At 61.9% G+C, this 57368-nt stretch carries 50 protein-coding genes and 2 tRNA genes (2 of these 52 cut by a window edge); 28 read left to right on the plus strand and 24 right to left on the minus strand.

From position 1 onward, the window contains the following. From BGO64_RS20135 to pgl, 15 genes are all read left to right on the plus strand, one after another. Positions 1 to 239, plus strand: partial view of a hypothetical protein gene (locus BGO64_RS20135; protein WP_042879347.1) — the 3' portion only. 55 nt of this gene lie to the left of the window's left edge; the window shows 239 of its 294 coding nt (coding positions 56–294); the start codon falls outside the window, past its left edge; it ends in the stop codon at positions 237 to 239. Positions 240 to 342: 103 nt separating this feature from the next. Continuing rightward, positions 343 to 1125, plus strand: a complete 783-nt coding sequence (locus tag BGO64_RS20140; RefSeq protein WP_286701257.1) for a hypothetical protein — start codon at positions 343 to 345, stop codon at positions 1123 to 1125. 157 nt (positions 1126 to 1282) lie between these two features. Beyond that, a complete protein-coding gene (locus BGO64_RS20145; RefSeq protein ID WP_109113203.1) occupies positions 1283 to 3403 on the plus strand; it encodes a PA5441 family protein in 2121 nt (706 codons plus the stop codon). A 3-nt stretch (positions 3404 to 3406) separates the two neighbouring features. After that, entirely contained in the window at positions 3407 to 4168 is a 762-nt protein-coding gene (locus BGO64_RS20150) for a DUF3142 domain-containing protein (RefSeq protein WP_119197440.1), read from the plus strand. Between the two features lie 49 nt (positions 4169 to 4217). Continuing rightward, complete coding sequence (locus BGO64_RS20155) at positions 4218 to 4685, plus strand: GNAT family N-acetyltransferase (protein ID WP_119197439.1); 468 nt, start codon at positions 4218 to 4220, stop codon at positions 4683 to 4685. Between the two features lie 82 nt (positions 4686 to 4767). Continuing rightward, positions 4768 to 5676, plus strand: a complete 909-nt coding sequence (locus BGO64_RS20160) for a pseudouridine synthase (protein ID WP_286701258.1) — start codon at positions 4768 to 4770, stop codon at positions 5674 to 5676. A gap of 64 nt (positions 5677 to 5740) precedes the next feature. Then, complete coding sequence (locus tag BGO64_RS20165; RefSeq protein WP_010673620.1) at positions 5741 to 6208, plus strand: NUDIX hydrolase; 468 nt, start codon at positions 5741 to 5743, stop codon at positions 6206 to 6208. 158 nt (positions 6209 to 6366) lie between these two features. Continuing rightward, the gene (gene mnmA, locus BGO64_RS20170) at positions 6367 to 7473 is read left to right on the plus strand and encodes a tRNA 2-thiouridine(34) synthase MnmA (protein ID WP_010673619.1); all 1107 of its coding nucleotides are present in this window, start codon (positions 6367 to 6369) and stop codon (positions 7471 to 7473) included. A gap of 211 nt (positions 7474 to 7684) precedes the next feature. Beyond that, the gene (hflD, locus tag BGO64_RS20175; protein WP_010673618.1) at positions 7685 to 8296 is read left to right on the plus strand and encodes a high frequency lysogenization protein HflD; all 612 of its coding nucleotides are present in this window, start codon (positions 7685 to 7687) and stop codon (positions 8294 to 8296) included. A gap of 30 nt (positions 8297 to 8326) precedes the next feature. Beyond that, positions 8327 to 9697, plus strand: coding sequence for an adenylosuccinate lyase (purB, locus tag BGO64_RS20180; protein ID WP_069785343.1), 1371 nt, complete (start codon positions 8327 to 8329; stop codon positions 9695 to 9697). Between the two features lie 152 nt (positions 9698 to 9849). Further along, on the plus strand, positions 9850 to 10980 hold the full coding sequence (locus tag BGO64_RS20185; protein WP_102948718.1) for a ribosomal protein uL16 3-hydroxylase: 1131 nt from the start codon (positions 9850 to 9852) through the stop codon (positions 10978 to 10980). Positions 10981 to 11383: 403 nt separating this feature from the next. Then, positions 11384 to 12796 carry a pyruvate kinase PykF gene (gene pykF, locus BGO64_RS20190; protein ID WP_286701259.1) on the plus strand — a complete coding sequence of 471 codons (1413 nt, stop codon included), beginning with the start codon at positions 11384 to 11386 and terminating at the stop codon, positions 12794 to 12796. A 149-nt stretch (positions 12797 to 12945) separates the two neighbouring features. Continuing rightward, entirely contained in the window at positions 12946 to 16263 is a 3318-nt protein-coding gene (gene mscK, locus BGO64_RS20195; RefSeq protein ID WP_279981585.1) for a mechanosensitive channel MscK, read from the plus strand. A 120-nt stretch (positions 16264 to 16383) separates the two neighbouring features. Then, entirely contained in the window at positions 16384 to 16992 is a 609-nt protein-coding gene (locus BGO64_RS20200) for a LysE family translocator (protein WP_286701260.1), read from the plus strand. Between the two features lie 57 nt (positions 16993 to 17049). Then, positions 17050 to 18048, plus strand: coding sequence for a 6-phosphogluconolactonase (pgl, locus tag BGO64_RS20205; protein WP_286701261.1), 999 nt, complete (start codon positions 17050 to 17052; stop codon positions 18046 to 18048). 62 nt (positions 18049 to 18110) lie between these two features. Here pgl and BGO64_RS20210 read toward each other — a convergent pair whose 3' ends face one another. Both BGO64_RS20210 and BGO64_RS20215 read right to left on the minus strand, forming a co-directional pair. Further along, a complete protein-coding gene (locus tag BGO64_RS20210) occupies positions 18111 to 18851 on the minus strand; it encodes a dienelactone hydrolase family protein (RefSeq protein ID WP_219603840.1) in 741 nt (246 codons plus the stop codon). 145 nt (positions 18852 to 18996) lie between these two features. After that, positions 18997 to 20235 (minus strand): uracil-xanthine permease family protein, encoded by a 1239-nt coding sequence (locus BGO64_RS20215; protein WP_041213272.1) that lies wholly within the window; start codon positions 20233 to 20235, stop codon positions 18997 to 18999. Positions 20236 to 20552: 317 nt separating this feature from the next. On the opposite strand from BGO64_RS20215, the gene BGO64_RS20220 reads away from it, so the two are divergent. Further along, complete coding sequence (locus BGO64_RS20220) at positions 20553 to 21800, plus strand: Hint domain-containing protein (RefSeq protein WP_286701262.1); 1248 nt, start codon at positions 20553 to 20555, stop codon at positions 21798 to 21800. Between the two features lie 117 nt (positions 21801 to 21917). Here the strand turns inward: BGO64_RS20220 and BGO64_RS20225 are convergent, their stop codons facing one another. Next, positions 21918 to 23627, minus strand: a complete 1710-nt coding sequence (locus BGO64_RS20225) for an NAD-dependent malic enzyme (protein WP_286701263.1) — start codon at positions 23625 to 23627, stop codon at positions 21918 to 21920. A 221-nt stretch (positions 23628 to 23848) separates the two neighbouring features. Here BGO64_RS20225 and mobA point away from each other — a divergent pair, with 221 nt between their 5' ends. The 3 genes from mobA (at position 23849) to BGO64_RS20240 (ending at position 26370) form a co-directional block, all read left to right on the plus strand. Continuing rightward, positions 23849 to 24463, plus strand: a complete 615-nt coding sequence (gene mobA / locus BGO64_RS20230) for a molybdenum cofactor guanylyltransferase MobA (protein ID WP_045523963.1) — start codon at positions 23849 to 23851, stop codon at positions 24461 to 24463. After that, positions 24460 to 25209 (plus strand): molybdopterin-guanine dinucleotide biosynthesis protein B, encoded by a 750-nt coding sequence (gene mobB / locus BGO64_RS20885; protein ID WP_286701264.1) that lies wholly within the window; start codon positions 24460 to 24462, stop codon positions 25207 to 25209. Before mobA ends, mobB begins: the two co-directional genes overlap by 4 nt. Before the next feature lie 81 nt (positions 25210 to 25290). Then, a complete protein-coding gene (locus BGO64_RS20240) occupies positions 25291 to 26370 on the plus strand; it encodes an FUSC family protein (RefSeq protein WP_286701265.1) in 1080 nt (359 codons plus the stop codon). A gap of 69 nt (positions 26371 to 26439) precedes the next feature. Here BGO64_RS20240 and BGO64_RS20245 read toward each other — a convergent pair whose 3' ends face one another. The 8 genes from BGO64_RS20245 to BGO64_RS20280 form a co-directional block, all read right to left on the minus strand. Continuing rightward, positions 26440 to 27813 (minus strand): HD-GYP domain-containing protein, encoded by a 1374-nt coding sequence (locus BGO64_RS20245; protein ID WP_286701266.1) that lies wholly within the window; start codon positions 27811 to 27813, stop codon positions 26440 to 26442. 84 nt (positions 27814 to 27897) lie between these two features. Further along, complete coding sequence (locus BGO64_RS20250; protein ID WP_286701267.1) at positions 27898 to 28455, minus strand: DUF3332 domain-containing protein; 558 nt, start codon at positions 28453 to 28455, stop codon at positions 27898 to 27900. A 144-nt stretch (positions 28456 to 28599) separates the two neighbouring features. Then, positions 28600 to 29895, minus strand: a complete 1296-nt coding sequence (locus BGO64_RS20255) for a methyl-accepting chemotaxis protein (protein WP_286701268.1) — start codon at positions 29893 to 29895, stop codon at positions 28600 to 28602. A 202-nt stretch (positions 29896 to 30097) separates the two neighbouring features. Further along, the gene (locus tag BGO64_RS20260; protein ID WP_286701269.1) at positions 30098 to 30562 is read right to left on the minus strand and encodes a GNAT family N-acetyltransferase; all 465 of its coding nucleotides are present in this window, start codon (positions 30560 to 30562) and stop codon (positions 30098 to 30100) included. A 60-nt stretch (positions 30563 to 30622) separates the two neighbouring features. Next, positions 30623 to 31078 (minus strand): DoxX family protein, encoded by a 456-nt coding sequence (locus BGO64_RS20265; protein ID WP_045523951.1) that lies wholly within the window; start codon positions 31076 to 31078, stop codon positions 30623 to 30625. Further along, positions 31075 to 31827, minus strand: a complete 753-nt coding sequence (locus BGO64_RS20270; RefSeq protein ID WP_286701270.1) for an HvfC/BufC N-terminal domain-containing protein — start codon at positions 31825 to 31827, stop codon at positions 31075 to 31077. Before BGO64_RS20270 ends, BGO64_RS20265 begins: the two co-directional genes overlap by 4 nt. A 53-nt stretch (positions 31828 to 31880) precedes the next feature. Further along, positions 31881 to 32723: an MNIO family bufferin maturase gene (bufB, locus tag BGO64_RS20275; RefSeq protein ID WP_286701271.1), complete on the minus strand. Its 843-nt coding sequence runs from the start codon at positions 32721 to 32723 to the stop codon at positions 31881 to 31883. A gap of 59 nt (positions 32724 to 32782) precedes the next feature. Next, positions 32783 to 33046: a BufA1 family periplasmic bufferin-type metallophore gene (locus BGO64_RS20280; RefSeq protein WP_010673595.1), complete on the minus strand. Its 264-nt coding sequence runs from the start codon at positions 33044 to 33046 to the stop codon at positions 32783 to 32785. A gap of 297 nt (positions 33047 to 33343) precedes the next feature. Here BGO64_RS20280 and BGO64_RS20285 point away from each other — a divergent pair, with 297 nt between their 5' ends. Further along, positions 33344 to 35368: a BCCT family transporter gene (locus tag BGO64_RS20285; RefSeq protein ID WP_270822828.1), complete on the plus strand. Its 2025-nt coding sequence runs from the start codon at positions 33344 to 33346 to the stop codon at positions 35366 to 35368. Positions 35369 to 35527: 159 nt separating this feature from the next. On the opposite strand, the gene BGO64_RS20290 is transcribed toward BGO64_RS20285, so the two are convergent. Beyond that, the gene (locus tag BGO64_RS20290; protein WP_139737434.1) at positions 35528 to 35908 is read right to left on the minus strand and encodes a hypothetical protein; all 381 of its coding nucleotides are present in this window, start codon (positions 35906 to 35908) and stop codon (positions 35528 to 35530) included. A gap of 418 nt (positions 35909 to 36326) precedes the next feature. Here BGO64_RS20290 and BGO64_RS20295 point away from each other — a divergent pair, with 418 nt between their 5' ends. Beyond that, a complete protein-coding gene (locus BGO64_RS20295) occupies positions 36327 to 39401 on the plus strand; it encodes an anti-phage protein (RefSeq protein ID WP_139701031.1) in 3075 nt (1024 codons plus the stop codon). A 410-nt stretch (positions 39402 to 39811) separates the two neighbouring features. Here the strand turns inward: BGO64_RS20295 and BGO64_RS20300 are convergent, their stop codons facing one another. From BGO64_RS20300 to BGO64_RS20325, 6 genes are all read right to left on the minus strand, one after another. Then, positions 39812 to 40078 carry a hypothetical protein gene (locus BGO64_RS20300; RefSeq protein ID WP_042015800.1) on the minus strand — a complete coding sequence of 89 codons (267 nt, stop codon included), beginning with the start codon at positions 40076 to 40078 and terminating at the stop codon, positions 39812 to 39814. A gap of 495 nt (positions 40079 to 40573) precedes the next feature. Beyond that, positions 40574 to 40996, minus strand: coding sequence for a YybH family protein (locus BGO64_RS20305; RefSeq protein ID WP_286701272.1), 423 nt, complete (start codon positions 40994 to 40996; stop codon positions 40574 to 40576). A 111-nt stretch (positions 40997 to 41107) separates the two neighbouring features. Next, positions 41108 to 42382: a threonine synthase gene (thrC, locus tag BGO64_RS20310; RefSeq protein WP_049636630.1), complete on the minus strand. Its 1275-nt coding sequence runs from the start codon at positions 42380 to 42382 to the stop codon at positions 41108 to 41110. Continuing rightward, a complete protein-coding gene (thrB, locus tag BGO64_RS20315) occupies positions 42379 to 43359 on the minus strand; it encodes a homoserine kinase (protein WP_010673589.1) in 981 nt (326 codons plus the stop codon). The genes thrC and thrB overlap by 4 nt, the downstream gene beginning before the upstream one ends. A gap of 13 nt (positions 43360 to 43372) precedes the next feature. Continuing rightward, a complete protein-coding gene (gene thrA / locus BGO64_RS20320) occupies positions 43373 to 45832 on the minus strand; it encodes a bifunctional aspartate kinase/homoserine dehydrogenase I (RefSeq protein ID WP_104454504.1) in 2460 nt (819 codons plus the stop codon). 259 nt (positions 45833 to 46091) lie between these two features. Next, positions 46092 to 46799, minus strand: a complete 708-nt coding sequence (locus tag BGO64_RS20325; protein ID WP_039039357.1) for a tRNA/rRNA methyltransferase — start codon at positions 46797 to 46799, stop codon at positions 46092 to 46094. Between the two features lie 195 nt (positions 46800 to 46994). Here BGO64_RS20325 and aceK point away from each other — a divergent pair, with 195 nt between their 5' ends. Further along, positions 46995 to 48722: a bifunctional isocitrate dehydrogenase kinase/phosphatase gene (aceK, locus tag BGO64_RS20330; protein ID WP_167825481.1), complete on the plus strand. Its 1728-nt coding sequence runs from the start codon at positions 46995 to 46997 to the stop codon at positions 48720 to 48722. Positions 48723 to 48824: 102 nt separating this feature from the next. On the opposite strand, the gene BGO64_RS20335 is transcribed toward aceK, so the two are convergent. Beyond that, positions 48825 to 49214 carry an META domain-containing protein gene (locus tag BGO64_RS20335; RefSeq protein ID WP_010673585.1) on the minus strand — a complete coding sequence of 130 codons (390 nt, stop codon included), beginning with the start codon at positions 49212 to 49214 and terminating at the stop codon, positions 48825 to 48827. Between the two features lie 166 nt (positions 49215 to 49380). Between BGO64_RS20335 and BGO64_RS20340 the strand changes: the two genes are divergently transcribed. Next, entirely contained in the window at positions 49381 to 49857 is a 477-nt protein-coding gene (locus BGO64_RS20340; protein ID WP_286701273.1) for a hypothetical protein, read from the plus strand. Positions 49858 to 49860: 3 nt separating this feature from the next. On the opposite strand, the gene BGO64_RS20345 is transcribed toward BGO64_RS20340, so the two are convergent. Beyond that, positions 49861 to 50340: a putative 4-hydroxy-4-methyl-2-oxoglutarate aldolase gene (locus tag BGO64_RS20345; protein ID WP_102949235.1), complete on the minus strand. Its 480-nt coding sequence runs from the start codon at positions 50338 to 50340 to the stop codon at positions 49861 to 49863. 106 nt (positions 50341 to 50446) lie between these two features. Further along, on the minus strand, positions 50447 to 50845 hold the full coding sequence (locus BGO64_RS20350) for a DUF3293 domain-containing protein (protein ID WP_286701274.1): 399 nt from the start codon (positions 50843 to 50845) through the stop codon (positions 50447 to 50449). 385 nt (positions 50846 to 51230) lie between these two features. Between BGO64_RS20350 and arcA the strand changes: the two genes are divergently transcribed. Beyond that, positions 51231 to 51950, plus strand: a complete 720-nt coding sequence (gene arcA, locus BGO64_RS20355) for a two-component system response regulator ArcA (RefSeq protein WP_010673581.1) — start codon at positions 51231 to 51233, stop codon at positions 51948 to 51950. 147 nt (positions 51951 to 52097) lie between these two features. Here the strand turns inward: arcA and BGO64_RS20360 are convergent. Both BGO64_RS20360 and BGO64_RS20365 read right to left on the minus strand, forming a co-directional pair. Continuing rightward, positions 52098 to 52172, minus strand: a tRNA-Gly gene (locus BGO64_RS20360). Positions 52173 to 52266: 94 nt separating this feature from the next. Beyond that, a tRNA-Gly gene (locus tag BGO64_RS20365) sits at positions 52267 to 52340 on the minus strand. A gap of 201 nt (positions 52341 to 52541) precedes the next feature. Between BGO64_RS20365 and cydD the strand changes: the two genes are divergently transcribed. From cydD to BGO64_RS20385, 4 genes are all read left to right on the plus strand, one after another. Then, positions 52542 to 54317, plus strand: coding sequence for a heme ABC transporter permease/ATP-binding protein CydD (gene cydD, locus BGO64_RS20370; protein ID WP_139737425.1), 1776 nt, complete (start codon positions 52542 to 52544; stop codon positions 54315 to 54317). Beyond that, positions 54310 to 56055 (plus strand): heme ABC transporter ATP-binding protein/permease CydC, encoded by a 1746-nt coding sequence (gene cydC, locus BGO64_RS20375; protein ID WP_042878895.1) that lies wholly within the window; start codon positions 54310 to 54312, stop codon positions 56053 to 56055. Before cydD ends, cydC begins: the two co-directional genes overlap by 8 nt. Before the next feature lie 107 nt (positions 56056 to 56162). Continuing rightward, entirely contained in the window at positions 56163 to 56534 is a 372-nt protein-coding gene (gene rcsF, locus BGO64_RS20380; RefSeq protein ID WP_010673578.1) for an Rcs stress response system protein RcsF, read from the plus strand. Between the two features lie 8 nt (positions 56535 to 56542). After that, positions 56543 to 56929 (plus strand): DUF488 domain-containing protein, encoded by a 387-nt coding sequence (locus tag BGO64_RS20385; protein ID WP_104454513.1) that lies wholly within the window; start codon positions 56543 to 56545, stop codon positions 56927 to 56929. 71 nt (positions 56930 to 57000) lie between these two features. Here the strand turns inward: BGO64_RS20385 and BGO64_RS20390 are convergent, their stop codons facing one another. Beyond that, positions 57001 to 57368, minus strand: partial view of an NAD-dependent epimerase/dehydratase family protein gene (locus BGO64_RS20390; RefSeq protein WP_286701275.1) — the 3' end only. 628 nt of this gene lie beyond the right edge of the window; only the last 368 of its 996 coding nucleotides appear in the window; the start codon falls outside the window, past its right edge; it ends in the stop codon at positions 57001 to 57003.

The raw sequence follows: 57368 nt of genomic DNA on the forward strand, positions 1-57368 counted from the left end.
GCTATTTCTGGAACCAGCGCCATGCCCAGCCCGACTGGCTGCGCCTGCCTACCCGCGCCGACTACCTGCACCAGCATCCCGAATGCGCCATCGACGATGAACTGGGGGCGCGCTGCTGCGCCTGCGGCTCCGACAAGGTGCTGGGCCACCCCCAGACCGGCTGGCCTGATCATCGCTTTCGCCACACCTGCCTCGCCTGCGGCAAGGCGCTCTTTCGCACCGAAGAACCCCCGATATAAGCATCCACATTCGCCCTTTTTGTATGGCGATGTATGGCGATGGCAGATGCTGACACCCGCGAAGCAACAAAGAGCACGCGCTCGGGACAGGGAGACATCTCAGATGGAAAAGGATTTAACCGCACTGAAGCGCAAGTGGCTCAAGAAGCATCTGCAAGCGCTACGGGCAGCAAAAGACGAGGAAGAAGAAAAAGTAGGCATGCCAGGGTTTGTCGGCATCCTGTGCGCCCTGCTCCCCTTGCTGACAGCGGCTATCTATTTGGTCGGGATGCGATATTACCACGGCTACCTTGACCGCTTCGGTCTTGAATACACCGAGTTCTCCCAACCCGCGGATGTCACTCTTTTTCACGGATTCCTGCTGCTGCTACAGCTGCTCTTGCCTTACGTGTTCCCTCTCGTCATGACAGTTGGAGTGCTCTTTGCCACGCTCTCATGCCTGTTTTTCAAGGTGAGGTGGCGCTTGACTCTCTCATGGTGGGTGGTCCGCTTTTTTGTTCTGCTTCCCATCGTGATGAAGGGTGGGAAAATTGCCCGCACCTATCCCGCTCCATTTACATTTAGCTGTCTGATTTGGTTAAAGAATACCTATTTGAAATTTGCACTTTTCATGCTTCCTATCCTGTTGGTCATCTGGGCATCTGAATACACCAGACCCATGGGGGAGAAAGAGGCTAACAAGCAGATCACCCTCCTCGAACAAGGCAACTGGCCAGAGAGTAAGGCCCATAGCCAGTCCCCTCTGCTGGGGGATGAACCCCATATCCGCATCGGCTGCAACACCGCCCACTGCGCCTATCGCCTCAAGGGGGGTGACACCCTGATCCTGCGCCTCGACCAGATAACCGAAACCCGCTACCAGCCTGACAAGGCCGCCCCGAAATAGACGGTATGGCGCAGGCGTCCTGACAGAGAGAGCGCCGACCAGGTCAGAATGGGTTGTCGTTTGTGACCCTGTTTCGTACTATTGCCCGCCACTGCGAACCCCCTTTTCCGGCCCGGGCGTCATGCACGGCGCGGGCCCACAAACGGATAGCGATCCCATGACATCTCTGACCCACTGCTCGGTGCTGGCAATGACGCTGGTTGCACTGCCCGCCCTCGCCTCCGGTGACGGTGACGGGTGCGGCTTCTGGCTCACCGACTGCCCTCTCCCCACCTATCCGCTCTATCTCAACGAGAACGACACCCGGGGCAACCTGCTGATGCTGCTGGGGGATGCCCAGCATCACCCCCTCCCCTTCACCCTGCCGGCAGATCCGCTGAACGAGCGCAGCCAGCCGCTGTTCTACCTCACCCGCCTCCCCCAGCCGGAGGAGGTGGAGGACCCGGCGCTGCGCGAGCAGCTCGGCAGCCGGCTGGCCGCCTACGACCCGTCCCTCCCACCGCTGCTCGAGCACTACGCGGGCCACGACTCCCTCTACGGCCACGCCATCTCCAACTCCCTCTCCTCGGTCAGCGCGTTTCTGGACGCCCTCGAGCAGAGCGAGGTGCCCGCCCCGGAGCGCACGTCGCTGCTGCGAAGCCGTCTGCTGATCCTGGGGCAGCAGGAGAGCCCGGCCCCCGCTACCGAAATGAGCGATGCTGCCCTGGAGTGGCAGGGGTATCTGCAGGCCGCCCGGCACTTCTACGAGAGCCGCTTCGAGGAGGCCCGCGCAGGCTTTGCCGCCTTGCAGCAGGCCAAGGCCCCCTGGGTGGCCGAGAGCGCGACCTACATGGTGATGCGCACGGAGATCAACCTCGCGATGAAGGAGGCGAAGGACGAATACGGCGATCAGGACGTGACCAGGAGCGACAAGGAGGCCCTTCGCCGCGCCATGGCCCAGGGTCAGGCCTATCTGGCGGCCTACCCGCAAGGGCGCTACGCCAGCTCGACCAGAGGACTGTTCAGACGCATCCAGTGGATGGCCGGTGATCTCGGCGCCCTGCGGGATGCCTATGACGAGGCCATGGCAACCCGCCAGCCCTTGCCGGCGCTGGAGGCCCTGGTCAACGAGATCGATCTCACCCTGCTCAGTGGCGATGCCTATCGCCATCAGGCGGCCTATCAGGACTCGGCCCAGCCGGCGCTGCTGTTCGTCAATGCCCTGCGGGGTCTCAGACCGACCTATGAGCGGCCGCGGGACTGGCAAGATGCCCAGCTGGACGACGCCATCGCGCACCTGCAAAAAACCGGTCACCAGGCGCAGGCGGCCTATCTCAAGGCCTACGCCCTCTTTTTGGACAAGCAGTTCGAGCAGGTGCTGGCCCTGCCCTCCCTGGGGCAGGAGGACGCCACCCTGGCATTCAGCCACCAGATGCTGCGCATCTGGGCCTGGCAGGGAATGAAGGCCTTCGACAAGGCCGAGCAGGCCCTGATGGCGCTGGTGGCCTCTCCCCTGGGTCAGGCCCAGCAGGCGTTCGTGGAGAACGTGCTGGCGGATCACTGGGTGCGCACCGGCAACACGGCCGCCATCTTCCAGCCGGGCAGCCCCATCACCCAGCTGCGCATCCGCGCGGCCGTGCTCAAGCAGGAGGCCGAACCCGCCCTGTTGCGCCAGCAAGCCAGTCAGGGCCCGAGCGCGGCGGAGCGGCAGATTGCGCTCCATACCCTGCTGGTGCGGGATCTCATCGCCAGCGACCCGGCCACCTTCTTGCAGGATGTGGCCCTCATCCCCGCCGATTACAAGGAGGCGACCCCTCCCGCCGACGCGCCCTGGGAGCCCGTGCCCAACGGGGATGTGCGCCTCTCGGCGTTCCAGTGGCGCGGAGAGGGGACGCCCCAGGGCTACCACTGCCGGGATCTGGCCCAGACCCTTGGCACCCTGGTGCAGCGCCCCGACGATGGTCATGCCCTCAACTGCTTCGGGGAGTACCTGCGCAGCCGGGATCCCCATATCGACCTGTGGCAGGATCGCGAGATGATCTGGGGGCTGGCGCAAGACGAGCGTCCCACATTCCCGAGTCGCCTCGCCCTCTATCAGGCCGTGATGGCCAACCCCAAGGCGGAGCCCGAAGACAAGAGCTATGCCCTCTATCGCGCCATCCAGTGCTATGCCCCCTCCGGCTACAACAGCTGCGACAGCCAGGAGATCCCCAAACGCACCCGGCAGGCCTGGTTCAACACCCTCAAGCAGCGCTATGGCAACTCGGTGTGGGCCAGATCCCTCAAATACTACTGGTGAGCCATGAGCAGCCCCCCTGAACGCGCCCTGCTGGCGCTGCTGCTGACGGCCCTGGCCACCCCCCTTGAGGCCAGTGTCGATGCCAGCGCCTATCACGGGTTCTGGCTCTGGTCCGCCACCCGCCACCAGCCGGTACTGGAACAGGCCAGCACCCTCTATCTGCATCAGGGGGAGATCCTGGACAGGCCCGGCGGCTCCCGCTTCGTCAAGCTGGGGCGGGTTCCCTCCCCCCTCAAGGCCGGGCAGGTCTGGCTGGTGGTGCGTGTCAACGCCCTCCCCCTCTCCCCCGCCCACGAGCAGGTGCTGGTGCGCCTCTACGAGGGGTGGCGCGCGGCCGGGGCCAGGGTGGCGGGCATCCAGATCGACTTCGATGCGGCGACCCGCCAGCTCGATCGCTATGGCAACGCCCTGCAACAACTGCGGCGCGCCCTGCCTCCCGGGTGCAAGCTCAGCGTGACGGGGCTGCTCGACTGGGCGAAAACGGGGGACGTGGCAGAGCTCAATCGCCTGCCCGTGGACGAGCTGGTGATCCAGACCTATCAGGGCACGCGCACGGTGCCGGGATATCAGGCCTATCTGCCCGCCATGGCGCACCTGACCATCCCGTTCAAGGTCGGGCTGGTGCAGGATGGGGAGTGGGATCCCGCCTGGCAGACAACACTGGCCGCCTCCCCCCACTACCGGGGCGAGGTGGTCTTCCTGCTCAACCGCCCGGCGCCGATCCCGGGGACCAGCGCCCCTGTTCCCCGGCATGACGCCCACTGAGACGCGGGTGAACCCTATCGGGGCGCCACAAACAGGGAGAGAAACAAGGATGACGTTTGTCGAGATGAACCCCGCCCACCTGCCGCTGGCCCTGCTGCTGGAGGCCGATCCCGCCGCGTCGCGCATCGCCGCCTACCTGCCCGGGGCCTGGGGCTTTGCCGCCCTGGCGAACAACGAGGTCGTGGGGGCCTGCGTGGCGGGCCTGGTGGGGGAGCAAACCGCCGAGATCTTCAACATCGCCGTTGCCCCCAGCCGCCAGCAGCAGGGCATCGGCTCCGGCCTGCTGCGCTTCGTGCTGGAGAACCTGGCCGGGAAGGGGATAGGCCGCGTCGAGCTCGGTACCGGCAGCTTCGGCCACCAGCTCGCCTATTACCAGCGCCACGGCTTTCGCGTCCATGCCGTCGTGAAGGATCACTTCCTCATCCACTATCCCGAGCCCCTGATGGAGCACGGCATCCAGCACAAGGACATGCTGCGCCTCTCCCTCGCACTGGCGCCGGACACCGCCTCCCCCTGACCCGAGAGGGAAGCCCCGCTCTCCCCCTGATGGCCGCCCCCTGTGGTACACTCCGCCATCCCCTGTTTTTGGTAGGCATGCGATGAAATCAGCCCGTCCCCGTCTCTCCCTCTCCGCCCGCCCTGACGCAGGCCGCAAGGCCAGCGGGCCCACCACGGCGCGCCCATCCCAACGCCGGGAGGCCCGGCACACAGGGAGCGTCAACGAGCGCAAACCGGCCCCCGCTCCGGTGGATCGCAAGCTGCTGCTCTTGAACAAGCCCTACATGGTGCTCTGCCAGTTCACCGACGAGGCGGGCCGCGAGACCCTCAAGGATTACATCAAAGAGCCCGGCATCTATGCCGCGGGCAGGCTGGATCGAGACAGCGAAGGGCTCTTGCTGCTCACCAACGACGGCAAGTTGCAGGCACGCCTCACCCAGCCGGGAGAGAAGACCCCCAAGACCTACTGGGTGCAGGTGGAAGGCATCCCGAGCGAGGAGAAACTGGCCGCCCTTCGCGCCGGTGTGGAACTCAACGACGGCATGACCCTGCCCGCCGGGGCGCGCATCATGGATGACCCTGCCGTGTGGCCACGCAATCCGCCCATACGCGAGCGCAGGGAGATCCCCACCTGCTGGCTCGAGATAACAATCGTGGAGGGGCGCAACCGCCAGGTGCGGCGCATGACCGCCCACATCGGCCACCCCACCTTGCGCCTCATCCGCTACGCCATCGGGGAGTGGACCCTCGATGGTCTGGCGCCGGGAGAGAGCCGCGCCCTGCCCGCCCCCGAGCTGGCCCCCGCGCCACGACCAGCCGCCACACGAGGCAAACCACGGGCATCCGCCACAGCCGGGGGCACTGGCCGCAGTGCCCCCCGCACCGCCCGGCCAACAGATCAGGCTCCACCCCAGGGGCGGGAGCGCCGCGGGGCAGACCCGCGCCCGGCCAATCGCAGCGGCGGGCGCACCACCGCCCGCCGTCCGGCTCGCACCAAGCCCTCTGAATGAAGGCGACAGCGGATCTGCATCGAGCGCCCCTGCCGGGGCACAGCCAACAAGACAAGGAGTCCTTATGAGCGATCACCCACCGCTGCCCACCCGCCTCACCGTGGCCGCCCTGGTGCACTGGCAGGGGCGTTTCTTGCTGGTGGAAGAGGAGATTGCGGGCAAGCGCCGCTTCAATCAGCCCGCCGGCCACGTGGAGCCGGGAGAAGATCTCATCCAGGCAGCCTGCCGCGAGCTGAAGGAGGAGACCGGACTCACCGCCGCGCCCACCGGCTGGCTTGGGGTCTACCTCTTCAAACCGGCGGACAGCGAGGCCACCTTTGTGCGCACAGCCGTCATCTTCGACCTTGAAAAGTCGCCCGGTCAGCACCATCCAGAGGATCCCGACGGTGACGTACTGGCCTGTCACTGGCTCAGCCTGGAGGAGATTGCCGAGTGCAAGCCCGCCCTGCGAAGCCCCCTGGTGTGGCAGTGCATCCAGGACTATCTGGCAGGCACCCGCCTGCCGCTGTCGGCCCTCAAGGCCTTTATCTAAGCGCCATTGGACGCTCTTTTTGACGCGATGGGGCCGAGACAAGAAAAACGATTTCCCGCCACCGGGCTCCCAAGGGGAACAGCGGCAGGGAGATGTGACCGGGGGCGCAAAACTCTGGTAGAATACGCCCCGTTTAAACGAACTGGTAACTTCGACTAATGACAGACAACAGCCAAATCAAGGTGATCGTCGGCATGTCCGGCGGCGTGGATTCTTCCGTCTCGGCCTACCTGCTCCAGCAGCAGGGCTATCAGGTCGAAGGCTTGTTCATGAAGAACTGGGAAGAAGACGACACGGACGAGTACTGCTCTGCCGCCCAGGATTTGGCTGATGCCAAGGCCGTCTGCGACAAGCTGGGGATGAAACTCCACACCATCAACTTCGCCGCCGAATACTGGGACAACGTCTTCGAACACTTCCTGGAAGAGTACAAGGCGGGTCGCACCCCGAACCCGGACATCCTGTGCAACAAGGAGATCAAGTTCAAGGCGTTCCTGGAGTTTGCCGCCGAAGAGCTGGGGGCCACCTACATCGCCACCGGCCACTATGTGCGCCGTGACGACAGCACCGGCCGCCCTCGCCTGCTGCGCGGCCTCGATACCAACAAGGATCAGAGCTACTTCCTCTATACCCTGAGCGAAGCCCAGGTGGGTCAGAGCCTGTTCCCGGTCGGGGATCTGGAAAAACCCGAGGTGCGCCGCATCGCCGAGCAGCTGGATCTCATCACCGCCAAGAAGAAAGACTCCACCGGCATCTGCTTCATCGGTGAGCGCAAGTTCAAGGACTTCCTGGCCAAGTTCCTGCCCGCCCAGCCCGGCCCCATCGAAACCGTGGACGGCAAGATCATCGGCGAGCATCAGGGGCTGATGTACCACACCCTGGGCCAGCGCAAGGGGCTTGGCATCGGCGGTCGCAAAGATGCCACCGAAGAGGCCTGGTACGTGGTGGACAAAGAGGTGGAGCGCAACACGCTCGTGGTGGCACAAGGGGAACACCCCCGCCTCTACTCCGACGGCCTGGTCGCGAGCCAGCTGCACTGGGTGGATCGCACCCCCATTCGGGCGCCGCGCCGCTGCACCGTCAAGACCCGTTACCGTCAGGAAGATATCCCCTGCCTGATCCAGCCCATCGACGATGAGACCATCCGGGTCATCTTCGACGAGAAGCAGGCTGCGGTGACCCCGGGCCAGTCCGCCGTCTTCTACGACGGGGAAGTGTGTCTGGGCGGCGGCATCATCGAACAACGTTTCAGCCATCCGGTCTAAGGGCTGGGCGCTCACGAGCGTCCGCGCTGTACTCCCTTCTCCCCTCGCGGGAGAAGGGTTGGGGATGAGGGGGTAACCACCCTCACTCTGACCCTCTCCCTGAGGGAGAGGGGACAAAGAAAAACAGTACCAGGCAGCGATACATGATTGGCAACGTCCAGGCCGGATCATGGCATCGGCCGGTGAAAGAACAGAACAGGGCCGTGAAGATATGAGCGACAAATTCCAAGACAGAACCATGGCCTTCGCAGGCATCTGCCAGGCCGCCTATCTGGTGCAGAAAGTGGCCCGTGACGGCTCCTGCGACGAAGCCTCCCTGCGCGAGAGCCTGCAAAGCATTCTGGTCACCAACCCCACGCAGCCGCTGGAAGTGTTCGGCAGCCACCTGGCCATTCGCGACGGCTATCGCGCCCTGGTGGAACAGCTGGGGGCCGACGGCAGCCAGAAGAATGCCGAGCTGACCCGCTACGTGGTGAGCCTGATCGCGCTGGAGCGCAAGCTCGCCAAGCGCAAGGACATCCTCAACATGCTGGGGGAGCGGATCAGCCAGATCGGCCGCCAGCAACAGCATTTCGATCTGCTCGACGAGCAGATCCTGGCCAACATGGCGAGCATCTACAGCGACCTTATCAGCCCCATCGGGCCGCGCATCCAGGTGGCGGGCACCCCGCTCTTCCTGCAGCAGCCCCTGGTGCAGCACAAGGTGCGCGCCCTGCTGCTCGCAGGCATCCGCGCCGTGGTGCTGTGGCGCCAGCTCGGCGGCAGCCGTACCCAGATCATCTTCGCCCGCAAGAAGATGGTGGAACTGGCCAAACGATTTTAACCCCCACACCAATCATCAGGAGTTCACCCCATGGAGCTGTCCGCGCTGACTGCCGTTTCCCCGATTGACGGTCGTTATGGCGACAAGGCCGATGCCCTGCGCCCTATCTTCTCCGAATTCGGTCTGCTGCGTTTTCGCGTCGAAGTCGAGGTGCGCTGGTTGCAAAAACTGGCCAGCCACGCCGGGATCCCGGAAGTCCCTGCCCTGAGCGAGGCAGCCAATGCCGTGCTTGACGGCATCGTCAGCAACTTCAACGAGCAGGATGCCGCCCGCATCAAACAGATCGAGCGCACCACCAACCATGATGTGAAAGCGGTGGAGTACTTCCTGAAAGAGAAGGTGGAAGTGAACCCGGAGCTGGCCGCCGTCAGCGAATTCATTCACTTCGCCTGCACCTCGGAAGACATCAACAACAACTCCCACGGCCTGATGCTGAAGACCGCCCGGGAAGAGGTGATCAAGCCTTATTGCGAAAAGCTCATCAGCGAGATCAAGCGCCTGGCCGTCGAGTACCGCGACATGCCGCTGCTCTCCCGTACCCACGGTCAGCCGGCGACCCCGAGCACCATGGGCAAGGAGATGGCCAACGTCGCCTACCGTCTGGAGCGCCAGCTCAAGCAGATCATGGCGGTGGAGCTGCTGGGCAAGATCAACGGTGCCGTGGGCAACTACAACGCTCACATCAGCGCCTACCCGGATGTGGACTGGCACCAGTTCTCCGAGGAGTTCGTCACCTCCCTGGGCCTGACCTGGAACCCCTACACCACCCAGATCGAGCCCCACGACTACATCGCCGAGCTGTTCGACGCCCTGGCCCGCTTCAACACCATCCTGATCGACTTTGACCGTGACGTCTGGGGTTACATCTCCCTGGGCCACTTCAAGCAGCGCACCATCGCCGGCGAAATCGGCTCCTCCACCATGCCCCACAAGGTCAACCCCATCGACTTCGAGAACTCCGAAGGCAACCTGGGTCTGGCCAACGCCGTGTTCCAGCACCTGGCGAGCAAACTGCCCATCTCCCGCTGGCAGCGTGATCTCACCGACTCGACCGTGCTGCGCAACCTGGGTGTGGCGGTGGGTTACTCCCTGATTGCCTATCAGGCGACCCTGAAGGGCATCTCCAAGCTGGAAGCCAACGCGGACGCCATGGCCGCCGATCTGGACGCCAACTGGGAAGTGCTGGCGGAGCCCATCCAGACCGTGATGCGCCGCTACGGCATCGAGAAGCCCTACGAGAAGCTCAAAGAGCTGACCCGTGGTCGCCGCGTCGACGCCGAAGGGATGCGCACCTTCATCGACACCCTGGCACTGCCGGAAGCGGTCAAGGTCGAGCTCAAGAAGCTGACCCCGGCCAACTACATCGGCGACGCCCAGCGTCTGGTCGATCTGCTGAAATAAGTGATGTAACCGAACCGGCGGGGGCTCTGTCATGACGGCAGGGCCCCCGTTGATTTTGGCCCATTTGATATGATCACTCGCCATCGGGCCATTTCAGAGCCCTTGCCCAAGCCCGCCTTGGGCAAGCCCTCTCACAAGATACGAGAAGCACCATGTACCAACTCAATCTGGATATCGCTCACTTCCTCGAGCACTACTGGCAGAAGCGCCCGCTCCTCATCAAGGGCGGTTTCACCGACTTTCAGGATCCCATCAGCCCGGACGAGCTGGCGGGTCTGGCCATGGAAGAGGTGATCGAATCGCGCCTGGTCACCCGCTTCAACAACAAGTGGGAGGCGGCCCACGGCCCCTTCGAATCCTACGATCACCTGGGGGAAGAGAACTGGACCGTGCTGGTGCAGGCGTGCAACCACTGGGTACCCGAGGTGCACGAGCTGGCGGTGCCCTTCCAGTTCATTCCGGGCTGGCGCTTTGACGATGTGATGGTGAGCTTCTCCACCCCTCACGGCGGTGTCGGCCCCCACATCGACAACTACGACGTCTTCATCACCCAGGGTCAGGGCAAGCGCCACTGGCGGGTCGGCGATGCCAAGCCCTTGAACGAGTTCGCCGCCCACGCGGCCCTGCTGCACTGCGAGCCGTTCGAGGCGATCATCGACGTCATCATGGAGCCGGGCGACATCCTCTACATCCCGCCCGGATTCCCCCACGAGGGCTACGCCATCGAGCCCTCCCTGAACTTCTCGGTGGGTTTCCGCGCGCCGGACGCCAAGGCCCTTGTCTCCTCCTTTGCCGATCACCTGATCGACAACGAGATCCGCACCGACCGTTACGGCGACCCGGACCTCCAGCCCCGCGCCCGCCACGGGGAAATCCAGCCCCATGAGCTGCACCGCCTGCGGGAGCTGATGCAACAGGCCCTCGACGACGAGACCCTGTTCAAGGAGTGGTTCGGCACCATGATCTCCGAGGCCAAGCACGATCTGGACGTCAATCCGGTGGAGCCGGACTACAGCGCCGACGAGGTGGCCGACCTGCTGAGCCAGGGGGAGCCCGCCATCAAGGTGCCGGGGTTGCGCAGCGTCTGGTTCAGCGGCGAGAGCCGCACCTGCTACATCGACGGCGAAGCCTGGACCCTGCCAAGCGAGGATCCGGCCGCCATCGCGCTCCTGTGCGACAAGGACATCATCACCCAGGACGCGCTGGTGGAACTGGCCGATCAGGCGGGCTTCCTGCAATTGCTGACCCGGCTGGTCAACCGCGGCTACTGGTTCTTCGGCTGATCCTGAGGGCTGCCGCCCCTCCCGGCGTGCCGGGAGGGGCGGCGTTTTTTCCGCTGTAGGCCAACCGGCTCCAGCCTTGCACTGCTTCGCCCTGACGCCGCGGGAGGGAGTGACTACACTGGATGACGGCCAACGGCATCGGGCCGGATCGCCCCGGCAAGGGGGCCCTGTTGTTTGTCATTTAACAACATGGGCTCGGGCAGGATGCGGGGCCAGAAATGGGAACCAAATGGCCTCAGTTGCGGAAAATCAATTATTTTAGCCCCTAAAATGAGCTGTGAGCGAAAACGTTATCTTTCAAATTGAGGCCGTTTTCGCTCAAAACGTTGTTTCTGGATCATAAAAAGTATCCAAAAACTGGTGTATATTGCACGGCGGAAATTCCTTAACCATGAAGACTGACATGAAAAAGACCAAAATCGTCTGCACCATCGGTCCCAAGACCGAATCCAAAGAAATGCTGGGCAAGATGCTGGATGCCGGCATGAACGTCATGCGCCTGAACTTCTCCCACGGCGACTACGCCGAACACGGTGGTCGCATCAGCAACCTGCGCGCTGTCATGGCCGAAACCGGCAAGCACGCAGCCATCCTGCTGGACACCAAGGGTCCGGAAATCCGCACCATCAAGCTCGAAGGCGGCAACGACGTCTCCCTGGTCGCCGGCCAGACCTTCACCTTCACCACCGACCAGACCGTGGTGGGCAACAAAAACAAAGTCGCCGTCACCTATGCCGGCTTTGCCAGCGACCTGCGCGTCGGCAACCGCATCCTGGTTGACGACGGCCTGATTGGCTTGGACGTCATCGAAATCACCGAGCGCGAAGTGATCTGTAAAGTGCTCAACAACGGTGACCTGGGCGAGAACAAGGGCATCAACCTGCCGGGCGTCTCCATCAAGCTGCCGGCCCTGGCCGAGAAAGACAAGCGCGACCTCATCTTCGGTTGCGAGCAAGGCGTTGATTTCGTTGCCGCCTCCTTCATTCGCAAGAAAGAAGACGTGCTGGAAATCCGTGAGCACCTGAAAGCCCACGGCGGCGAGAACATCCAGATCATCTCCAAGATCGAAAACCAGGAAGGCCTGGACAACTTCGACGAGATCCTGGCTGTCTCCGACGGCATCATGGTTGCCCGTGGCGACATGGGTGTCGAGATCCCGGTAGAAGAAGTGATCTTCGCCCAGAAGATGATCATCGAGAAGTGCAACAAAGCCCGCAAAGTGGTCATCACCGCCACCCAGATGCTGGACTCCATGATCAAGAACCCGCGTCCGACCCGCGCCGAAGCTGGCGACGTGGCCAACGCCATCCTGGACGGTACCGACGCAGTCATGCTGTCCGGTGAGTCCGCCAAGGGCAAGTACCCGCTGGAAGCCGTGACCATCATGGCCACCATCTGCGAGCGTACCGATGCCGTGATGCCGTCCAACCTGTCTGCTGCCAACGACAGCAACAAGCTGCGCATCACCGAAGCGGTCTGCAAAGGCGCGGTCGAGACCTCCGAGAAGCTGGACGCCCCGCTGATCGTGGTTGCCACCGAAGGCGGCAAGTCTGCCAAGGCCATCCGCAAGTACTTCCCGAAAGCCTGGATCCTGGCCATCACCACCAACAAGAAGACCGCTGCCCAGCTGGTGCTGACCAAGGGTGTGGTTGCTCACGTGGTTGACTCCATCGCCTCCACCGACGACTTCTATCGCATCGGCAAAGAAGCCGCGCTGGAAATCGGCATGGGCGTGAAGGGTGACGTGGTTGTCATGGTCTCCGGTGCCCTGGTACCGAGCGGTACCACCAACACCGCCTCCGTTCACGTACTGTAATCAGTCCTGAACCGATGAAAGCGGCGCCTGCGGGCGCCGTTTTTTTTTATCTCTCCCCCTGCTGCCCCTCTTGCGCCGGTGCTAGAATCCACGCGGATTTTACCCTGGTGGAAAATCCCCCGAACATCGCATAATCACCCGGACGCTTTATGCTCTCAACACGCTTCAAAAGAGCCTCGGCCACCCTGCTGCCGCTGCTCTGTTTACTCATCACCTTCTGGACCCCGAGCACCCTGGCGCAGGATCTGCCCCAGCGCGCCACCGTGCAGCGGGCGCTCGACGCCCTCGGCAAATCGGACACCCCCACGGCCAGCCAGCAGGCGGACCAGAAGTTCCTGACTGACACCCTCTCCCTCCTCGACAGCATCGACAAGGAGAAGAGCAAGGCCAAAACCCAGAGCGAACGCCTGCGCACCCTGCCGACAGAGCTCAAGGAGATCGGCGCCAAGCTAGACGCCCTGACCCAGGGCAAGAGCCCGGAGCAGCTCAAGAGCGAATACGCCACCATGAGCCTGGCGGAGCTCGATGCCCGCCAACCCGAGATCATGGCCAACATGCAGGCGGCCCAGGAGGCCCTTGGCACCATCGGTAGCCAGATCACCAACCTGCAGACCCTGCCGGAGCGGGCCCAGGCCAGCATGAGCCGCGCCTATCAGCGCAGCCAGGAGATCCGCACCCGCCTCAACGCCGGGGACGGGGTGAGCAGCGCCGAGAAAATGAAGCTTAATGCCGAACTGGCCCTGCTGGATCTGCAACTGGCCAACCTGCAAAAGGAGCTGGACAACCGCACCAGCATGCAGGATCTGGTGGTCAAGCAACGGGACTACCAGAGTGCCCGTCTCGCCAGTGAAGAGCAGAAACTGCAGGCATTGCAGGAGCAGAGCAGCGCCAAGCGCCTGGGGGATACCGAGAAGACCGCCGAAGAGACCGGCGAACTGGTGGCCGCCGAAGACAACCCCCTGGTGCAAAAAGAGCAGGAGCTCAACTACCAGCTCAGCCAGCAACTCATCAGCTCCACCAACAGCCTCAACACCCTGGCCCAGAAGAACCTGCAGGCGAAGAGCATGCTGGAGCGCGGCACCCAGACCGAGCGCAACCTCAACGAACAGGTGCAGATGCTCAAGGGCAACCTGCTGCTCTCGCGCATCCTCTATCAGCTCTACCAGCAACTGGAAGCGGCCCCCTCCACCCTGGTGAAGAACCTGGAGGAGCAGATCGCCGACCTGCATCTGGCCCAGTTCGAACTGAGCCAGCAGCGTGACCAGCTGTTCCAGAAGAACCAGTATCTGGACAACCTCATCGCCAGCAGCGGCGAGACGGTGAGCGACGAAGACAGGGCCAGCCTTGCCAAGCTCATCGACACCCGCATCGGCCTGCTGGATCAGCTCAACCGCCAGATGGATGCCCAGCTCACCAACGCCATCAGCCTGCAACTGACCCAGCAGCAGCTGACCCGGGTCTATGCCTCCATCGAGTTCACCCTGCAGCAGCACATCTTCTGGGTGAGCAGCAACAAGCCCATCGATGCCAAGTGGTTCATCACCTGGCCGGCCCAGGCCTTCAAGCAGGCCTCCGACTGGGTGCTGAAACCGGACTGGAGCGGCTGGGGCGACATGCTGCTGGCGGTCTCCCTGCTCTCCCTGCCACTGCTGCTGGTGGGCGGCCTGCTGCTGTGGAAGCGCGGCACCCTGCTCGAGCGCCAGAAGAAGATCGTCAAGGATCTGGGACGTTTTCGTCAGGACAGCCAGTGGCACACCCCCCGTGCCCTGCTGTTCACCGTGCTGCAACGCCTGCCGGGCACCCTCTTCATCCTGGCCGCCGGCCTGCTGCTCGCCTATTGCGGCCTGCTGAGCCCGAGACTCATCTTCCAGATCACCCTGAACCTGGCCCTCGGCTACCTGGTGTTCAGTGTCTACCTGTCGGTGATGCGACCGGGGGGCATCGGCGAGACCCACTTCCGCATGCCGCGGGACGAGCTGCAGGCCAAGCGCAACAGCATGCGCTACCTCTGGCTGCCCCTGCTGCCCCTCATCATGCTGTCGACCAAGGCGGTGGTGGAGCCCTCCTCCCTTGGCAACGACGTCATCGGCCAGGGCATGACCATGCTGCTGCTGGGGCTGACCGCCTACCTGGTGCTGCCCATCTCCCGCGCCCGCATCAAGGGCGAGGCGAGCATGTTGCAGACCCTGACCGCCGTCGCCCTGGCGCTGGCGCCGGTGGCCCTGATGGTGCTGGCAGCCCTTGGCTACTACTACACGGCCCTGAAACTCACCGGCAGGCTCATCGAGTCCTTCTACCTCATCATCATCTGGGGTCTGGTCTATCGCACCGCCCTGCGCGGTCTTGAGCTGGCGGCCCGTCGTCTGGCCTATCGCCGCGCGGTCGCCAAGCGGGAACACAAGACCCAGGAGGATGCGGAAGGGGGCGAAGCCATCGAAGAGCAGCCCATGGATCTGGAAGAGGTCAGCCAGCAGTCCCTGCGTCTGACCCGCATCATGCTGCTGCTGGTGTTCGGCGTCGCCTTCTACTGGCTCTGGTCTGATCTGGTGGCGGTCTTCACCTACCTCGACAGTGTGGTGCTGTGGCACAAGAGCGAGGGGACCGGGGCCAACGCCGTGCTCTATCCCATCAGCCTGAGCGACGTGCTGACCGGCCTCTTCGTGTTTGGTGCGGCTCTGTCGCTGGCCCGCAACCTGCCGGGCCTGCTGGAGGTGCTGGTGCTCTCCAAGCTGCGCCTTGCTCAAGGCACGGCCTACGCCTTCACCACCATGCTCAACTACGCCCTGATCGGGGTGGGCAGCCTGACGGCGCTGGCCATGCTGGGGGTCCAGTGGGAGAAGCTGCAGTGGCTGGCCGCCGGTCTCTCGGTCGGTATCGGTTTCGGCATGCAGCAGATCGTCTCCAACTTCATCTCAGGCATCATCATCCTGTTCGAGCGCCCGGTGCGGATCGGCGACACCGTCACCATCGGCACCATCTCGGGCACGGTCAACAAGATCAGGATCCGCTCCACCACCCTCACCGACTTCGACCGCAAGGAGGTGATCATCCCGAACCAGCAGCTGATGATAGAGCGGCTCATCAACTGGTCCCTGTCCGACACCGTCACCCGGGTCATCGCCCGGGTCGGGGTGGCCTATGGCTCGGATCTGGATCTGACCCGCAAGCTGTTGATGCAGGCCGCCATGGAGAACAGCCGGGTGCTGAAAGACCCGGCCCCCATCGTCTACTTCCTCACCTTCGGGCCCAGCACCCTGGATCACGAGCTGCGCTTCTTCGTGAGCGAGCTGGGGGATCGCAACCCGGCCATCGACGAGCTGAACCGCCGCATCGACGTGCTGTTCCGCGAGCATGGCATCGAGATCGCGTTCAACCAGATGGACGTCTACATCAAGAACATGCAGGGAGACGAACAGAAGGTGGAATCCCGCCCGGCGCTGCCGCCGGCAGGGAACCAGCCCGTCTGATCCCGCCCGCTTCACAGGCCCCTTCACGGGGCCTGTTTTTTTCTGCCCGCCCCCCGCCTTGGAAAGCGCAGATCGCCCCCAATATAGGGAAGACAACGGACTGTCTGCACGAGGAACCCAATGGACTCGCTCTACGCCGTGGTGCTCTTTGCCATCTCGGCATCGGTCACCCCCGGCCCCAACAACATCATGGTGATGAGCGCCGGCGCCAGCGTCGGGATACGCAAGAGCCTGCCCCTGCTCATGGGGATCTGCGTCGGCTTTACCCTGATGCTGTTGCTGGTGGGGCTGGGCTTTGGCCAGCTCTTTACCCGCTTCCCCGAACTCCACATGTTCATCAGGTGCGCGGGCACCCTCTATCTGCTCTATCTTGCCTGGCTCATCGCCCGCCCGACGGACGGGATGGCTGACAGCAACGGGGCCCGCCCGTTCGGCTTTTTCAAGGGTGCCCTGTTCCAGTGGGTCAATGCCAAGGCCTGGGTGGTTGCCACCGGCGCCATCGCCGCCTTCACCAGCGCGGGGAGCGACCCCTTTGAGCAGCACCTCGTCATCGCCCTGACCTTCTTCATCGTCTCTTTCCCCTGCGTCGGACTCTGGCTCCTGTGCGGTTCCCTGCTCAAGCGCTGGCTGGCAAACGATCTTGCCCGTCGCCGCTTCAACCAGGTGATGGCGGCCCTGCTGGCACTGTCAGTGGTGCCCGTCATTCGCGAGATCCTGATCCCCGCCTGAGACGCCGGGACTCCCCTTTCCCTTGACCCGACGGATGGCCGTCGCAAAGGAGATGCAATGCAACAAGTGGTCTATGTGGCCAACCCGGTGAGCGGGTTGATCCATGTGTTTCGCCTCGAAGCAGGCACCCTCGCCCCGCTGCAGGAAGTGCAGACCGGCGGCGAGGTGCAGCCCCTGGTCATCAGCCCGGACCGGCGCTGGCTCCATGCGGGGGTGCGTCCCGATTTTCGGGTGCTGAGCTTCCCCATCGCCGCCGATGGGCGGCTCGGGGCCCCGACCTCGGCGCCACTGCTCGGCAGCGCCTCCCACACCTGCACCGATGGGAGCGGCCGCCTTTTCTTTGCCGCCTCCTACGCCTTCAACCACGTCACCGTCTCCCGCCAGGATCAGGCGGGCCGGATGCAGCCCCCTCACCAGCGTCTCGACCACCTGATGGCGGCCCACTCGGTCACCTGGCTCCCGGGGCAAAACGGGGAGCAGGATCTGCTGGTGGCCTGCCTGAAAGAGGACAGGGTGCGCCGCTTTGCCCTGGTGGACGAGAGGCTGGTTCCCCATCCCTTGGGGGACATTCACACTGCCCCCGGCGCCGGGCCCCGCCATCTGGCACTGCACCCGGACAACGGCGATCTCTATTGCCTCAACGAACTCGACGCCACCCTCAGTCGCTACCACAGGGAGGCGGACGGACAGATAGTGGCGCGCGAGAGCCTGGACATGCTGCCCCCAGGCTATGAAGGGGAGCGCTGGGGCGCCGACCTGCACCTGACCCCGGATGGACGTTTTCTCTACACCAGCGAACGGGCCAGCAGCCTGCTCACCCTGTTCGGCGTCTCCCCCCAAGATGGCGCCCTCACCCCCCTCGGCCACTTCCCGACCGAGGCCTGTCCCCGGGGCTTTGCCATCGACCACAGCGGCCACTGGCTCATCGCGACCGGGCAGCAATCCCATGAGGTGGCGCTGCATGCCATCGACCCCGAAAGCGGCCAGCTCACCCCGGGCCCACGGAGCGAGGTGGGCAAGGGGGCCATGTGGGTGAGGGTGCTCGTCCTCCCCTGAGCTGGCGAAAAACGGGCATAAAAAAGCCATGGCACTGCCATGGCCTGTGTGAACCGGCCCCCTCAGGAGCCGGTCACCTCCTTCAGGAAACCGGTGAAACGCTGCCAGGACTTGGCATCGGCATCGGCGCGGTAGTTGTCCGAGCCAAAGACGCTGAACGCGTGGGGAGCACCGCTGTAGCTGGTCGCCTCATGCTTCACCCCGGCGCTCTCCAGCTCGGCCACCAGCGCCGCAAATTGACCCAGAGAGACCGCCTCGTCGGCGCTGCCGTGCTGGACAAGCAACTGTCCCTTCACCTCTTTGTAGTCCTGCCCGGCCGGGGTCTCCAGCCCGCCGTGTACGCTCACCACCCCTTTGAGATCCGCCCCGCTGCGGGCCAGCTCCAGCACGGCGGCGCCGCCGAAGCAGTAACCGAGGGCCACCGCATTGTCGAGCCGCCCCCCCTGCCTGCCCGCCTCCGCCAATCCCCCTTGCAGCAGGGTGCGCATCCTGGTCCTGTCCTGATAGAGGGCCCCGGTGAGGCGCTTCTTGTCTTCCACCGTGCTCGGCCTGACCCCGGCACCGAACAAATCTACGGCAAAGACACTGTAGCCCAGGGCCACCAGCATCTCGGCCCGCTTGATCTCGTAACCGTTGAGCCCGTCCCAGTCGTGCACCAGCACCACCAGGGGGGCATCCTTGTCGGCACCCGCCAGGTAATAGCCCTCGAACGGCTTGCCTTCGACCTCGTAGCGCACCGCACCGGCCTCGGCCGCGCCGCTCCCCATCAGCCCCAGCAGGGCCAGGATCCATGCCCTCTTCATCCTTTCGTCCTCTCCCGTCAATGGTGCCCCTGAGTGTAGCCGCTTGACATGGGGAGCCCGGGTTCAGTGGTACACAGGTAAAAAAAGAGAGGCCACCCGAAGGTGGCCTCTTTTTCATCATCTCAACGTACAGCAAGCCAGGCGCTTAATCCTTGGCGCTCTCCATGGCACCCGTTTCGGAGTGCTGGGGCAGGATGAGGTTCAGCAGGATCGCCGCCACCGAGGCCAGCCCCACGCCCGCCAGGGCGAAGTCGCCGATCTTCATCTCCAGGGCGCCGACACCCACGGTCAGGGTCACCGCCACGATGGCGATGTTGCGGGACAGCCCCAGATCCACCTTGGACTCCACCAGGGTCTTGAGACCGATGGCGGCGATGGATCCGAACAGCAGCAGCATGATGCCGCCCATCACCGGCATGGGGATGGAGGTGAGCAGGGCGTTGAACTTGCCGAAGAAGGCCAGAATGATGGCGAACACCGCGGCCCAGGTCATGGTGACCGGGTTGAAGTTGCGGGTGATCATCACGGCGCCGGTCACTTCCGCATAGGTGGTGACGGGGGGACCACCGATGAAACCGGCGAAGCAGACGCCGATGCCGTCACCGGCCAGGGTGCGGTGCAGGCCGGGATCCTTGGTGTAGTCCTTGCCGGTCACGCCGCCGATGGCCAGCACGCCGCCGATGTGCTCGATGCAGGGGGCGATGGCCACCGGCAGCATGAAGAGGGCCGCGGCCCAGTTGATCTCCGGGGTTTCGAAGTGGGGCAGCGCCAGCCAGGGGGCGTTGACCATGCCGTCGAAACTCACCTGGCCCATCAGCACGGCAGAGACATAACCGGCGATGACACCGCACAGGATGGGGATGAGCTTGATCCAGCCCTTGCAGAACACGGCGGCAATCAGGGTGACCGCCAGCGAGATCCCCGCCAAAGTCAGCGCCGTGGTGGCAGGCACAACCTGCTCACCGCCGGCACGGCCCATGGCCATGTTGCAGGCTACCTGAGCCACCGACAGGCCGATCACCATGATGACGGGACCGATGACCACGGGGGGCAGCAGCTTGTGCACGAAGCCCATGCCACGAGCGCGGATGATGGCCGCCAGGATGAAATACATGAAGCCCGCGGCAAACAGACCGAACATGGTGGAGGGCAGGCCCCAGGTCTGGGTGGCATAGATGATGGGGGCGATGAAGGCGAAGCTGGAGCCGAGGAAGATCGGCACCTGACGACGGGTGCAGAGCTGGAACAGCAGGGTGCCTACACCGGCGCCAAGCAGGGCCATGGAGGGGTTCAGACCGGTGAGCAGGGGCACCAGCACCATGGCACCGAAGGCGACAAACAGAATTTGCAGCCCGGCGACGCTTTGCTTGACCAAGGAAAACATGGGTATCCTTAATTTTTTGATAACTGACAGGGATATTTGACACTTTTCAGTCATCACAAGACGTTTTCAAGGCAGCCAACGGACCAAATGGCGTCATTTGTTGCCTTTCACTGCTTGGGGAGGGCATGAAACTGGCTTTTTAGGCGGGATTCGCTGCTACAAGCATCGAGGATGCGATTTTACGCACTTTTATGGCCAACGCCAATCGTTTTTCCGGCGAGTTGACATGACAAGGCTTTCAACTGGTCGACGCAGATATCGCCCCAACCCCCTCTCTATACTCGAAGGCGTGACCCCACACCGACAAGGAGTTCCCCATGTCACTGCCCTCGTTCAAACCCAGCCAGCGCCGGCTGCTGCTGGGCTCGGCCATCGCCCTGGCCCTGTTCGCCACCCCGCTGAGCTATGACTTCGACCACCACCAGTGGCAGGTAAACCAGGCCCATGCCAAATCCTGTTTCATTGCCGGTACCCGCATCCTGATGGCCGATGGCTGCGAACGCCCCATCGAGACCCTGCGGGTCGGCGATCGGGTGCGGGACAGGCACGGGCAGAGCAACCGAATCCAGGCCATCGAGCGGGTGGCGCTGGGGGCGCGCAGGCTCTACGGGCTCAATCATCTGCCCCCCTTCTTTACCGCCGAGCACCCCTTCCTCACCACCCGGGGCTGGGCGGCCATCGCACCGGCCATGACCCGCACCGAAAACCCGGCCCTCGCCGTGCTGCCGCTCTTTACCGGCATGCACCTGCTGGGTTGGTCAGAGGGGGGCAGCGCGGGCAACCTGGCGCTGGCGCCGCACCCTGTCGAACTGCCGGTGGCCTCCCTCTCCTGGGTTGATGCCCCGCCCGCCACGGCGCTGTTCAACCTGATCCTCGATGGCAGCCACAGCTATGTGGCCAATGGGCTGATCGTGCACAACAAAGGGGGGGATGGCGGCGGCAACAGTGGTAGCGGAGGCGGCAACAGCGGCGGCGGAGGCAGCAACAGCAGCGGTGGGGGCAATAGTAGCCACAGTGGAAACAATAGCGGAAATGGAGGCGATAGTAGCCATAATGGAAACAATGGCGGGGACGACAGCGGCCACGGCGGCGATGACCGTGGTCAGGGCGAACATGCCGGTGGCGACCAGCACGCTGGCGGCGATCGCCACGGCGGTGGCGACAAGCATGCAGGCGGGGAGCGTCATGCCGGTGGCCGGGTGGACGACAACGGTGTGGACGCCGTCGACGCCAATGGCAACAAGCTTCGGGGCGATGGCAGCGTGGACGACAACGGTGTGGACGCCGTCGACGCCAATGGCAACAAGCTTCGAGGTGATGGCAGCGTGGACGACAACGGTGTGGACGCCGCCGACGCCAATGGCAACAAGCTTCGGGGCGATGGCAGCGTGGACGACAACGGCGTGGACGACAACGGCGTGGACGCCGTCGACGCCAATGGCAACAAGCTTCGGGGCGACGGCAGCGTCGACGACAACGGCGTGGACGCCGTCGACGCCAATGGCAACAAGCTTCGGGGCGACGGCAGCGTCGATGACCGCCTGGTGCCCCCGCCCGCTCAATAGGTGGCAGCGTCCTGCCCCGCACACACAGCAGGGCGGAAAACAGAGAGGGTGGCCTGGGCCACCTTCTCTTTTTCTATGGCATCGTCATGCCCGCGACACATGCGGGCAGGTCGCACCTCAGACCCGGCGATAGGGCAGGTAGACCGGCTCCCACATATGGCTCAGGATGTGCTCTTGCAGATCCTGACCGATGAGCGGATGGGAGGGATCCCGGCGCACGATGTCCTTGAGCACCGCGGTCGCCACGTGCACCGAGATGTTGCGCAGCTCGCTGATCCTCGGGTAGACGGTGCCCCGGGCGAGATCCGCCTCGCTCACGCACTCCGCGAGCGCAAAGGCGGCGGTAGTGAAGATGTCCGGGCTTATCTCGCGGATCTGGCTGACGATGGCCGCCAGCCCCACGCCGGGGAAGATGAAGACGTTGTTGCCCTGACCGATGCGATAATCCTGCCCCTCATGGTGCACGTCCTTGAACGGGCTGCCGGTGGCGACGATGGCGCGCCCCTGGCTCCAGCGGAAGATGTCTTCCGGCAGGGCCTCGCAGTTGGCGGTGGGGTTGGAGAGGGGGAACACCATGGGGCGCTCGCAGTGGGTCAGCATCAGCTGGATGTGCTCCTCCTGGAAGGCGCCACCGGCGCCGCTGGTGCCGAGCAGCACTGTGATGGGCACGTGGCGCAGCACCTCGGTCAGCCCCGCCTTGCCCTGCAGATCCCACTGGGCCAGCAAGAGGCCCGGCTTGGCGTAGCGGCGCTTGTACTCATCCAGCCCCTCGCGGTTGTCACACACCAGCCCCTGGGTATTCAGGATGTAGATGCGATCCCGCGCCGCCTGCGGGTCAAGCCCCTCGCGGATCATCCCCGCGCAGATCTGATCCGCCACCCCGACCCCGCCGGCTCCGGCCCCGTAGACCAGGTAGTGCTGCTGGCCCAGGGTTTCCCCCTTGGATTTGACAGCCCCAATGATGCCCGCCAGCACCACGGCCCCGGTGCCCTGGATGTCGTCGTTGAACGACGGCAGCGCCTGCTGGTAGCGGGCCAGGTTGTTGAAGGCGTTGGACTTGCTGAAGTCCTCCCACTGCAACACGGCGTTGGGGAAGTGGCGCTTGACCCCGGCCACGAACTTGTCGATGAAGTCGTCGTACTCCTTGCCGCGAATGCGCCTGTGGGGCTGCCCCAGGTACATGGGGTCATCCAGCAGCGCCTGGTTGTCGGTGCCCACGTCCAGCGCGATGGGCAGGCAGCAGGCGGGGTGGATGCCCGCCCCCAGGGTATAGAGGGCGAGCTTGCCGATGGGAATGCCCATACCCCCCACCCCCTGATCGCCGATGCCGAGGATCCCCTGGCTGTCGGTCACGACGATGATGCGCACCGCCTTGGCATCCATGTGGCGGGCGAGGGAGCCCATGTCATCGACGTTCTTCGGGGTGATGTAGAGGCCGCGCGGCTTCTGGAAGCGGTGGCTGAACTCCTGGCACGCCTTGCCCACGGTCGGGGTGTAGATGTAGGGAGTCATCTCCTCCACGTGGCGGGACAGGAGGGCGTAGAACAGGGTTTCGTTGCGATCCTGCAAGGCTCGCAGGTTCTGGTACTTCTCTATGTCGCTGCAGGCGCTCAGGAAGGCCTCATAGACCCGCTCCAGCTGGGCTTCGAAAGTCTGCACCTGGGGCGGCAAGAGGCCGCCCAGCTCAAAATCGGCCCGCTCCTGTTCGGTAAAGGCGGTGCCCTTGTTGAGGTTGCGATCGTTGAGCAGATTGGTGCCCGTCAGCGCAACGGGGCGAAAATCGTGACCCTGTGCATCTTTCCACAGCAGATATTGTCCGGTAGCCATAGTCATTCTCTTTGATTTACATGAAGTTGCCATCAGGCAGGAGAGCAAGACTCAGAATGCTGGGGATCATATGACGTTTGCCGATCCGGTTTTGTGAGCTTGGACAAACCCTGCGGCCAAAGGCGCCTTTGCCGGGGCAGCCGAAGGTTGCTCCCGCGCCCGGCTTGGCGCAAGATCCCGACACGCCCCTGTGGGCATCCCTTTGCGAGCAACGGAGCACCATGACCCCTTCCTCTTCCCCCGCTTTTCTCGTCAGCGGCGTCATCCTCGCGGGCGGTCGCGCCACCCGCATGGGGGGCGATGACAAGGGCTGGGTGCCCCTCGCGGGCACTCCCCTGATCGAACACGTGCTGACCCGCCTGCGCCCCCAGGTGGACGAGGTGCTGATCAACGCCAACCGCAGCCAGGCTCGCTACCGGCAGCTTGCCCCCGTCATCGGGGACGCGCAGGCCGACTTCCAGGGGCCGCTGGCCGGCATGCTGGCGGGGCTGACGGCGGCCCGTCACGACTGGGTGCTGTTCGTCCCCTGTGACGGCCCCGCCCTGCCCCTTGATCTGATGACCCGCTTTCGCGCCGCCATCACCCCGGACACCGATCTGGTGGTGGCCCACGACGGGGAGCACCTCCAGCCCGTGGTCGCCCTGCTGCGCCGCGCCCTGCGCCCCTCCCTGAGCCAGGCGCTGGCGGACGGGGAGCGCAAGACCGGGGCCTGGTTTGCCCGCCACCGGATGGCGGTGGTGCCCTTTGCCGATCTGCCCGACGCCTTCGTCAACCTCAACAGCCCGGCCGAACTCGCCGCCTGGGAGGCAAGGCTGCGGGAAGGGGGCGCGCCATGAGCCCCCTGCCCCTGCTCGGCTTCGTCGCCTGGAGCGGCACCGGCAAGACCACCCTGCTGGAGCGCCTCATCCCGCGCCTGGTGGCGCGCGGTCTGCGCCTCGGGGTGCTCAAGCACACCCACCACGCCTTTGACATGGACCAACCCGGCAAGGACAGCCACCGCCTGCGCCAGGCGGGCGCCACCCAGGTGATGGCGGCCTCCGACCGGCGCCACGCCCTGATTCGGGAGACCCCGGAGGGGGAGCCCCCCTTCGAGGCGCTGCTGGCCCGCTTCGATACGAGCGCCCTGGATCTGCTGTTGGTCGAGGGGTTCAAGCACAGGCGCTTTCCCAAAGTGGAGCTGTATCGCGCCGCCATCGGCCGGCCCCTGCTCTTCCCCGATGATCCTGACATCGTCGCCCTCGTGAGCGACGCTCCCCAGGCCACGACCCTGCCCCGATTCCCCTTCGAGGATCTGGAGGCCATCGCCGACTTCATCTGCGCCCGGTTGCCCCCGCACGCCCCCCGTCAGGCCCCGCCGCCTCTTCGCCTCTGCGCCCGGCTGCTGGCGGCCCTGCCCCCATCGGCAGAGCAGGGCGTTGTGCCCGGCTTGCTCAGTCAGGACGAGGCGGGCACCCTGCTGGTGCGCCCGGTGGATGGGGGCCACAACAGTGCCAACTGCCACATCGAACGGGCGCCGGGTAGCGCGGCCCTTCCCCCCGGCGAGCGGGTCATGGTGCGCCTGCCGACAGGTGCGCCCCCATGAACCGGAGAAACGACGCAGGTCAAGGCAAATGCCGTCCCCCTTGCTATCCTCACAACCCTGACCCGAGATAAGAGAACGCCCTTGCGCCTCAATGCCCCACTCTCCCGCTTCGATCTGCTCATCTATGGCCGCTACCGCCTGGTCCACGGCCTGCGCATCGCCCTGGCCTTCACCCTCACCTTCCTGCTGACCCGGGAGCTCAAGCTGCCGGAGAGCACCTGGCCCCTCATCACCCTGGTGGTGGTGATGGGCCCCATCTCGTTCTGGGGCAACGTGCTGTCGCGCGCCCTGCAACGGGTGGTGGGCACCGTCTTTGGCGCCGCCTGCGGGGTGGTGGCCCTCTATCTGGAGCTCTACTCCCTGCCCCTGATGCTGGCCTGGTGCTGCGCCATCATGTTCCTGTGCGGCTACCTGGCGCTCGGCAAGCGCCCCTATGTGGGGCTGCTCATCGGCATCACCCTGGGGGTCATCGTCGGCGGGGTGCCCGGGGACATCGAGACCGCGCTCTGGCGCAGCGGCGACGTCATCCTGGGGTCGGTGCTGGCCCTGCTGTTTTGCAGCATCTACCCCCAGCGGGCCTATACCCACTGGCGTCTGCAGATGCACGACACCCTGCAGCAGGCCGGGCGGCTCTACCACACCCACCTCTCCCCCAACGTGCTGGAGCGCCCCAAGCTCACCCGAAGCCATGCCCGCCTGCTCGCCAAAATAGTCAGCCTGCGCCCCCTGCTGGCCCCGGCGGTCAAGGAGACCCGCCTTGGCAGCCCGCTGTTCGAAGCGACCCAGACCACCCTTCGCAACAGCGTCTGCACCCTGGAGATGCTGGCCAACACCTATTGGCGGGATCGCCAGAGCCACTTTCTGATGCAGAGCCACCCCGGGCTTCGCGCCTGCCAGCAGGCGACGGAGTCGGTGCTCACCGAACTCGCCCTCATGCTCAAGAGCGGCGATACCACGGCGGCCGACCAGGCCATCGGCCGCCTGCAAGAGGCCGCCGCCAGGCTCGATGGGGACGCAAGCCAGGCGCCAGGCCAGGGACACGACCCCACCCTTGGCGGCTACCTCTGGCTCAATCTCCATCTCATCGAGCAGCTCACCCACCTCCATCGCCTGCTGGGGCTGGTGCTGCAACCCTATGCCAAGCCCTCGGCCCGCCCCTGATCGCGCCGCCTGCAACCGCCCACAAAAAAGCCCCGCCGTTGCGGGGCTTGCTTGTCTCGGGCTCGCGCCTTAGCTTGCACGAGCCAGGGGCTGCTCCGGAGTGAGGTAGAGGGAGAAGTCCTCTATCCCCGCCTTCAGGGCGGCAAAGCAGTCGGGGTCGATGGCCGTGCCCAGGTTTTCCGCCATCATCTCCAGGGCACGCGGCACCGGGATGGCATCCCGATAGGGACGCTTGGCGGTGATGGCATCGAAGATGTCGGCGGTGGTGATGATGCGCGTCTCCAGGGTGATCGCCTCCCCCTTGAGCCCCTTGGGGTAGCCCTTGCCGTCGAGTCGCTCATGGTGGGCACCAGCCACCAGGGCCAGCTCCTCGAAGGCGCCGATGCGGCCCAGGATCTCCTCGGTGTAGGCGGCATGCATCTGCACCGCCGCCCACTCCTGCTCGTCAAGCTTGCCCGGCTTGTCGAGGATGGCGTTGCTCACCCCGAGCTTGCCCACGTCGTGAAGCAGGGCACCCCGCTTGAGCCAGCGCCGCCGCGCCTCGGACAGCCCCATCTGGGCGGCGAGGATGTCGGTATAGAGCGCCACCCTGCCGCTGTGCCCCGCGGTATAGGGGCTCTTGGAGTCCACCACCTGGCCGAAGGCCGCCGCTATCTCGTCCAGATAATCCTCATCCAGCGCCACCTCCCCCTGCCCCGCCGGGTGGCCGAAGACCCGCTCCGCCAACGCGGGATCCGCCAGCCCTTGCCAGAAGGCGTCATCGGCCAGCGCCTCGAAGGCATTGACCAAGGCGGGATCAAACCAGTTTCCACTGCGCTCGCGCAGCTCCCTCATCGCCGCGTCCGGCCCGGCGGCGGCGTGAAACACGTCCACCACCTGACAGAGCAGGGCGATGCGGGAGAAGAGCGGGATGGCCTCCCCCGCCAGTTGTTGCGGCCGCCCTTTGCCGCTCCAGTACTCATCCAGGGAGAGGATCCCCTGGGCCACCTCGTCGCTGAAACGCAACTGGCGGGCGATGTCCGCCCCCCGGTGGCAGCGGGTCAGGATCAGCTCGTTGGCTATCTGATCCCCGTTGCGAAAGATGTGGAACAGGCTGCGAAAACGGCCCAGCAGATCCGCCTGCAAGCCGGTGTGGCCCAGCACGAAGTTGACCACCTCGGAGAGGGAGCCATCCACCAGCTTGAAGTCGCGCTTGAAGTGAAGATCGTCGGTGAGATAGAGCTCGCAGATGCGGGCGGCATTGCTGCTGCACCCCAGATCCTTGAGCAACAGGGTGTAGTAGAGGTCGTGGCGCTGCCGGGCATCCAGTCCCAGTTGCTCCCCCAGACGAGAGCCTATCCAGCAGCAGCGGATGCAGTGGCCTCTCGGCTGCCCTTCCGTCATGTCCAGAGCATGGCTGAGAGAACCAATCAGCTCTGCCAAACGCAATCCATTTACCGTCATAGCCCACTCCCTCTACATCGGGGCGTACTTGCCCGCAGGCATGTATAGCATTTGTCGGGAGTAAAGGATCAGGGGCGCGACAAATTATGCCTGCACCGCTCCCCGGCTTGCCGCCGCATCGCGCTGCTCGCGGCTCAGGGTCGAGACCAGTTTGTCATCCAGATAGAGATCCAGCCGCTCCCCGCGCATCTCTCCCCGCATCAGGCTGCGCTGACCGTCGATGTAGTGGATCTCCATCTGGGCGGTGCGCTCGTCCGGGTAGCTCACTTGTACCTCGCGCACCCCTTGGGGCAGCAGGGCCAGCGGCACCTGGTTGAGGGCAGGATCCAGGTGCTGGTTCACCTTGATGATCGCATCGCTCTTCTGATCCACCAGGGCAGGCGCCTTGCCGGTAATGGGGTTCTTGCCGGACCAGAATTCGATGGTGTTGAACACGAAGAGATCCGCCGTGGCCGCCAGGCCATAGACGGGGGAGAGCAGCACGAAGACGCCGGCACGGCCGTAGCGGTTGTCCACCACGCTGAGGTTGCCCTTGGTCACCATGGAAGAGAGGCCCATCTGACCCATGCAACCACCGAGCCCCAGGCTCGCCCCCATTCCCAGCAGCAGGGCCAGTGCCCTGCCTCTCTGTCGTACTGCCATTGTTGTCTACCTGCTCAATAAAAAGGAGGCGGCAGCCTAAACAAGGGGGCCGGGCGGCACAATGAGGAAGGGGGGCCTCATACAGCCAGGGTTCAGCCTGGCCGTCCGATCGCTCACTCTGTTGGCAATCTTGCAGTCAGCCCCTCAGATGGAGAGGGCCGACACCGTCTGGGAGACCCTGTCCGCCTCCTGGTGGATCTCGCTCATCAGCTTGTCCACGCTGGCGATCTGCTGCTTGCCGAGTTCGGCGCTGCCCGCCACCCCGGCCATGTCGTCGGTCACCCTGGCGGTCAGCTCGCGGTTCTTCTGCACCACCTTGGCGATCTCGTCGGTAGAGAGCGACGTGCGGGCGGCCAGCTGGCGCACCTCGTCCGCCACCACCGCAAACCCGCGCCCCTGCTCCCCCGCCCGCGCCGCCTCGATGGCGGCGTTCAGGGCCAGCAGATTGGTCTGATCGGCGATGGCGCTGATGGTCGAGACGATGGCCTCGATGCTTCTGGACTGCTCGTTGAGCTGGCCGATGAGGGCGATGGCCTCATCCACCTGGGAGGCGATGAGGGAAGAGGTCTGCACCACGGCGCGCAGCAAGCCCGCCCCCTCCTCTGCGCTGTGCAGGGTCTCCTGGGCGGTGCTGTGGGCCAGGCGGGCCGCCTCCCGGGTGGCGTGGTTCTGCTCGATGCGCGCGGTGATGTCGCTGGCGAACTTCACCACCCGCACCACCTTGCCGCTGCCATCCCGGATGGGGTTGTAGGTCGCCTCCAGCCAGACGGCCTGCCCCCGGCTGTTGTGGCGCATGAAGAGGCCGGACTTGAACTGGCCCCGGGCCAGCTCCTCCCAGAAGCGGGGCTGCTCGCGCAGGAAGGTTTCGTCACAGAAGATCCTGTGGTGCCTGCCCGCGATCTCCCCCAAGGTGTAACCCATGACGCTCAGGAAGTTGGCATTGGCATGAATGATGTCGCCGTTCGGGGTGAACTCGATCATGGCCCGGGAGCGGTCCAACGCCTCGGTCAGCGCCTCGAGTCGCTCCAGCCGCTGGTGCTGTTCGGTGACGTCGCTGGCAATCTTGAATACCCGGGTCACCCGGCCCTGGTGCTTCACCGGGAAATAGGTCGCCTCCAGCCAGCGCGTCTCCCCCTGCCGGTTCACACGCTCGAAGGTGCCTGACTGCACCTCCCCCTGCGCCAGGCGGCGCCAGAACTGGCGATAGTCACCGGACTCCCCCCAGGCCCTCGGACAGAGCTGGCTGTGGGGCTGCCCAATCAGTTCGGCGGCACCATATCCCATCAGGGCCAGGAAAGGGGTGCTCACCTCCTGGATGATCCCCTCCGGGCTGAAGATGACGGTGGCGGCACCCGCCTTGATCGCCTCTATGATGCCCTGCTCCTCGTCGAGCCGGGTCTGACATGCCTGCAACTGCGCTTTGAGTTTGTGATTGAACATGACGCTTCTACCTCGTTGACCATCCCCATGGGCACCACCGCCTGACCCACAGAGGGTATCGGCACCGCCAGCGCCGACATAAGTGGTCGGACGACTGAAACGAATGGGGCGCGCAGTGTATAGAAAAGCGGCGATGCCGCCAAGGGCTCACAGTACGCAGCCCTTGTGAAAGAGGATCAGCCCGGTGCAGAAAAAGAGGAGGCTAACGGGCAGGTACGCACTCGAGGCAGGCGGGATTGCCGGCAAAGCCGAACCGTTCGTAGATAGCGCGCCCATCACTGCTGGCATGGAGCCACAGCTTGCCCAGTTGCTGCTCGCGGGCATACGCCACCATGGCCACCAGCAGGGCATTCGCCATTCCCCGTCTGCGCCAGGCCGGCCGGGTGTAGATGTTGAGCAGGTACCCTTCCCGCCCCGCCAGATTGCCCGGGTAGGGCGGGCGCATGAAGAGTGCCAGGGTGGCGCACGCCACCACTTCGCCCTCCTCTTCCACCACCCAGCTACGGGCGCTGCCCTCTTCCTGCGCCTGAATGAAGTAGGCCTGCGTCGCCTCCCTGAGGACCGGATCCTCATCGGGCTGGGCAAGTGCCCCCACCTCGCAAAAGAGCGCCATGCGCAGTGTCGTCAGGGCAGGAATATCGGCCGCCAGGGCCTCGCGAACCTTCATCTCTTCTCCTTTGCATTCCTTTCCCACCCGTCAGTCAGGCAGGGCTCGTGTGCGGCCACCTTACGCCGGAGGCGAGCGACGGGCAAGGCGCCAGCTGTCGAGCCCCAGGGGGCCCGCCCCCCACACGGCCAGGGTCAGCAGCATCCAGCCCCACAACTGGTGATCGTGAAAGCCCCCCGCCCAGAGGGCCGGGTAGGAGATGACCGCCATGGCGTTGAAGCCAAACAGCAGCAAGGCGACCGGACGGGTGAAGAGGCCCGCCAGCAGGAAGAGGGGCAGCAACAGCTCGGTCGCCGTGCCCGCATAGGCCGCCCACTGCCAGGGCAGCAGAGGCACCTGATATTCGAACTCGAACAGATAGAGGGTGCTGTCCCAGGCCGTGAACTTGAGCCATCCGGATCGCAGAAAAATGGTGGCGACCCAGAGCCTGGCAAGCAGCAACAGGCCACCGCTGCACCAGGGCAAGATGCGTTCAACAAGGGGGCCAAGGGGCCTGGCAAGGGTTTGCGTTGTCATGGGGCAAGCTCCAGATCGACCAGCAGGTCGAGGGTGATGAGGGGGGCCAGGTGTTCGGCCATGGCGGGATCCTGAGCCAGCAGGCTGGCCAGCGGCCTGCCCTGCAGGCAGCCTTGCAGCAGACGCCAGGCGGCGGCATCCAGGGGAATGGGGTCGACCCGGTGTCCGGGGCGTTTCTTGAGTGCCAGGGAGCAGACAGCATCCAGCTCCCTGACCGTCTCACCGCCATGCAGGGCCATCTGCCAGAGCGCCAGCACCGGATGGGGGCTCTCCAGGAGCAGCAGATCGCAGGCAGGATGCAGCACCAGCCGCTCCCAGTGCTCAGGGGTCATGGCGGCAAGCCGCTCGGCGGGCCAGTGCCGCGTCTCTGGTGCAAGCAGCGAGACCCGCTCCAGCCGCCACTCGAAGCGGGCCAGATCCCCGAGCCAGGGCAACGCGGCCGTGGTGGGCAAGCGTGCCAGCCAGTCGCCAAAGCCCTCCCCGTAGTCCATGACGCTCCCCTCCTCCAGAGGTGCCGCCAGCACGAACCCTCGTGCCGCCGCCTCAAAGAAGGTCTCGCCAACCATGGCGCGTACCGCGGGGTAGCTGCTGGCGAGCACCTCGGTGAGGCCGAGGATGAAGTTGTTGCGATAGATCTGCAACAGGGCGTCGGGGGCAAAGCGTCCCGGCTGGATGTGCCCGAGGATGGCATCATCCTGGCCGAGCAGACCGCTCGCAAAAGCGCGTTGCAGGGAAGCAAGCTCACACATGGGCGGCCTCCCCGAGCAGCCCACTCGCAAAAGCACCTTGCGGGGAAACACGCTCAGACATGGGCGGCCTCCCTGGATGTTTGCTGTGCCGCGCTCAGGATCTCGCTGGCACGCTGCGCCTCTCCCAGCAGCACCGGCAGCGGGGGGATCGCCAGATCCCATTCAATCAGGGTGGGGATGGCACGCTGCTGGCAGACCTGCTCGTAGAGCACCCAGACGGGCTCGGCCACGGGGGTGCTGTGGGTATCGATATAAAGGGGCCCCTGGGGCAGGTGCTTCTCGGTAAAACCGGCCAGGTGAATTTCGCCGACCGTGTCGAGGTCGATAGTCGCCAGATAGTCGTCCACCTCCAGGCCGTGATTGACCGCGCTCACATGGAGGTTGTTGAGATCGAGCAGGACGCCGCAGCCACTGCGCTCAGCCAGCTCGGCCAGAAACTCGGCCTCCCCCATCTCCCCCGCCAGTTGCAGGTAGGAGGAGGGATTCTCGACAAGCAGTTGTCTGCCCAGTGTCTGCTGCACCCGATCTATCTTGTCGCTCATGTGCAAAAGAGCGGCACGGGTGTAGGGCATGGGCAGCAGATCGTTGAAATAGCGCCCGCCGATGCTGCCCCAGCTCAGGTGCTCCGACACCCGCACCGGCGAGATGGCCGCCACCAGGGCTGCCAGCTGGCGCAGGTGCCCGGCATCGAGAGGATCGGCGGAGCCCAGCGACATGCCGACTCCGTGAAGGCTCACGGGGTAGTGCCTCGCAAGATCCGCCAGCACCTCGAAGCCCTGGCTGTGGCGCTCGAAGTAGTTTTCGCTGTGTACCTCAAGCCAGCCCACTCCGGGCAGGGTGTGGCGGATCTCGTCGTAGTGCGGGGGGCGTAAACCGATACCGATCAAGGGGTTCATGGCTGGGCTCTCAATAGATAGGGCCATGATGTGGCGGACGCCACACCATGGCATGCGGCTTACTTGGGTTGCAGGGACCCGCCAGCGAGCTTCTCGCACAGCCCCTTGGGCACTACCACGAAGGCATCACCCTGGGCATCCATCTTGGCGGTGCCGGCGCAGGATCCGCCCTTGGTGGCGCAATCGTTCTTGCCCGCCTTGACCACGCCGTAGCACTTCTCCTTGTCATCCGCAGCCATGGCCGGCGCGGCGATGAACTGGGCACCCAGGGCCAGCAGACCCGTCATGGCAGAGGCGATGGCAGTACTCTTTTTCACGTTCATGTCTCTATTCCTTGTTGTCGAGAGTGATGTCTCCGGCGCATCTCATCCGGCTACGTTCAATAGAACCGGACGAGGGGGGAAAAGATTTCCCAAAAAACGGCATTAACTTGCTATTAACAAACAAGGCAGCGGTAACCATATGATTTAATGGAATAAATTACGATAAAAAAACAGGGCGACGAGTGCCTCCCCCACGGTGTTCATGGCCATTGACCCCGTCACTCGCCATCCACCCCTTGTCTGCTTTGCACCCGAGGGGCCTATAGTGTCTTGAGTCCTTCCACCCAAAGGTGTCCCATGAATGCTCCCCGTCCCCCCAGATGCACCCTGTCGCTGCCCATCTTCATCCCGGGTCTGCTCTTCATCCTGGCGCTGCTGGCCATCTGCTCCCTAGCCCCGGAGGCCGCCGCCCGCTTCTTTGGCAGCGGCCAGAGCTGGATAGCCCAGCACTTCAGCTGGTTCTATGTGCTGGTGGTCGGCATGTTCCTGATCCTGCTGCTGGTGATCGCCTTCAGCCACTTTGGCAACATTCGCCTCGGGCCGGACGATGCCCGCCCGGAGTTCAGCTTCACCTCCTGGCTCGCCATGCTGTTCGCCGCCGGCATGGGGATAGGGCTCATGTATTTCGGGGTGGGCGAGCCCATGAGTCACTTCGTCTCCCCGCCCCAGGCGACGCCCCTGACCCAGGTGGCCGCCCGCGAGGCCATGGTCACCACCTTCTTCCACTGGGGCTTTCACGCCTGGGCCATCTACGCCATCGTCGGCCTGGTGCTGGCCTACTTCGGCTTTCGCTACAACCTGCCCCTGACCATCCGCTCCGGCCTCTATCCCATCTTCAAGGAGAAGATCCACGGGCCGCTCGGCCACGCGGTGGATGTCTTCGCCCTGGTGGGCACCATCTTCGGCATCGCCACCACCCTGGGCTATGGCGTGATGCAACTCTCGGCGGGGATCACCCGCCTCACCGGCATGGACACCTCGGGGGAGCTGTTTCGCTTCGGCCTCATCGGGGTCGTTATCACCCTCGCCGGCATCTCGGCGGTCACCGGTCTCGACAAGGGAGTGAAGCGCCTCTCCGAGCTCAACCTCTTTCTCGCCATCGTGCTCCTGCTGTTCGTGCTGGTGGCCGGCCCCACCCAATACCTGCTGGGAGCCCTCTCGGAGAACATTGGCAACTATGTCTCCTCTTTGAGCCAGCTCACCTTCCGCACCTTCACCTACAGCGAGACCCGCCAGGCGGGCTGGTTCGGCAACTGGACCCTGCTCTACTGGGCCTGGTGGATCTCCTGGTCCCCCTTCGTCGGCCTCTTCATCGCCCGCATCTCCCGCGGACGCACCCTGCGCGAATTCATCCTCGGCGTCCTGTTCGTGCCCACCGCCTTCAACCTGCTCTGGATGACGGTGTTCGGCAACGCCGCCATCTGGGCCAGCCAGCATGAGGGGGGCACAAGCCTCATCGACTCGGTCGGCAACATCGACACCCTGCTGTTCAACTTCTTTGACCTCTTGCCGGGAGCGGACATCACCTCGGCCCTCGCGGTGATCCTCATCAGCGTCTTCTTCGTCACCTCCGCCGACTCGGGCGCCTTCGTCATCGACAACATCGCTACCCAGGGCAAGGAGGGCTCACCGGTCTGGCAGCGCCTGTTCTGGGCTCTGCTGCTCGGGGTCACCGCGGGTACCCTGATGAGCACAGGGGGGCTGGCGGCACTCCAGTCCATGACCCTCATCGCCGCCCTGCCGTTTGCCTTCATCATGGTGCTGCTCTGCCTCGGACTCTGCCGCGGCCTTGTCGCAGACAAGGAGCACTCGGCCAGGCGCCTCTCCCCCGCCACTGACTTCTGGAACGGCAAGCAGTGGCGCACCCGGATGGATCACCTGCTGCGCCCCTCCACCGAGCAGGAGGCCCGCGCCTTTGTGGACAAGGTCGCCCTGCCCGCCCTGACGGCCCTGAGTCAGGAGTTCGCTGCCCGGGGCATCACCAGCCGGGTCGAAGAGGATGGGCCGGATCAGTGCCATCTGCTGGTGCCCCAGCAGGGTCGCCGGGACTTCTGCTACGGGGTGCGCATCGAGGCCCGCCCCGCCCCCGCCTTCAACCCTCTGGAGGCGGCCCACAACCACGATCCCGAGGCCCGCATCTTCGAGCCCATCACCTATTTTGCCGATGGCCGTGCCGGTTACGACATCCAGTACCTGACCCGGGACGAGCTGAGTGCCGACGTCTTGCGCCAGTACGAGCGCTATCTGGTGCTGAGCCAGGACGAGGGGCAGGATCTGCTGAGCAGCGCCCCCGAACATACCCAGCCAACCCAGGGAGAGTGATGACCAGGCAGGGATCAAGCCAGCTCCCCGCTCACAGCTTATGGCCGGGCACACTGGCGGCGAGGGCTGCCCCCACCACCCATCACAACAGAGAAAGGGGCCCCAGGGCCCCTTTCTCGTCACTGCCTCAACCTGCGTTGGTGTCAGAGCCTCACCGGCTCAGGCGGTTTTCACGCACTTCTGGATAAAGCTGTTCTTGGCCGCCCCGGCGAGCTTCTTGTCCGCCGCCGCCTTCTCGCACTGGGTCGCCTTGTCGGCGGCCCCGTCCGTCTTCACGCACTTCTGGATAAAGCTGTTCTTGGCAGCCCCGGCCAGCTTCTTGTCGGCGGCCGCTTTCTCACACTGGCTTGCCTTGGCACTGGCGGAGGCATCCTTGACACACTTGCCCACAAAGCTGGTCTTGGCGGCGCCCGCCAGCTTCTTCACCGCCGCCTGGGCCTCGCACTCTTGCTGCGCGCCAGAGGTCGCGCTCTGGGCTACCCCCATTCCCATGCCCATGACCGTCACACACAGACTCAACACCATCAGGATCCGCTTCATATGTCACACTCCCATTGTTCTATCCATTGTGGTTAGCCCCCACTCACGCGGGCCAAACGAGGCACCCTTGCCTCGCTGCACTATAGTCCCCCTGCCCCGTGACAACAAAATGCCCCTTCCTTCTCGACAACCTCACCACAGTCCCTCCCTCCGGCCACCCGCGCCTTCACTTCAATTGTTGAGCTGGCGCAAAAATCCAGCGCGTCCTTGCGGTTGCGTCAATTTTTGACTGGTTTGCGTATGAGGCTTGAGGATATGCTGGCCATTCGGCGCCTACTGAACCATTCGGGCCCCGCCCGCTGGTTAATGGAGCGCATTGGAAGCTGTAATCCAGGGGCGGTAGCGTGAGCCTTACCCTTATATGAACCTTTTCGATCAAAGATAATTTTGAAATACATTTATCACATGGATGTAAATTATGGACACTCTCTCAAATAAGACTCTTTTTGTTAATTTAAGTGATATTCATATAAAAGAATCAAATAAGAACGAAATCAATCACAAGCTAGAAAAATTTATATTAAACCTAAATGCAATCAAGAAGGTAGGTAATTACAGTAAAATTATAATACTAGTTTCCGGTGACATTGCATTTAGTGGCAGGATAGACGAATATCATCTTTTAGATAAAGCTTTTGAAGAGCTTGCGACATCATATGATTTAATCATGTGTCCAGGTAATCATGACCATGATTTTTCCAGCTACACATCTACGATTTTAAGGAATCAAATACTAAAAATTGATCCTTCTTTGCATGATGAAGAAACTATCAAAGTCGCGACATCAGGAATGAATGCCTACTATAAGTTTGAGAGTAATTTTTCTGCTATTCAACCAATCTTACATACTCCATTATCCAAGACGTATGAACTAGATGACGATAAAGGAAAGATATTCATATCTACTTTGAATACAGCATGGTGCTCTCAAATAAAAGAGTGTGGCGGTGATATAACGTTTCCGGAAAAATACCTTCCTGATGTTAAGAAAAACGAGAGAAATTTAATTTTCTTCCACCACCCTTTATCATGGCTAGAAGTAAACAACCAAAAAGAGATAAGAAATAGGCTGCGGGAAGATTATTCGATCATATTAACGGGTCACGAACATCTAGGCGATAGTTTTAAAATAATTGGAGAGACAGCATCATGTTTAATGATCGAAGCTATTCCTTTTGATGATCCTTCGATACAAGAGAATGGCTTTATCACTATTGAAATTCATGAAAACGATATAGATATAAAAAGCTATCTATGGAGAAATAATGATTTCTTGCATCAAGAAACATTAAATAAAAGCGATGTGATGAGAAAATGCTCCATCTCAACAAATAGTCATCATGTAAACTACGATTTTTATAAGAGTCTCCTAGATATCGGAGTTACATATTTGCATCCCGATAAGGACACTATTGATCTAAACGATGTTTTTGTCTATCCCACCATAAAATTTCTTCGGGATGAAGATAAATTACAAATGAAAAAAATGTCTTCAGAAAAAATCCTTAGCCTTGATAGTAAAAAAATACTTCTTATAGGGGATGAATACTGTGGAAAGTCAACGCTATTGAAGAAATTTTTCATAGACTCAATAGGAAAAACATTTTTGCCACTTTTAGTTGAGGGGGCATCTATTAGAAGTGGGGGTGTTGATTATGATAAAATAATATTAAAGCAAATATCAAAGCAATACTCAAACCTTACACTCACAGAATTTGTGACAACAACTACATATAAGGTTTTATTACTGGATGGTTTCGAGTTAATTAAGGGTGATAGAAAGTCTATAAATGTTTTTTTAGAGAAGTCATATAGCATTTTTGACAAGATAATAATCACTGTAAGTGACACTTTTGACTTTGGTGGAAGTGAACTTTTAGGTGAGAGTTATTTTGATGATGGCTTTGAAAAATATGAAATACTAAAATTAGGTCACAGACTTAGATACGAACTTGTAAATAAATGGAACTCACTTAAGGAAGAGTGCAACAATGAAAGTGGGCGCCTCTTATATAAAAATGATCATGCAGTAAAAACTATCACTAAGGTATTAGGGAAAAACTACATTCCCTCTACCCCATTCTTTTTATTAACATTACTCCAATCAATGGAAAATGGAAATGCTCTTGATGTAAGCGCAAATACTTACGGGTATTACTATGAATACTTAATAACTCAAAATCTTGGGAATGCCTCAGTAAAAAAAGAAGAGCTAGATGCATTTTTCAACTATGTAAAAGAACTATCGTATTACTACTTTACTAATAATATAAAAGAAGAATCTAGTGATAATTTATGGGACTTTAACAACAAACTATGCCGCGAGTATGGTGTAAGAATCGATTTTGAAGGACGATTTAAACAACTTGTCAAAGCTAAAATATTAGAGCAAAAAGATGGTAGATATTATAAGTTCAAGTACCCTTATGTATACTACTTCTTTATTGCAAAGTACTTATCTGACACAATAAGAAACGAAGACACTGTTCAAATAATTGATTCTCTTATTTCAACATTAAGTCGTCGTAGAAGCATGAGTATTCTGACATTCCTCACTCATCATTCTAGGGATGATTCAATATTAGATAAGGTGGTAAGTCATACAAAAAAATTCTTCAATAAATTGGAACCAGCCAAGCTTGATGTTGATACTGATTTTATTAATGCCATTATAGACAAAATGCCTGATTTCCCTGTAACATTTCAAAATCAAAATAGATTCGATTACAGAAGAAAAATTGAATCTAAAAAAGATGAGGTGGAAGAGGGAAATGAAAAAGATTTTGACTCATTACTGAATGATGAAGACGATGACTCGTCCTTTGTTAAGGCAAAAGAAGAAGATGTTGCAAATGATTTCTTAAAAGATATGAATCTTACCTTTAAGTCTTTAGAAATCCTTGGTCAATTATCAAGAAATTATTATGGGTCTTTAAAAGTACATCAGAAACAAAAATTACTAGAAGAGGCTATACAGGCCCCCCTTAGATCTCTGGAATATTTCTTTTCTCTTATAGACAACTCATCAGAACATGCTATAGATATCATAGAAAAAAAATTAAAAGAAAAATTCCAAGGGAAGCTGGATGCAGTAACTAACAGTAAAATAAAAGAGGTTGCTAGACGACTATTGTTCGAAATGATAGTAAGCCTATCATTTTTCTTTATTACAAAGATATCATCTTCTATAGGTAGTGTTAATTTGCAACAAGTAATTGATAATGTATGTGATGACATGAAATCTAATGCAGGTAAACTCATAAAACTATCAACCATGCTTGAGTTAGGCAATGCAATACCTGTAGATCAAATCAAACGATTAATTAATGACATGGATAAAAACCATCTCAGCGATAGATTGATGAAATCCATTGTAGTAAATTACTTATACATGTTTGAAAGGACAGAGAAAGACTCTCAGCAAATTTGTCATATTGCTGGGGTAAACTATGGGAAAGTTTCAAAAATGATCGGTTACGATAAATTACAATAACTATTTATACCGGTCTATTTGTACAGTTCTAGTTATCACCTGACACCGGCCTCAACCGGTGTCTTGTTTAACCTGTAATCTAGGATCCCTACCTTTTTGAGCCAGCCGTTACCTGGCTGGCTATATCTCTCATCACACACTGATCTTCCTGGAACCCGATAAATATCTTGTACACCAGCGACATTTACCCGGTGGGGTCGCGTGTTCAGACATGGCAATGCCTGACACCAAACAAATGCCAAGGGAGTAAAACGGGATCTATCGGATTAACAAGGTGGCTGATGGCATCGCCGCTGACCACAGTGCCGGGCGAATTGCTGGCAAAAAGGTGGGAGTCCCAATTTGGAAGTCCAAAAACCATCCCGTCCGGGATGGTTTTTTATTGGATTGCTTGAAAGGCAGGGACCTTCTTACCACCGCCCTTGGGGTGGCTGCTGGTTGCGCGACTCCACCATGGCAATGAGGATGGCCATCAGGCTCGATATCAGCATCAGCACCATGGCGATGGGCAATGAGAACAGGGCGTAATAAGTGCGCCCGATTTCTGCCAGGACGGTGTCTGCAGACACCATAAAAGGCAGCGGCAACAGTAATATCAGGGCGAAGTAAAAGATGATCCTGGCGATCATCAGGGGGGTCTTGAGGGACTGGGTCACTATTTTTCGGTACGGCCACATGATGGTTTGCTCCCTGCACTGTGGTGTTGTTGTTGTCGATAAGCCGCGCCGTCGAGGCATCTGCGGCTCTGCTCGTCCATGAAGGGTGTCAAGCAGTCCCCTGATTAGCAGCCACGGCAGACCGGGTCAACGGGCCACGGGGGGCCGGAAATGACCCACAGACAGGGTTGTGCTGCCAGGGGCGAACATAACAACGAGAGTGCAAACCAGATTCGTAAAAACGTCGCAGCAATCACTGCCAGCACACTTTCTGCCAGCAGGTTGTGAGGCACAACCAAAACGGGGAGTTGCGCCGTGGGCTGCGCTGTGATGCCCCTCCCAGGCAGAGCGGCGCCCTGCGTGCGGCTCGGGTTCCCCGGCCTGAATGGCTTGGCTCTTGCTATTCAATCTGGCTACTCAATCTGACTAACCGGTCTGGCTGCACGGCCTTGATGGTGAGCCTTGATTACGCACGCTATACACGCACTCTGGCTGCACCGAGTCAGTGTGACTGCGCTAGTCGGTTGCAGGCCGATCGCCGGGCTGCTGCGCCCCCAGCAGCGTGGTGCCGTAGGAGTTGTCCACCGTGCAGCGCCACTGCCCGCCGGGCTCTTTGCGAAACACATAGGTGGCGCGCCGGGTCTCGTCGATCCACCCCTCCCCGTCCGGGTAGCGCAGCCGGGTCTCCATGATCACCAGGGCATTGTCGGCCCCCTCGATCACCTCCATGGCACCCTGGGTCACCTCAAGCTGACCGTCAAAGTAATCGGAGATGGCCGTGAAGGCGCGGCGGATGGCGGGAATGCCACGCACCACCATGCCGGGTTTGACCACCAGGGCGGCGTCCTCGGCATAGAAGGTCATCAGGGCGTCGAAGTCGCCCCGGGAGATGGCTGCGTCACAGGTCTCGATCAGGGTGCGAAGGGGATGCGGGCTCATGCCGTGCTCCTTGTTTCAGGGGGATCAGGGCGGGCTACCCGCCCTATACCGGACATAAAAAATCCCCCGCTTTCGCGAAAAAGCGGGGGATCGTCAGCGTCTCATGACGGCTTAACCGAGCAGGAAGGCCTTGAGGCGGCCAAAGTCAGCGGGCAGATCGTGGGACAGGAGCGGCAGCGCGGCGTGCTTGGCGAGCGGGCCCGGCAGCGGCACATCCAGATTCAGGATCTCGTCCACCGACTCCTTGAACTTGGCCGGATGGGCGGTGCAGAGGAACACACCGACCTCGTCTTGCCCAAGCTGCTCGTTCAGCAGATCCCAGGCAATCGCCCCGTGGGGCTCGCACAGGTAATCCAGCTGATGCAGGCGTTTGAGTGCATCCCGGGTCTGGGCATCGTCACGCATCCCTGAGCCCAAGGTTTCCAGCGCCCAGCCCTTGCGACGGCACAGCTCTTCCACCCGCGGCCAGTTGTTGGGGCGGCTCACGTCCATGGCGTTCGACAGGGTCGCGACCGTCTGGTGCGGCTCCCACTGGCCGGTTTTCAGGTAGCGCGGCACGGTGTCGTTGGCGTTGGTGGCGGCGATAAAGCGCTTCACCGGCAGCCCCAGCGCCTTGGCGATGAGACCCGCGGTGAGGTTGCCGAAGTTGCCGGACGGCACGCTGATGACCGCCTTGGCGCGATCAGCTTTCGGCAACTGGGCCACGGCTTCGAAGTAGTAGCAAACCTGGGCCAGCAGGCGGCTGATGTTGATGGAGTTGGCGGAGTTGAGGCCGATGGCGGTCTTGAGCCCTTCATCGTCGAAGGCATCCTTGACCAGCGCCTGACAGGCATCGAAGTCGCCGTCGATGGCGAGGGTGCGGATGTTGCCGCCGAGGGTGCAGAAGAGCGCCTCCTGCAAGGGGCTTATCTTGCCCTTGGGGTAGAGGATCACCACTTCAATCCCCTCCAGGCCGTAGAAGGCGTGGGCCACGGCGGCGCCGGTGTCGCCGGAGGTGGCGGTGAGGATGGTGATCTTGTCATTGGTTCTGAACGCAGCCAGACACTGGGCCATGAAGCGGCCGCCGAAATCCTTGAACGCCAGGGTCGGGCCGTGGAACAGCTCGAGGGCATAGGTGCCGTCTTTCAGCTTCACCAGGGGCGCCGGGAAGGTGAAAGCAGCGTCGATAAGCTCGCTCACCTTGGCAGCCGGTACTTCGTCACCCAGCAGGTGGCTCAGGATGCGGGCCGAGCGCTCGGCCAGCGGCAGATCCAGCAGGGCATCCACGTCGGCCAGCGGCTCCAGGGTCTCTGGGAAGAAGAGCCCCTGCTCTCGGCCCAGACCCTGACGCACCGCCTGCGCGAAGCTCACCTGTTCACTCTTGTCCTTGATGTTGTAAAGATTCATAGCTCGCTTCCTGTTACCCGTGCCCCGGCCATGTCCAGTTTGCAGACCCGGGCAAATCCATCTTCATTGCGCACGAAGTGCGCTTCCATCCACTCTTTCATGCGTTCGGCCTGGGCCAGATCCTTCATCACCACGAACACGGTGGGACCGGACCCCGAGATGCCGGTGGCGAGCGCCCCGTTCTGGGCCCCCTGGGCCCGCACCTCGTTGAAGCCTTCAATCAGGGCCGCGCGATAAGGCTCGGCGATCACGTCTTTCAGGACGCTGGCGGCCAGCCCTTCCTGGCGGCTGTAGCTGGCATGCACGAAGGCGGCAAGCCGGCGGCCATAGGTGAGGCAGTCCTGGCGGCGATACTGGGCTGGCAGGATGGCGCGGGCGGCGGCGGTGGAGACCACGGTGCCCGGGTAGCAGACCACCCAGTACCACTCGTCAAACACCGGGATGCCCTGGCTGATGACGCCCCCCTCCTCCAGCACCAGCTGCATGCCGCCCAGATAACAGGGCGCCACGTTGTCGTAATGGACGGAGCCGGAGATCTTCCCTTCCATCTCCCCCATCAACAGCAGCAGGTCGTGTTCATTCAGGGGCGCACCGTGGAAGGCGTTGAGCCCTTCCAGCGCCGCCACCACGCTGCAGGCGCTCGATCCCAGGCCCGAGCCCACCGGCAGGTTCTTCTCCAGCACCATTTCCAGCGGCTTGAGACCAAGGCCGCGCTTCTCAAGCGCCTCGCCATAGGCGACCCAGCAGTCGTGGAGGATGTTCTTTTTCGGGTCGTCCGGCAACTTGTGGGCGTAACGGCCCACGGAAGAGAGAGCGAAAGGCACCTCTGCCGATTTGACCTGGACGCGGTCACCCAGCAGGGAGCCATCCACGGGGGCGAGCGCCGCCCCCAGGACGTCAAAGCCCACACTCAGGTTGGCGCTGGAGGCCGGGGCATAGGCCACCACGCTGCCGCCGATTTCTACATTCGGGTTCATCTCTGAACTCATGTTACAGCTCCTGCTTCCAGTTCTGGGTGCGCAGCACATCGGCGAAGACACCGGCGGCGGTCACTTCGGTCCCTGCGCCATAGCCGCGCAGTACCAGGGGGATGGGCTGGTAATAGGTGGAGAAGAAGGCAAGCGCGTTCTCCCCGTCTTTTACCTTGAACAGGGGCTCGTCGCCACCCACCGCCTTGATGGCCACCTTGCACTTGCCACCCTCGATGGAGCCGACGTAACGCAGCACCTTGCCTTCACGCTGGGCCGCCGCGAACTGGTCGCGGAACCAGCCGTCGGCCTCGGGCAGGCGGGCCATGAAGGCTTCCACGTCGCCGCTCACGTCAAAGCCCGGCGGCAGTGCCTGCTCCACCTCCACATCGGAGAGCTCCAGCGCCATGCCGGCCTCGCGGGCCAGGATCAGGAGCTTGCGAGCCACGTCCATGCCGTTCAGGTCATCGCGGGGATCCGGCTCGGTGAAGCCGTTGCCGCGGGCGATTTGGGTAGCCTCAGAGAAGGCCATCCCCTCATCCAGCTTGCCGAAGATGAAGGAGAGCGACCCGGACAGGATGCCGTCGAAGGCGCGCAGCTTGTCACCGGCCTTGATGAGGTTTTGCAGGTTCTCGATGACCGGCAGGCCCGCGCCCACGTTGGTCTCGTACAGGAACTTGCGACGGGTCTGGCGAGCGGTGCGACGCAGCGCCTTGTAGTAATCGAGCGACCCGGTGTTGGCCTTCTTGTTCGGGGTGACCACGTGGAAACCTGCCCCGAGGAAGTCGGCGTACTGGACGGCCACGGCCTCGCTGGAGGTGCAATCCACGATCACCGGGTTGATGAGGTGGCTCTCTTCCACCAGCTTCTTCACCGCCTCCAGGCTGAAACTGCCTTGTGCTTCCACCAGCTGTTCACGCCAGTTGGCGAGGGCCAGACCATCCTTGTTGACCGCCATCTGGCGGCTGTTGGCGATGCCCACTACTCGCAGGCCGGTGCCCTGCTCGGCCAGTACCGGCTGCTGGCGGGCAATCTGATCCACCAGGGCTGCACCGACGCCGCCCACCCCGACCACGAAGAGATCGATGAACTGCTGGCTGCCAAAGAAGTTCTGGTGGCACGCCTTGATGGCTTCCGCCACCTTGCCGGAGCGCACGACTGCGGAGATGGAGCGCTCGCTCGACCCTTGTGCGATGGCGACGATGTTGATGGAGGCCTGGGCCAGGGAGGTGAAGAAGCGCGCCGCCATCCCCTTGGAGGTACGCATGCCGTCACCGATGAGGGAGATGATGGCCAGATCGGTCATGATCTCGAGCGGGTCCAGCAACTGGTTCTTGAACTCCAGCTCGAACTCGCGCTCCAGCACCTTGCGGGTCTTGTCGCTGTCGTAGCTGTGAATACAGAAGCTGACGCTGTACTCGGAGGACGACTGGGTGATCAGCACGATGCTGACCCCGGCGCGGGAGACGGCGGAGAAGATGCGACCGGCCATGCCCACCATGCCCTTCATGCCGGGACCGGAGACGTTGAACATGCACATGCCGGAGAGATCCGAGATGGCCTTCACCTTCAGATCGTCATCCCCCTGATCGACCCCGATGAGGGTACCCGGACCCTGAGGGTTGAAGCTGTTCTTGATGAGGCAGGGGATGTGGAACTGGGCCACGGGGGCGATGGTCTTCGGGTGCAGCACCTTGGCACCGAAGTAGGAGAGTTCCATCGCCTCTTTATAGGAGAGGGTTTTGAGCAGGTAGGCGTCCGGTACCAGGCGCGGGTCGCAGTTGTAGCAGCCCTCCACGTCGGTCCAGATCTCGCAGCACTCGGCATCGACGCAGGCGGCCAAGACGGCGGCGGAATAGTCGGAGCCGTTGCGGCCCAGCAGCACGGTCTCGCCCTTGTCGCTGCCACCGGTGAAGCCCGGCATCAGGTAGAGACAATCAGAGCGCAGGCCCTTGGCGGCGAAGCGCACCCGGGAGGCTTCGATGTCCACATGGGCTTCGAGGTAGCCGCCATCGGTGACCAGCAACTGCTCGGGCACGATGAGATCCAGCTCGAGGCCGCGCACCCGCAAGAGCTCGTGCATGAAGGCGATGGAGAGGTTCTCGCCACGGCTCAGGATGCGGGCCTGGACGTTGTCCGGGCACAGCCCCAGCAGACGGATACCCTGCATCAGCCGCTCGACCTGATCCAGCTCGGCGGTGAGACGGGCCTGCAGCGCCTTGTCATCCAGCGCGGGATAGGCGGCCTTCAAGCCGGCCAGCAGACGGGAGAAGATACCGTTGATCTCGAACAGGGTACTGCTTGCATCCATGCCGCGACTGGTCTGTTCCACCAGGGCGACCAGGTGATTGGTCACCTTGGCCGGTGCCGACAGCACCAGGGCCACCTGGGATTGGCCATGGGTATTCACCGCGATATCGGCAACCCGCAAGAAACGCTCTGCGTCGGCCAGTGACGACCCGCCAAATTTCAACACTCTCATCGCTATCTCCCTGTATTCCCTGCAAATTGATCTGCTAATTGGTCTAAAAACAATCCAACAAAAAAGCCCGTACTGGGTGGGTACGGGCCTTTTTCTGATTTCTGTGCTTGTTCGTCAGCGCATCAACCGGCCCCAGTGCCACCTGTGGTGGTACCGGTAATAATGGTGGTGGTGATGACGTTGGTGAATAGCTGCATGACGAACACTCTTGAACGAATCTGGTTGTTAGCAATACCGCGCCCGGCGAGGGGCTGTCAACCTAAACCTCCTTGCCAAACTTGCGGGCAAGGTCTTTGCAGAGCAGATGGAGCATATTGAGATCCCGCTGCGGCAGCATGGGCACTCGGTCCATCACCCATTGATGCAGTTTTTCATCCTGCGAAACTCCGAGTTCACCAAGCAATTCTGCTGTTTTTGATTTCAGCACGCGAACCTGCCCGGCACTCTCGAAATTTTCTGCTACGTCCTGCTCGTCGCTCACTTTCTGGTCATCGAGCAGCGGACTCAGCTCATAGGCATACAGCATGATCGCCTGACCCAGGTTCAGGGACGGGTATGAGACCTTGAGAGGCAGGTAGCTGATGAGATCCACCTGGGCGAGCTGTTCGTTGGAGAGTCCGGACTCCTCGCAGCCAAACACGATGGCCACCTTCTCGAGGGAGGGCTTGGCCCGGATCTGGTCGCGAATGTCCGCCGGGGTGAGGTAGTGCTGGTAGCGGCCGCGCTGCCGGGCGGTGGTGGCGACCACCAGATCCATGTCCGCCAGGGCCTCTTCCAGGGTGTCGAAGGCTTGCGCATCCGTCAGGATCTCCTGCGCCCCGTGGGCAACCCAGCTCGCCTCCTCCTCTTCGTGCACCCGGCTCCCCACCAGTCGCATGGCATCGAAGCCCATGGTCTTCATGGCGCGAGCAGCAGCCCCCACGTTGGCGGCACGGGCGGGCGACACCAGCACAAAATAGAGTTTCATCGGGTTCTCTCCAGGATGGGGCCGACGCCGCGAACTGCGGCGAACCGTCGGCAAAACAGGGGCGCAATCTACCGTTTATCCCGAAATATTGCCACTTGAACAGATGTTTGGATGTTGCCATAGTGGCCTTGGACGCGAGTCCGCCGCCTCAGGGCACTGACGCCATGGGCCCGACAGATCACAAGGAAGAGAGAGATGCAGCAGCCATTGGAGCAGGCGGTCGCCGAGACGATCCTGCAACGTTTTGAGTCGTTTTACAGCCGCTTTCTCGAGATAACCCAGGGCAGCAAGAGCCGTTTCGAGAACAGCGACTGGCTGGGAGTGCAGCTCGCCGGTCGAGAGCGCATCCGCCTCTATGATCACCATGTCGGCGCCACCACGGCGCAGATCAAACAGATGATGGGGGAGCTGCTGCCGACCCAGGCCCTGCTCAAGCAGGTGAAAGGCGCCTTCAGCGATCTCCTGCCCCGCTGCGAGAACTTCGAGGTGGCGGAGTCCTTCTTCAACTCCGTCTATCGCCGCATCTTCCGCCATCGCAACATCCGCGACGAAAACCTTTATATCCACCCCTTCGTGAGCCGGGGCGACAAGCCTGACCTGGGATCCTTGCTGCGTATCTATCGCACCGATCTCTCCCACCTGCCCCAGACCCTGAGCCAGCTGCTCGGGGATTACAGCTTCACCCTCCCTTTCGAAGACAAGCAGCGGGACATCATGGATATCCACCGCCATCTGGCAGAGAGCGGCCCGGCCATCCTGCACGAGGAGCCCTTCGCCATCGAGCTGCTCAGGGAGGTGTTCTATCGCAACAAGGGAGCCTATCTGGTGGGGCTCATCCGGGTGAAGGGCGAAGTCTATCCCTTCATCCTGCCCTTGCTCAGCACCGGTCAGAGCATCTATGTGGACACCGTCATCTTCGAGCCGGAGCTGGCTTCCATCGTGTTCGGCTTCGCCCGCGCCTACTTCATGGTCTATGCCCCGGTGCCGGCGCTCTTTGTGGCCTTCCTTCGCCAGATCATGCCCCGCAAGCCGGACTATGAAATCTACAACGCCATCGGCTGCCAGAAACACGGCAAGACCGAGCTCTATCGTCACTACCAGCAGCACCTGGCCCAGAGCCGGGAGCAGTTCGTCATCGCGCCCGGCATCAAGGGGATGGTGATGAGCGTGTTCACCCTCCCCTCCTACGATGTGGTGTTCAAGGTGATAAAAGACGAGTTCACCCCGCCCAAGGAGGTGAGCCACGAGCAGGTGAAGGAGAAATACCGGCTGGTAAAACAGCACGATAGAGTGGGCCGCATGGCAGATACCCAGGAGTTCACCAACTTCGAGTTTCCCCTCGATCGCATCTCGCCGGAGCTGTTGACCGAGCTCAAGGCGGTGGCGCCCTCTGCGCTTACCCTCACCGCCGACAAGCTGGTGATCAAACACCTCTACACCGAGCGCAAGATGATCCCCCTGAACCTCTATCTGGATCAGGCGGACGAACAGCAGACCCGCCTCGCCCTGGAGGAGTACGGCAACGCCATCCGCCAGCTCGCGGCGGCCAACATCTTCCCCGGCGACATGCTGTTCAAGAACTTCGGGGTGACTCGCCACGGCCGGGTGGTCTTCTATGACTACGACGAGATCTGCTATATGACGGAGTGCAACTTCCGCCAGATCCCGCCGCCACGCTACCCGGAGGACGAGTGGAGCGCCGAACCCTGGTATTCGGTGGCACCCAACGACATCTTCCCGGAGGAGTTCGCCACCTTCCTGCTGCAAAAACCCCAGGTGCGGGAGATCATGATGCAGTTGCACAAGGAGCTCTTCGACGCCAACTACTGGAAGATGCTGCAGAGCAACATCAAGGAGGGGATGTTCGAGGATGTCTATCCCTACCGGCGCAAGAAGCGGTTTCGCTTCCAGCGAGGGGGATGACCCGACATCAGGCACAAAAAGGGACTCCATTGAGCCCCCTTTCACATTCTTCTGCACGCTGGCGCAGGGGTCGCCTGCGACAGCCTTTGACGAGATTCCGGCTTATTTCACGGCGTCAAAGGTCAGCAAGGTGGCCTTGTCGGCATCCTTTAGCACCAGCTGTTTGCCGCTGATCTGGAAGCTCGCCACCTTCTCCAGGGTCTGCAGGTAGTTCATCTCCTTGCCGGCCAGATCCCCCGCACACATCATGCGCGTCGAACCCATGGCGCCCAGCGTCAACACGCCGTCATCCTGCTCTGTGATGCCGCCAAAGTAGCGGTTGCAGCCGCCCTTGCCCGCCACCTTGTCACCGGCGACCTGCAGGGTGAAGGTGTCACCGCTCGCCCCTTGCAGTTGCCAGGTCGATGCCTGCAATTGTGCCAGCGTGGAACCCGTAGTCATGGCGCAGCCTCCCAGGGCCAGAGCGGCCAGCAGGATCAGTTTGTTGTTCATCAGTTCACCTCGTGATGGAGCGTGTCGTAACGACACGGAGTGAGGGGCCTGTGTACCATGACTGCAGCGTCAATCAAAACTCTTTTATTGTGATCGGGGTTCCCTTTACTCCCCGCTGGCATGTGCCATGCTTGTAGTCCTGTTCGGACCCAGGGAGGGGAAACGAATGGTCAAGTCTCTCGTCATCGCCATGGCATCCAGCCTCGTCTTTTCGGCTCAGGCCGCCGACTGGAGTTTTCTCCAGACCGAATCGGACAACCCGCTCTACGTCAAAAGCTATTCCGGCGTATTGCTCGGCAACCAGAGCCACCTGGGCGACAACTTCGACCTCTGGCTCATCAATACCGGCTATCAATACCCGCTTCAGGATGACATCAGCCTCTACATGGAGGCCGGCCCCGCCATCGGCCCCCAAAGTGGGCAGGCCGGGTTCAATATCAGCTCTGGGGTGCGCTATCGCCTCTCCCCGTCACTCAACATCGGCAGCCAGCTCAAGCAACTGGAGGTGATCAAGGCCAGCACCCTGGTTGAGCTCAACAGCAGCCTGCTGGTGACCCCTTCCCTGGCCATCACCGCCAATTACGGACTCAGCGCCTTCAGTACGGAACACTTTCTCACTCTGGGAGTGGGCTTCAACTTCTGAGGTTCAGAGGAGCCTGGCGCCGCTCACCAGCACACCGTTGAGGTCGGCGTAGACATAGTCGCCGGGCGCTATGGTCACACCGGCAAAAGAGACCACGGCATCCAGCGTGCCCAGGCCCCGTTTTTCGGTCTTGACCGGGCAGGGGGCCAGGGCCTTGACCCCCAGCGCCAGGGTCGCCAGCGTCCCCACATCCCGCACGGCACCATTGATGAGGATCCCCTCCCACCCCTGCTCCACCGCCTTGATGGCCAGCTGATCCCCGAGCAGCGCCCGACGCAGGGAGCCGCCCCCGTCGATCACCATCACCTTGCCATGGCCGGGACGATTGACCAGATCACGCACCAGGCTGTTGTCTTCAAAGCAGGAGAGGGTCACGGCCTCGCCGTAAAACAGCGCCTTGCCACCATAGTCCTGAAACAGGGGGTCAGCGATCCTAAGGGCATCGCCATGTTCATCGCAAAGGTCGGGCAGCAGGTCCAGCATGATCATCATCCTTCCATGGAGTGAAATGTGTCCGCTCATTCTTTCATCATGTCGGGGCGCTGACAATCCACCGGCCGGGTGCCCTGTCCGGATGGCGGGGGCCATGTCAGCCCGAAAGCCTGAACCGCCAGCGGGACGCAAGCGTCCCCAGATGACAGGGCATCCCTTCCAGCAACACGGGCACCAGCCAGAGCTCTCCTTCACGCACCCAATAGAGGGCATTCTGGCCAAATCGGGCGGCCAGCCGGATCGCCTCTGGCTGCGAAAGCGGCAACAACAGCGACGCCTCCTGCCAGCGCTCATCCTCATCGCTCCCCCAGACCTCTCCCATGACGGGACACTCGCCCACTTGCCGGACAAGGGCTCGCTGGCGACGGGCATTGCGACGCAGCCCCACCCACTGGCTGGCCGGGTTCCAGGCCGTGATAATGGCATAGGCTGGGCAGTGGGGGGGCGCAAAGGGGGCGATGAAGCACACTTTTCTGTAGTTTTCCCACAAAGTCATGTCAACCACATGTTACATCCCATTACATTTATTAAGGGCGAAAAAGCGGGTCAGCCCAAGTATGATGCAGCGAACTCGGGGATTGACTTATATCAAAGCTGAGTTAAAAAGTTGCTATCTGACGGCAAAGAGTGTTGTTATGCGCCTGTTAACTGATAAAATGCAGCAACTTTTGTAATGGACTACCTCTCCGGGCTTCTCTTGTTCAGACTTGTTGAGAGCCCATGTACGGCACAGGGATGCTTGCCGACATAGTTACCAAATTCGCGATGATTCGACCTGATATTCATACCCAGGATGACGTAATAAATTTTCAGGACCGGTCGGATAACGCCAAAGAGTGTTAAAATTTCGATAATTAACTGATAAGAATCTGGGAATACTCATGCAAACACCACATATTCTGATCGTCGAAGACGAGCTGGTCACCCGCAACACCCTCAAGAGCATCTTCGAAGCCGAAGGCTACATCGTGCTGGAAGCCAACAACGGTGACGAGATGCACCAGGCCCTGACCAGCCACACCATCAACCTGGTGATCATGGACATCAACCTGCCGGGCAAGAACGGCCTGCTGCTGGCGCGCGAGTTGCGTGAAGATGACAACATCGCCCTGATGTTCCTGACCGGTCGCGACAACGAAGTGGACAAGATCCTGGGGCTGGAGATCGGCGCAGATGACTACATCACCAAGCCGTTCAATCCCCGTGAACTGACCATCCGTGCCCGCAACCTGCTGAGCCGCACCATGAACGTGGCCGCCGGTGGCGAAGAGAAGAAGCTGGTGGAACGTTATCTGTTCAATGGCTGGGCCCTGGACATCAACAGCCGCGCCCTGGTCAGCCCGGCTGGCGACATGTTCAAGCTGCCCCGCTCCGAGTTCCGCGCCATGCTGCATTTCTGCGAGAACCCGGGCCAGATCCAGACCCGTGCCGAGCTGCTCAAGAAGATGACGGGCCGCGAACTCAAGCCCCACGACCGCACCGTGGACGTGACCATCCGCCGTATTCGCAAGCACTTCGAGAGCGTGGGCGACACCCCGGAGATCATCGCCACCATCCATGGCGAAGGCTATCGCTTCTGCGGCGAGCTGGAGCAGGAGTAATCCTCCCCACTCCCGAGTTGAAAAGGCGCCCTGTGGCGCCTTTTCCATGTCTGCGCCTTTCAGCTTGGCCGCTCTGGCACTCTCGCCGGCATCAAAAAACAGACAACAAAAAGCCCACTCGCAGGAGTGGGCTTTTTGTGTGAAGACTGGAGCGGGCAGCGGGAATCGAACCCGCATCATCAGCTTGGAAGGCTGAGGTAATAGCCATTATACGATGCCCGCTAGGCATCAAAACTTGCTTGGTGTGATGGGGAATCCCCACGACAGACAGCCATCTGGCTGATATGGACAACGGCGCGTGCCGCTATCTGGAATGTGGAGCGGGTGATGGGAATCGAACCCACGTATGCAGCTTGGGAAGCTACCGTTCTACCATTGAACTACACCCGCGTCAGTGGCCTCTACTATATGCATTTTGCCGCCGAGCGCAATCACCGACCTCGCATTTTTTGCCATAAATCAAGCTGTTCGGCCAACTAATGAGCATGAAGCCGATTTTTCACACAATGATGTTCCTCCGCCCGGTTCTGCAAGGTTGCCAAGCCGTGGGGGCGACGATAGTCTTGCGCCACTCGTTTGAGGAGGGTGGTAATGGACAAGAACAGACAGAAACATCTCTATGGCTGGTTGCGCAAACAATCGGGCCATGGTCGGCGCTGGATCGGCATCTCCATCGCCTTCGGGCTGGGTCAGGGCGTCCTGATGGTGATGCAGGCCTGGTTGCTGGCGACCCTGCTTCACGGTTTCATCATCGAAGGCTCCACGCCGAAGCACTCCGCCCCCCTCTTCATCAGTCTGTTGCTGGTGACCCTGACCAAGGCGGCCCTGGCCTATGGCCGCGAGGTGGCGAGTTTCAAGGCGGGCAGTGCGGTGCGCCAGGCCATCCGCGAGCTGGTGCTCACCCGCCTCGCCAGGCTCGGCCCTGCTTATATCCAGCGTCGTCCCGCCGGTAGCTGGGCCAGCCTGCTGCTCGAGCAGATCGAAGAGATGCAGGACTTCTTCTCCCGCTATCTGCCCCAGATGGCCATCGCCGTCTTTATTCCCCTGGTGATCCTGGTCTCCGTGTTCCCGGTCAACTGGGCGGCGGGCCTCATTCTGCTCGGCACGGCCCCCCTCATTCCTCTCTTCATGATCCTGGTGGGGGTGGGTGCCGCCGATGCCAACCGCCGCAACTTCCAGTCGCTGGCGCGCCTCTCAGGCCACTTCCTCGATCGCCTGAAGGGGCTGCGCACCCTGCAGCTTTTCATGCGTACCCGGGCGGAAGGGGAGGCCATCCGCGATGCATCGGAAGATTTTCGCGAGCGCACCATGGAGGTGCTGCGCCTCGCCTTCCTGAGCACGGCCGTGCTGGAGTTCTTCGCCGCCATCGCGGTGGCCCTGGTGGCCGTCTACTTCGGTTTCTCCTACATCGATCACCTCAACTTTGGCAGCTATGGCGTCAAGGTCACCCTCTTTACCGGCCTGTTCGTGCTCTTCCTCGCCCCCGAGTTCTACGCGCCGCTGCGGGAACTCGGTGCCCACTATCACGCCAAGGCACAGGCCATTGGCGCCGCCGAACAACTGCTGGAATTTCTCGAGGCCGACGTGAGCGAACCCGCCTCCGGGACGCTCCCCTTCCATGCGGATGGCCCCGTCAAGGTAGAAGCCCGCAGCCTGGAAGTGCTGAGCGCCGAGGGCAAGGTGCTGGTCGGTCCCCTCGATTTCACGCTGGAAGCCGGCACGCGCACCGCCCTGGTCGGCATCAGCGGCGCGGGCAAGAGCTCCCTGGTCAATGCCCTGCTCGGTTTTGCCCCCTATCGCGGTTCCCTGTGCGTCAACGGAGTGGAACTTCGTACCCTGGACATCAGCCAGTGGCGCCAGCAGCTAGGCTGGCTCTCCCAGAATCCCCAACTCTTCCACAGCTCCCTGCGGGACAACCTGCTTCTGGCCAGACCATCCGCCAGCGACGCCGAGCTGGAATCCGCGCTCAAGCGCGCCCAGGCCTGGGAGTTCGTCAACGAGAAAGGGCTGGACTATCGGGTCGGGGATCAGGCGGGCGGTCTCTCCGTCGGCCAGGCCCAGCGCATCGCCCTTGCCCGTACCCTGCTCAAGACAACCCAGATGATGGTGCTGGATGAACCCACTGCCAGCCTGGATCGCCATTCTGAGCGAGCCGTCATGAGCGCCCTCGAACAGGCCGCACAAGGTCAGACCCTGCTGATGATCACCCACCGCCTCGATCAGCTCAGCCAGATGGACAACATCCTGGTGCTGGCGCACGGCAAGCTGGTGGAGCAGGGACGTTTTGCCGCACTCGGCGAGGCCCAGGGCCCCTTCGCCCGCCTCCTGTCGCAATCCCAAGGTTTCGGAGACTCTCTCGATGACTGATCTATTGCCGTTCCTGCGCCTTTATCGCCAGCACTGGCTCAGCCTCTCCATCGGCCTGCTGCTGGCCCTGGTCACCCTGGTGGCCGGCATGGGCCTGCTCTCCCTCTCCGGCTGGTTCCTCTCCGCCGCCGCCGTCGCCGGGCTGGCGGTCGCCACCCGAGACACCTTCAACTACATGACCCCTGCGGGGGGCGTGCGTTTCTTCTCCATCGTGCGCACCGCCAGTCGCTGGGGCGAGCGGGTCGTGAGCCACGACGCCACCTTCCGGGTGCTGACCCGGCTGCGGGTCTGGTTCTGGCAAAAGCTCTCCCCTCTCTCCCCCGGCTCCCTTGCGGGTTTTCGCCAGGCTGACCTGCTCAACCGTCTGGTGGCCGACATCGATGCCATGGATCACGTCTATCTGCGCCTCATCACCCCCATTGGGGCGGCCCTGCTGAGCTGCGCCGGGCTGGTCTTCTTCCTCTCCTTCTTCGATGGTCGCCTGGCGCTGACGCTGGGAGCCATTCTGCTCTTTGGCATGCTGGCCTTGCCCCTGGTCTTCTATTTTGCCGGGCGCGCGCCGGGCCGCCAGCTCATCGCCGAGAAGTCCAACCTGCGCACCCGCATGGTGGACTATCTGGACGGCCAGGCCGAACTGCAGATGTTCGCCGCCGCTCCCGAGGCACTCACCGGATTGCAGCAGGCGGAGCAGGCCCTGATCCGGGCCCAGGCCCGCATGGCCCGCGTCAGCGGCCTGGCCGCCTTCTCGGTGCAGTTGCTGAGCGGCTGGACTCTGACCCTGATGCTCTGGCTGGCCGGTCACGGCGTCGGTGGCAGTGCCCCTGACCCCATCACGGCACTCATGGTGTTCGCTACCCTGGCGAGCTTCGAGGCGCTGCTGCCGCTGGCCGGTGCCTTCCAGCACCTCTCCACCAGCCTCACCTCCGCCCGCCGTCTCAACGAGATCCTGCAAGAGGCCAAGGCGCCGGAGTGGGGAGCACAGCAAGCCCCCGCTGCCCGGGGTGCCGTGCAGATAAGCGACCTGCATTTCACCTATCCAGGCCAGGATGCTCCCGTGCTGCAAGGGTGCACCCTGCAACTGCATGCCGGGGAGAAGCTGGCGCTGCTGGGGCAGACCGGCTGTGGCAAGTCCACCCTGATGGGGTTGCTGACTCGGGAATGGACGGCCCTATCGGGGGAGATCCTGCTCGATGGCAAGCCCCTCACCGATTACAGCGAAGAGGCGCTGCGCGCCTCCTGCTCCGTGGTGAGCCAGCGGGTCCACCTGTTTGCCGATACCCTGCGTGGCAACCTCACCCTGGCCGCCCCCGGAGCCAGCGACGAACGGCTCATCGAGGTACTCACCCAGGTGGGGCTCGGAACTCTGCTGCGCGATGAGGGTGAGCAGGCCGAACAGGGACTGGATGCCTGGCTCGGGGATGGCGGGCGTCCGCTCTCCGGCGGGGAGCGCCGCCGCATCGGCATCGCCCGCGCCCTGCTCCACGATGCACCGCTCTGGCTGCTGGACGAGCCCACCGAAGGGCTCGATACCCAGACCGAACGGGAGATCATGGATCTGCTGCTGACCCTGGGGGCGGATCGCACCCTGCTGCTCATCTCCCACCGCCTGCTGGGGCTGGAACGGATGGACAGGGTAGCCCTGATGGAAGAGGGTCGCATCCGTCTGTGTGCCCCCCACCAGGAGCTGCTGGAAGATGATCACTACCGCAGCCTGCACCGGCGACTGGCCCCCGCCTGATCCGGGGTCGTCTCGCTACAATCCATTGATATGGCTAAAAATGGGGCTGGTCGCCATCGGCGACTGCCCCCTATAATGGCCCACTCGCCACCCAACAAGATGCCGATATGAAACGCCTGATCCTGATGATGCCCCTGATTGCCTCCGGTTGCGCCGACTTCGCCTTCAACAGCAATCTGGACAAGGAAAACTTCGACGAGTACTTCAAGCCGGGGAGCGTGCGGATCTACGAGCAGAGCGAGCTCGCCGACCTCAACTACCTCTATCTCGGCACCGTCGAGGGGGAATCCTGCCAGAGCGATGCCAATCAGGCGGTGCCCAATGCCGGTGAAGCCCGCACCCTGGCCCGCCGCCGCGTGGCGGACATGGGGGGCAACGGCGTCAGCTTCGACAAGTGCGCCGAGTTCAGCGACGTGCCCGGCTGCCTGAAGCAGGTGATCTGCTACGGTCAGGCGCTGAAAGTGGCCGAAGAGAAGTAAGTCCTGCCATGGCGATCGCCATCGTGCGACTCGGCAGCCCCCGCCTCGAGGATGAGGGGCTTCGCATCGGTACCGTGCGTCGCCCCCCTCGCGGCGTGCCCAAAGCGGCGTTCGCCAGCCAGGATTGGTACGACGTCTGGTTCCCCAATCTGGCCCCCAGCGCCGAGACCATGAAACTCGGTCAGACTGCCGACACCCCGGCCCGGTGGACCGCCTTCTGCAAGCAGTACAAGGCCGAGATGGCCGCCCCGGCCGCGAGGCACGATCTGGCCCTGCTGGCCGCCCTCTCCCACACCACCCATTTCTCGGTGGGATGCTACTGCGAACAGGAGTCCCGCTGTCATCGCAGTGTGCTGAGGACCCTGCTGGCCGACGCGGGTGCATTGCTGCGCTGAGCGCCCGTCATGGATGAACACCCCACATGAGAAGAGGGCACCCCGGGGAGCCCTCTTCTTTATGATGTCGGCTAGTACGCATTCGATGACAAGGAAACCTCCACTCGTCGTCGCAAGGCCTGTTCCTCGTCATGGGTCATGCCCGGCAGCTGCCCCAGGGGGTTGCTGGCAAGCCATACCACCAGATCGTCAACCGTCTCCTCCAGGGGGCGAAAGTTCAGCCCATGAACGATGGCGGCCTCGGCGCTGATGGTGCCATACCCAGCATACTCGGGCAGCTCGTTTGGCAGCAGCGTGGGATAGCTTTGCCAGGGCGCCACCCCTGCCGCCATCAGGTCACGCCAGGGAGCCCACTCGAGCTGCAAGGGGGTCGCTGGCGTCAGCCGGGCAGCGAGGCGCTCCACCCAGTCGTTCAGTGCGATGCCGGGCTTGATCAGGT

Origin of the sequence: Aeromonas sp. 62-46 (assembly GCF_001898585.1) — a bacterium.
Lineage (GTDB): Bacteria > Pseudomonadota > Gammaproteobacteria > Enterobacterales > Aeromonadaceae > Aeromonas > Aeromonas caviae.

Coding starts and splice junctions, on each gene's coding strand:
- thrC (WP_049636630.1), bottom strand. CDS start 42,382: ATGAATCTTTACAACATCAAGGACAAGAGTGAACAGGTGAGCTTCGCG.
- BGO64_RS20225 (WP_286701263.1), bottom strand. CDS start 23,627: ATGGCTACCGGACAATATCTGCTGTGGAAAGATGCACAGGGTCACGAT.
- mobB (WP_286701264.1), top strand. CDS start 24,460: ATGAGCCCCCTGCCCCTGCTCGGCTTCGTCGCCTGGAGCGGCACCGGC.
- BGO64_RS20290 (WP_139737434.1), bottom strand. CDS start 35,908: ATGAAGCGGATCCTGATGGTGTTGAGTCTGTGTGTGACGGTCATGGGC.
- BGO64_RS20145 (WP_109113203.1), top strand. CDS start 1,283: ATGACATCTCTGACCCACTGCTCGGTGCTGGCAATGACGCTGGTTGCA.
- BGO64_RS20305 (WP_286701272.1), bottom strand. CDS start 40,996: ATGAGCCCGCATCCCCTTCGCACCCTGATCGAGACCTGTGACGCAGCC.
- BGO64_RS20260 (WP_286701269.1), bottom strand. CDS start 30,562: ATGAAGGTTCGCGAGGCCCTGGCGGCCGATATTCCTGCCCTGACGACA.
- mobA (WP_045523963.1), top strand. CDS start 23,849: ATGACCCCTTCCTCTTCCCCCGCTTTTCTCGTCAGCGGCGTCATCCTC.
- BGO64_RS20215 (WP_041213272.1), bottom strand. CDS start 20,235: ATGTTTTCCTTGGTCAAGCAAAGCGTCGCCGGGCTGCAAATTCTGTTT.
- pgl (WP_286701261.1), top strand. CDS start 17,050: ATGCAACAAGTGGTCTATGTGGCCAACCCGGTGAGCGGGTTGATCCAT.
- BGO64_RS20150 (WP_119197440.1), top strand. CDS start 3,407: ATGAGCAGCCCCCCTGAACGCGCCCTGCTGGCGCTGCTGCTGACGGCC.
- thrB (WP_010673589.1), bottom strand. CDS start 43,359: ATGAACCCGAATGTAGAAATCGGCGGCAGCGTGGTGGCCTATGCCCCG.
- thrA (WP_104454504.1), bottom strand. CDS start 45,832: ATGAGAGTGTTGAAATTTGGCGGGTCGTCACTGGCCGACGCAGAGCGT.
- BGO64_RS20350 (WP_286701274.1), bottom strand. CDS start 50,845: ATGACTTTGTGGGAAAACTACAGAAAAGTGTGCTTCATCGCCCCCTTT.
- arcA (WP_010673581.1), top strand. CDS start 51,231: ATGCAAACACCACATATTCTGATCGTCGAAGACGAGCTGGTCACCCGC.
- cydD (WP_139737425.1), top strand. CDS start 52,542: ATGGACAAGAACAGACAGAAACATCTCTATGGCTGGTTGCGCAAACAA.
- BGO64_RS20265 (WP_045523951.1), bottom strand. CDS start 31,078: ATGACAACGCAAACCCTTGCCAGGCCCCTTGGCCCCCTTGTTGAACGC.
- BGO64_RS20340 (WP_286701273.1), top strand. CDS start 49,381: ATGGTCAAGTCTCTCGTCATCGCCATGGCATCCAGCCTCGTCTTTTCG.
- BGO64_RS20295 (WP_139701031.1), top strand. CDS start 36,327: ATGGACACTCTCTCAAATAAGACTCTTTTTGTTAATTTAAGTGATATT.
- BGO64_RS20280 (WP_010673595.1), bottom strand. CDS start 33,046: ATGAACGTGAAAAAGAGTACTGCCATCGCCTCTGCCATGACGGGTCTG.
- BGO64_RS20255 (WP_286701268.1), bottom strand. CDS start 29,895: ATGTTCAATCACAAACTCAAAGCGCAGTTGCAGGCATGTCAGACCCGG.
- BGO64_RS20325 (WP_039039357.1), bottom strand. CDS start 46,799: ATGAAACTCTATTTTGTGCTGGTGTCGCCCGCCCGTGCCGCCAACGTG.
- BGO64_RS20250 (WP_286701267.1), bottom strand. CDS start 28,455: ATGGCAGTACGACAGAGAGGCAGGGCACTGGCCCTGCTGCTGGGAATG.
- BGO64_RS20200 (WP_286701260.1), top strand. CDS start 16,384: ATGGACTCGCTCTACGCCGTGGTGCTCTTTGCCATCTCGGCATCGGTC.
- hflD (WP_010673618.1), top strand. CDS start 7,685: ATGAGCGACAAATTCCAAGACAGAACCATGGCCTTCGCAGGCATCTGC.
- BGO64_RS20155 (WP_119197439.1), top strand. CDS start 4,218: ATGACGTTTGTCGAGATGAACCCCGCCCACCTGCCGCTGGCCCTGCTG.
- mnmA (WP_010673619.1), top strand. CDS start 6,367: ATGACAGACAACAGCCAAATCAAGGTGATCGTCGGCATGTCCGGCGGC.
- BGO64_RS20210 (WP_219603840.1), bottom strand. CDS start 18,851: ATGAAGAGGGCATGGATCCTGGCCCTGCTGGGGCTGATGGGGAGCGGC.
- BGO64_RS20345 (WP_102949235.1), bottom strand. CDS start 50,340: ATGCTGGACCTGCTGCCCGACCTTTGCGATGAACATGGCGATGCCCTT.
- BGO64_RS20385 (WP_104454513.1), top strand. CDS start 56,543: ATGGCGATCGCCATCGTGCGACTCGGCAGCCCCCGCCTCGAGGATGAG.
- BGO64_RS20245 (WP_286701266.1), bottom strand. CDS start 27,813: ATGACGGTAAATGGATTGCGTTTGGCAGAGCTGATTGGTTCTCTCAGC.
- BGO64_RS20285 (WP_270822828.1), top strand. CDS start 33,344: ATGAATGCTCCCCGTCCCCCCAGATGCACCCTGTCGCTGCCCATCTTC.
- bufB (WP_286701271.1), bottom strand. CDS start 32,723: ATGAACCCCTTGATCGGTATCGGTTTACGCCCCCCGCACTACGACGAG.
- BGO64_RS20270 (WP_286701270.1), bottom strand. CDS start 31,827: ATGTGTGAGCTTGCTTCCCTGCAACGCGCTTTTGCGAGCGGTCTGCTC.
- rcsF (WP_010673578.1), top strand. CDS start 56,163: ATGAAACGCCTGATCCTGATGATGCCCCTGATTGCCTCCGGTTGCGCC.
- BGO64_RS20185 (WP_102948718.1), top strand. CDS start 9,850: ATGTACCAACTCAATCTGGATATCGCTCACTTCCTCGAGCACTACTGG.
- BGO64_RS20160 (WP_286701258.1), top strand. CDS start 4,768: ATGAAATCAGCCCGTCCCCGTCTCTCCCTCTCCGCCCGCCCTGACGCA.
- BGO64_RS20300 (WP_042015800.1), bottom strand. CDS start 40,078: ATGTGGCCGTACCGAAAAATAGTGACCCAGTCCCTCAAGACCCCCCTG.
- BGO64_RS20220 (WP_286701262.1), top strand. CDS start 20,553: ATGTCACTGCCCTCGTTCAAACCCAGCCAGCGCCGGCTGCTGCTGGGC.
- mscK (WP_279981585.1), top strand. CDS start 12,946: ATGCTCTCAACACGCTTCAAAAGAGCCTCGGCCACCCTGCTGCCGCTG.
- purB (WP_069785343.1), top strand. CDS start 8,327: ATGGAGCTGTCCGCGCTGACTGCCGTTTCCCCGATTGACGGTCGTTAT.
- BGO64_RS20140 (WP_286701257.1), top strand. CDS start 343: ATGGAAAAGGATTTAACCGCACTGAAGCGCAAGTGGCTCAAGAAGCAT.
- BGO64_RS20165 (WP_010673620.1), top strand. CDS start 5,741: ATGAGCGATCACCCACCGCTGCCCACCCGCCTCACCGTGGCCGCCCTG.
- pykF (WP_286701259.1), top strand. CDS start 11,384: ATGAAAAAGACCAAAATCGTCTGCACCATCGGTCCCAAGACCGAATCC.
- BGO64_RS20335 (WP_010673585.1), bottom strand. CDS start 49,214: ATGAACAACAAACTGATCCTGCTGGCCGCTCTGGCCCTGGGAGGCTGC.
- cydC (WP_042878895.1), top strand. CDS start 54,310: ATGACTGATCTATTGCCGTTCCTGCGCCTTTATCGCCAGCACTGGCTC.
- aceK (WP_167825481.1), top strand. CDS start 46,995: ATGCAGCAGCCATTGGAGCAGGCGGTCGCCGAGACGATCCTGCAACGT.